The sequence below is a fragment of the Deinococcus multiflagellatus genome, assembly GCF_020166415.1.
GTDB classification, from domain to species: Bacteria; Deinococcota; Deinococci; order Deinococcales; family Deinococcaceae; genus Deinococcus; species Deinococcus multiflagellatus.
On sequence record NZ_JAIQXV010000013.1, the window covers coordinates 56,211 to 111,930 of the forward strand.

Consider the following 55,720-nt stretch of genomic DNA (forward strand, 5'->3'; position numbering starts at 1 on the left):
ACCACGTTCAGTGGCCGGGCCTGCAACGTGACTGCTGAGGTCGCCGGGCTCAGGCGCCCGGTGAGCTGCTCGCCCAGCAGAAAGCGCCCGGCGCGCACGAGTAACAGCCGGGTGGCGGCCGGCGCCAGGGTCACGCCCCCCTGGCACTGCACCCCCTGCACGCTGGCGGGGTACTGCTGGGCCAGCCGCGCCGCCGGGGTGCCCAGGTGCGGCGGCGGGCTGGGCAGGGTCAGGCGGTAGCGGCCATCGGCGGCCACGCTGGCGCGCGCAATATCCTGCTCGGTGTCCAGATCGGCGCTCAGGACCGCGGTGCCGGCGGCCGGAGGGTAAATCACGGTGCCATCGGCCTCGGCGGGGGGCAGCGGCGGCGCGGCGCAGCCCATGAGGCCCGCCAGCAGGATTGCCCGCAGGCCCCAGAACAGCGACACGCATGGCATATGCCAGAAAGTTAACACTTCCGCTGGTGGGATGGCTGTGGGTGGCCTTTAGCGGCAGTTGCGCCCGGTAATGCCGCAGGGCACGCGCGGGGTCCAGGGCGCGGCCCGCACCGCCTGGGCCAGCCGCTCGGCCAGATCGGCGGCGCCCGTGACCAGGGCCGGGGACAGGGCCTTGTCGCCGGCACTGTGATAGTGCGTGTCCAGCCCCCGGGTCAGGAACAGGGTGCGCACGCCCAGGGGCTTGAACGCCGCGTGGTCGCTGCGCCCCGTGATGTTCAGGCTGCGCCCGAAGGTTTCCCGGGTGCTTTGCGGCTCGTCTTCAAAGGCGCGCGCCTCGGGGGCCACGCGCCGCACCAGGGCCCGCAAGTCCTCGTGGGCGGCCACGCCCAGCGGCTGGGCCGCGACCCCCACCATGTCCAGGTTGATCATGGCGCGGGTCGCGCGCAGTTCAAAGCTGTGGTCGTGCACAAACAGGTGGCTGCCGTTCAGGCCGCGTTCCTCATCGTCGAACAGCACGAACCAGCTTCGTTCGGCCAGGGGGGTCCCGGCGGCGCGCCGGGCGAGGTCCAGCACCGCCAGCACGCCGCTGGCGTTGTCGTTGGCCCCAGGGCTCAGGGGCACGGTGTCCAGGTGCGCGCCGAACAGGATCTCGGGCTGGCCCCCAACGCGCGCGGCGATCAGGTTGGCCGCCGTGACCGGGCGGTCGCGGGTGGTGGTCTGAAAGGTCACGCGTTGCCCGGCGCGCGCCAGCAGCGCCGCGCCCTCGCGGGCGGGCACCTCCAGCAGCGGCAGGGCGGTGTTGTCCACGCGGCTGAAGGGCGGCGGCTGCGCGCAGTCGTTCACCACGGCCAGCCCCAGGCCGCCCGCCTGCACCACCGCGTCGGCCAGCGGGGCCCAGGGCCCGGGGGGACAGGTGGTGATCGCCAGTTTGCCCAGGATGTCGAGGGCCTCCAGCTGCTCTTCCGTGACCCCGGGGGGCACGCGCACCAACTCGCCTTCCTGGTCGCTGCCCTGCGCGCCGTACAGGGTCTTGCCGCGCACCGTGAGGCCCGGCGCACGCACCTCGGCGCCCAGATCGTCGCGCGCGGTGGCCGCAAAACTCTGGCGGGTCACGCGGTAGCCCAGCGCGGTCAGCTGGGCCTGGGCCCAGTCCAGGGTCTGGTCGTGGCCACGCTGGCCCGGCGCCCGGGCCCCAAAGGCGCGCAGGCGGGCCCAGTCGCCCGCCACCGTGCCCTGCCGCGCCCCTGCTTGCAGCGGCGGATTGGTGGGCCGGGTCACCCAGCGCTGCGCCCACCAGCCCAGGCCCAGCACCAGCAGCGCCGGCAGCAGGATTTTCCAGAGGGGAATGGCCGGGCGGGTGGGCAGCGCACGGGTGCGGGGGTACATGGGGGCAGCATAGGCCCGCGCCCGGCCGGCGGCCAGCGAAGATGCGGCCCCTCCGGCCTGGACCCCCCGGCCCCGGAAGCCCGCACACTGCGCCCCGGCCCGGCGCCCGCTAGACTGGCCTGTGTGAACGTCAGGAACTTTTCGATCATCGCCCATGTGGACCACGGGAAATCCACCCTCGCGGACCGCATTCTGGAGCGGCTGGGCGCCATGTCCGAGCGGGACAAGCGCGACCAGACCCTCGACACCCTGGAACTGGAACGCGAGCGCGGCATCACCATCAAGTCCACCCCGGTGCGCCTGACCTACACCCGGCCCCTGCAGGAGGACGGCACGGGCGGCGAGGACTACACCTTCAACCTCATTGATACGCCCGGCCATGTGGATTTCAACTACGAGGTCTCGCGCTCGCTGGCCGCCTGCGAGGGCGTGCTGCTGCTGGTGGACGCCTCGCAGGGCGTGGAGGCGCAGACCATCGTCAACGCGTACCTCGCGATTGACAACAACCTGGAAATCGTGCCAGTGGTGAACAAGATTGACCTGCCGGCCGCCGACCCCGAAGGTGCCGCGCAGGAGCTGGAAGACGTGATCGGCATTCCCGCCGAGGACGCCGTGTTTGCCTCGGGCAAGGCGGGCATTGGCATTCCCGAGATTCTGGAAGCGATCGTGCAGCGCATTCCCGCCCCCAGCGGTGACCCCGGGGCCCCGCTGAAGGCCCTGATCTTCGATTCCTTCTACGACGCCTACCAGGGCGTGATTCTGTTCGTGCGCGTGTTGGAAGGCACCCTCAAGCCCAAAGACCAGATCCTGCTGATGAACGCGGGCAAGACCTTCGACGTGGACAAGGTGGGCACGTTCAGCCCCGGGCTGGTCGTGGGGCAGGAGCTGGCCGCTGGCGCCGTGGGCTGGGTGGCCGCCGGCATCAAGGACATTCACGACGCGCAGGTGGGCGACACCCTGACCGGCAAGGACGTGCAGACCGCCGAGCCCTTCCCCGGCTTCAAGCCCGCGCAGCCGGTGGTGTTCTCGGGCCTCTACCCCACCGACACCGAGGACTACCGCAAGCTGCGCGACGCGCTGGAAAAGCTGAAGCTGAACGACGCCGCGTTTTCCTTCGAGCCCGAAACCTCCGAGGCGCTGGGTTTTGGCTTCCGCTGCGGCTTCCTGGGCCTGCTGCACGCCGAGATCATCCAGGAACGGCTGGAGCGCGAGTACGACCTGGACCTGATTGCCACCGCGCCCGCCGTGGTGTACCGCGTGACGCTGACCAACGGCGAGATCTTCGAGACCCAGAACCCGGCCGAGTTTCCCACCCGTGACCGCATCACCAGCGTGGAGGAGCCGTATATCAAGCTGTCCATCATGCTGCCCGAGGACTACGTGGGCACCGTGATGCAGCTGCTGCAGGAGCGCCGGGGCTCCATGATCACCATGAACTACGTGGGCAAGCGCGTGGAACTGCTCTACGAGGTGCCCTTCGCGGAGATTCTGTACGACTTCCACGACCGCCTGAAGAGCATCTCGCGCGGGTACGCCAGCATGGACTACGAGATGATCGGCTACCGCGAGGGCGACCTGCGCAAGGTGGACATCATGGTGAACAACGAGGTCATTGACGCGCTGGCCGTCATTGTTCACGAGACCAAGACCTACAGCCTGGGCCGCAAGATCGTGGACAAGATGGCCGAGGTGATCCCACGCCAGATGTTCCCGGTGCCGGTGCAGGCGGTGATTGGCGGCAAGATCATTGCGCGCGCCACGGTCAAGGCCTTCCGCAAGGACGTGCTGGCCAAGTGCTACGGCGGCGACATCAGCCGCAAGAAGAAGCTGCTGGAAAAGCAGAAGAAGGGCCGCGCCCGCATGAAGCAGTTCGGCACGGTCGAGGTGCCCCAGGAGGCCTTCCTGGCCGTGCTGAGCACCGAGGAATAAGCCCGCAGGAGAAGAGACGTGTGGGCGGGGGCCCCTCCCCGCTCGCCGCTGCGGCCCACAGTTGCGCCCGCCCCAGGCCCCGGCCCTGGTGGGCGCAGCGTCATGGTTAGGCGGGGGCATTCGCCGGGGGTGGGGGTTGACAGACCCGTGAGGGTTCTGTCAGAGGCCCCGCTCTACGCTGAGCGCCATGCCCACGTCCGCCGCTGTTCCCCTGCGCCCCGGCGCCGCCGTGGACCGCGTGCGGACGCTGCGTTCACAGTTCACCTTCGTCATTTTCCTGCTGGCCTTTTTGCCCAACATCATCCTGACCCTGATGGCCCGGCCCGACGTGCCCCCGCTGCCGCTGCTGGCCTGGATGGCGGTGGTGGGGGCGCTGTCGGCGGCGATGGGCTACCTGCTCAGCGGCACGCTGCTGCGCCCGGTCAGCCGCCTGCAGGCGCAGGTGGAGCACGGCGATTTTCAGGCCGCCCAGACCGACGACCCGGCCGAAGTGCGCTCGCTGCGCGCGGCCTTTACGGGGCTGCTCGCGCGCCTGGGCACCGAACAGGCCCGGCGCAACGCCTTTATCGCCACCCTGGTCCACGACCTGAAAACGCCGCTGATCGCCACCGGGCACCTCACCAAGATCCTCACCACGCTGCCCCTGCCGGACCACGAGCGCCGCCTGATGGGCGAGCAGATTCAGGCCGAAACCGGGCGCCTGCTGGCCCTGGTGCAGCAGATGGCCGACGCCCACCGTCTGGAGCAGGAAGACGTGCAGGTGCAGCCAAGCTGGACCAACCTGCGCGCGCTGCTGGACGACGCCGCGCAGCGCGTGGCCCCCCAGGCCCAGGAGCGCGGCCTGACCGTGCTGGTCGAAGGCCACGGCCACGCCCAGGCCGACCCGGCGGTGCTGGAACGCGCCGTGATGAATCTGGTGGCCAACGCCCTGCGCTACGCCACGCGCCAGATCACCCTCAGCGTGTCCGGTGAGGGCCTGCACGTCACCGATGACGGCCCCGGGCTGGCCGCGCCCCTATCCGAACTGGCCCAGCCCTTCAATGTGCAGCCCACGACCATCGCCGGCCAGCAGTACGCGGCGGGCACGGCGGGGCTGGGGCTGTTCATCGCCCGCCGCATCGCCGAAGCGCACGGCGGCGAGTTGCGCTATACCCGCCTGTCCCCTCCCCCCTCTGCCTCCGGCCACCCCCCTCCCGAAGCCCCTGCCGGTGCCCCCCTGTCCCCGCCCGCCCAGACCTGCTTCACGCTCTTGTTGCCGGAGGTTTCACCATGAGACTCGTTATTGCTGACGACCATCCCCTTTTTCGTATGGGCCTGAAATACGCCCTGATTCACCAGGGTTTCGACGTGGTGGCCGAAGCCAGCGACGGCCTCGCGGCGCTGGAAGCCTGCCGCGCCCTGCAGCCCGACGCCGCGCTGCTGGACGTGAAGATGCCCGGCATGACCGGCATTGAAGTCTGCGAGCGCCTGCGCCAGACCAACCCCCGGCTGGTGAGCGTCCTGATCACCACCTTCGCTGAGCCCGCCATCGTGCAGGCCGCCCGCGCCGCCGGGGCGCGCGGCTACGTGAGCAAGGAAACCGACCCCGAGAGTCTGGCGCGGCAGTTGCGCGACATCGTGGCCAACCCGGATGTGGACCGCCTGCCCCATGTGGACGTGCCGCGCCTGACCCCCCGCGAATCCGAGGTGCTGCCGCTGCTGGCCCAGGGCTACTCCAACAAGGAAATTGCCAAGAACCTGGGCGTGTCGCCCGATACGGTCAAGGACCACCTCGCCCGCCTGTACGCCAAGCTGGACGCTGGCGACCGCACCGAGGCCGTGAGCCGCGCCCGGAGCATTGGTCTGCTGCATTAGAGAGTAAAACGAGGCTGTGCGGCGCCGGCCCACCTGCTTTTGGCGGTGGGCCGGTGCCTTATGTGCCGCAATGCCGGGGCCTGTGGGCGGCTACGATGAACGTCACATGAAGATGCGTCTCTCCCTGGCCCTGACCCTCCTCCTTGCCGGCACCGCCGGAGCCCAGACCACCGGCCTCACGGTGTGGGGCGGGGCGGGCACCGAAGCCTATATCGCGCCCGGCCTCACGCTGGGGCTCAGCGCGCCCGTGGGCCAAATTGCTGGCCTGAATGCCGAACTGCGCGGCAGCGCCTCGGTGTACCTGCTGCCCCTGCCCGATGTGACGGGCCCCCTGAGCACCATCAATGCCGATCTGCTGTTCTCGGGCAACAGCGGAAATGTGAACCTGTACGGCGGGCCCAGCGTGGGCTACGCCGTGGGGGGGCTGTGGCTGGTGGGCGCGACCGGCGGGCTGCGCGGGCAGTTCGGCGGCGGCAACGTGGGCTGGTTCAGCGAGGCCCGCTTCCGCGCCATGTTTGACACGGCGAACTTCATTCCGTTTCCCCTGGCCGGCGGGGCCTTCGGCGTAACGTACCGGTTCTGAGAGCGAATCCCAGAGCTACTCCGGGTTTTCCCTTGGTGGCGCTGGGAGGAAGTGACAGCGGTCATCCGTTCTGCCCAGGGGAGGAGGGAAGCCCCCTCAACTCCACGCCAACCGCTGTCTGTGGCGGTGACTCGCTCTGCTCCGCAGCTTTGCAAGCCCGCTCGCCCCAGATGACCTGAAGGTGGACCCTTCAGGTCATCTGGTGACCGCTATGAGGCTCTGCAAAGGACAGCGGCCCCCACGAAATGGAGGGGCTGCTGTCTGGCCGCAGGGCGGAACGGGCTGCTGCGAGAAAAGGGCGAACAGCCCCGCTGACGCCGCACAGGATCACGCGTGCCGAGCAAAGCGCATGTGCTGACCTCCATCCGCTCGGACATGAGCAGCGCCCCTGGCCTCACATGCGCCAACGACCACCGCCCCCAGGCAGTACACTTCGCAGCGCATGAGCTTTCTTAAGATTTCTTCATTCGTTATTCTTCTGGCCGCTGGTAGTGCTGCGGCGCAGGCCGGCCCGGCCACCAGCGTCGCCCAGCTCTGGGCGGGCGTGGGGTTGGAAACCATTCTGCCCACTGCGCAGCTGGGCTTCTCGCTGCCTGTGGGCCGGGTGGGCGGCCTGACCGTGGAGCCCCGGGCGCAGGTTGAGGTTTCGCCCGTCCTCTTCTTCGGCGCCGACCTGCTGCTGGCCCAGGGCAACGTGGGCTGGTACGGCGGGCCCTCGGTGGGGGTCACGGCCAATGCGGGCGGCGGCTGGCGGGCCGGGGGCGTGCTGGGCTACCGGGGCCGCACCCGCGAGCACCTGGGCTTCTACGCCGAAGGGGGCCTGCGCTACACCGTCCTGAACGACTTCCGGGTTGGCAATGGCGGCGTGCCCGGCGACACCGGCCCACACCGCTTTACCTTCCCCTCGCCCTCGGTGCGTCTGGGCCTGACCTACCGCTTCTAAACCTCTGGCCGCGCCGGCCCAGGGCCGCCTGTACCTTGCGGGGTATGAGCGGCCCTTCTTCGGTCTCCCCCTTCACGCTCTCGGCGCGGGCCCAGAGCCTCAAACCCTCGGCCACGGTGGCGGTCACCAGCCGCGCGCTGGAACTGAAACGCCAGGGCCTGGACGTGATTTCGATGAGCGTGGGCGAGCCGGACTTTGACACGCCGCCGCACATCAAGGCCGCCGCCATCGAGGCCATCGAAAGTGGCAAGACCAAATACACCGCTGTCAACGGCATCCCCGAGCTGCGCGAAGCCATCAGTGCCAAGTTTTCGCGGGAAAACGGCCTGAGCCATGCCCCGGACGCGGTGACCGTGACCAGCGGCGGCAAACAGGCCCTCTTCAATGCCTTTTTCGCGCTGCTGAACCCCGGCGACGAGGTGCTGATCCCTGCCCCGTACTGGGTCAGCTACCCGGAGATGATTGCGCTGACAGGCGCCGTGCCCGTGGCGGTGCCCACCACAGCGGCCAGTGGCTTCCAGCTGGACCCAGAGGCCCTGGCCGCCCGCGTGACGCCGCGCACGCGCATGATCGTGCTGAACAGTCCCGGCAACCCCACCGGAGCCGTGTTTCCGCCCGCAACGCTGCGGGCCGTGGCCGAACTCGCGCAGCGCCGCAACCTGATCATCGTGACCGACGAGATGTACGAGCATCTGGTGTATGGGGCCGAGCAGGTGAGCATCGGCATCTATGCGCCGGAGCACACGCTGACCATCAACGGGGCCAGCAAGGCGTATGCCATGACCGGCTGGCGCATTGGCTACGCCGGTGGACCAAAGGCCGTGATCGCCGCCATGAACGCTCTGCAGTCGCAGAGCACCAGCAATGCCAGCAGTGTCAGCCAGCACGCGGCCCTGGCAGCCCTGGAACAGCATGAGGCCACCGCACGCTTTATCGAGGAAGCCCGGCAGGCCTATCAGACCCGGCGCGACCGCATCGTGGCTGGCCTTGCTGCCCTGGGGCTGCCCACCCCCACGCCCCAGGGCGCCTTCTATGTCATGGCCGACACGACCCGGATTCACGAGAACGAACTGGAGGCAGCCCGCCGCATTCTGGACGAGGCGCAGGTGGCCGTCGTCCCCGGCACCGATTTCGCTGCGCCCGGCCAGGTGCGCCTGAGCTACGCCACCAGCCTGGACACCATTGAAGAGGTGCTGCGGCGCCTGGGGCGGCTGATGTGAGCGGGCCACTTATTCCCGATTAACCGCACCCCTTGCAGGCCTGGACGGCTTCCGAAACATTCCGCCAGGCGTGTAAGGGACGTCTCCCACTGGCGGGACCCGCAGAGCAGGAACAACGGCGGATGTGCGGGAATTACACGGCACTCAGGTGAGCCGAAGGCGAGGGGCGAGCGGCCTCGCAGAGCGGCATCGCAGCCTCGGAGAGCTCCGCAGGAGCGCGAGTACGAGAACATACGGGGCGACGGCGATGGAAAATCACCCCTGCGCTCTTCCGACCCTGCTTTGGAGTCAGAGGAGTCCCGCATTAGACCCGGATGGTTCAGGCGTGGACTGCCGTCCGAATTAAGGCTCTTTTCCCAGCCGGTCCAGCGCCGCTTTCGCTGCAGTGTCGCCGCCACTGGCAGCGCGGGCGTACCAGATGCGGGCCAGGGTGAGGTTCCGGGGAACACCAACGCCGCCTTCGAGCACCTGGGCGTAAATACGCATGCCCACCACGTCGCCGCGCTCGGCGCCGCGCCGGGCCCACAGGGCACCCTGCGCAGCGTCTTTCGGCACCAGTGTGCCGTTGAGCAGCAGGGCCGAGAGCAGGATCATGGCGCGCACGCTGCCGCCGGTCGCGGCCTGCAGATACAGGTCGCGCGCCCGGCGAGGGTCGGCGGGCACGGACCCCTGGCCGCGTTCCAGCAGGCTGGCGAGCGCCAGGGCCGCGCCCAGGTGCCCCTGCGCCGCCGCCCTGGCATACCACGCAGCGGCCTGGGCCGGGTCCTTGGGCCGGCCGTCGCCGGTTTCAAAAAAGCTGCCCCACCGGTACTGCGCCTGGGGCTCGCCGCCCTGCGCGCCCCGCTCATACTCGGCGTAGGTGCCGCCCGGGTAGAGCGGCAGCGCGCGCAGCTGCTCCTGCACCCAGGCCAGGGCCATGCGGGCCTGGGGGTGCCCCTGGGCCGCCGCCTGCGCGTACAGGTCGCGGGCGCGGGTCAGCTGCTCAGGCGCGCTGCCTGGCACCCCCAGGCCCAGTTCGTACAGCACGCCCAGCTGAAACTGCCCCTCGGCGGCCCCGGCAGCCGCTGCCTGCTCGAACGCCACCCGGGCGGCCATCACGTTCTGGGGGCGGCCGGTGCCCCAGCGGCTGAGCAGCCCCAGCCGCACCGCGCCTTCCGGGTCCCCGTAGCCCGAGGCCACCTCGTAGTAACGCGCGGCCGTCGCCAGATCCTGCTTGACCCCGTCGCCACTTTCCAGCAGCGTGCCCAGGCGCACCAGGGCGTACACGTTCAGGTCGCTGGCCCCGGCACGCAGCAACTGCAGTCCGCGCTCGCGGTCGGGCGCTGTGCCCAGGCCCTGCACCAGCAGCCAGCCCAGATGCGCCGCCGCGTTGCTGGTGGCCGGGGCAAAGCGCGGGCCCCCCAGCAGGCGCTCGTACAGCCGCGCGGCCGCCGCCGGATCGGCCGGCACGCCCAGGCCCTCTTCCAGTTGCAGGGCCTTCAGGTACAGCCCCTCCGGCTCGCCAGCGGCGGCGCTGCGGGCAATCAGCTCTGCGGCGCGCGGCAGGTCGCGCGCCACGCCGCGCCCCAGCAGGAGCAGCCGCCCCAGGGCCGCCTGCGCTGGGGCAAAGTTCTGGGCGGCGGCCCGCGCGTACCACGTGGCGGCAGCCGCCGGATCGGCCGGGCCGTCGTCGCCGCGCTCCAGCCGCTGGCCCAGAAAGGTCTGCGCTTCGGGGTCGCCTTCCGTCGCCACACGGGTCAGGGTGTTCAGGGCCATGTCGCGCCGGTCCCCGCTGGCCCCGCGCCCCAGCTCCAAGATGGCCAGCCGTGCCCAGGCGCTCTGGTTGTTGTCGGTGTAGGCGGCATCGTGGTAGTAGGCTTCGGCCTGGCTGGGGTTGTCCCGGGCTTCTTCCAGGCGGCCCAGCAGCACGCAGGCGGCGCCGCGCACCTCTGGACTGGGCGCGTTCGTGACCTCCCAGGCCATGCCGCAGGCCCAGCCCAGCAGGGTGCGGGCGCGCGCCGGATCGCTGCCGCTCCAGCCGGGGGCCAGCAGCGCGCGCCCCAGCAGCAACTGTTCCTCGTAATAGGGCAGGGTGCCCGGCCGGGCCCCGCTGCCCTGCAGGGCGCGCACGGCGGCGGCGTAGTCCTGGCGGGCCAGGGCCGCGCGGGCTTCGGGCAGGCCGGCGTGGGCGTGGCCCAGCAGGGCAAACGTCAGGAGGGCGGCGAAGGGACGTGTCATGGCACCAGTGTGCCGCGCGGCCCGGGACAGTTGCCAGGACAGTTGGGCGGGGGGCGGCAACCCGGGCGCCCCCGGTGTCGTACTGTGCCTGTATGACCAATATGAACCCCGGCAGCGACGGCACCTACAGCCTCCGTGACTTCATCGCCCAGACCGCCGAGCGGGACAATCCCGGCGAGGTCTTTGAACTCGAATCCAGCAAGATGCTGGAGGTCAAGGTCAACGGCCGCGTGTGGAGCAAGCTGGGCGCCATGGTGGCGTACAAGGGCAACCTGAGCTTCAAGCGCGAAGGCACCCTGGAAGGCGGCCTGATGAAGGCCCTGAAACGCGCCGTGTCCCAGGAAATGAGCCCGCTGGCCAAGATTGAGGGCCGGGGCGTGGCCTACCTGGCCGACCAGGGCAAGGAAGTGCAGATTCTGCGCCTGCAGGGCGACAGCCTGAACGTGAACGGCAACGACCTGCTGGCCTTTGAAGACACCGTGCAGTACGACATCACCATGCAGCGCCGCGTGGCGGGCATGGCGGCGGGCGGGCTGTTCAGCGTGCGCGTGCAGGGCCACGGACTGGTGGCCATCCTGTCGCACGGCAAGCCCCTGACCCTGCGCGTCACCCCCAACGAGCCCATCTTTACTGACCCCAACGCCACGATTGCCTGGAGCGGCAACCTGCAGCCCCAGCTGCGCATGGACGCCAGCTTAAAGAGCATGTTCGGCCGGGGCGGCGGCGAAACCTACCAGATGGTCTTCCAGGGCGACGGCTTTGTGGTGGTGCAGCCCTACGAGGAATTCGAGCACGGCATTGGCGGCGAGGGCCACAGCAGCGGCGGCGTGGGCAAGGCGCTGGGTGATCTGTTCGACTGAAGACGGGAAGTGGTGAGTAGGGAGTAGGGAGTGGAAGGACACAGGGCGCGGCCAAGCTGGCGCGCCCTGTGTGTTTTCCACTTCCCACTTTCCACTGCCCACTGCCCACTCACCACCCCCCAACCCGCTACACTCCCCCCCAATGAGCTTGGTCGTACTGGCAACGGGGGGCACCGGGGGGCACATCTATCCGGCGGTGGCGACCGCACGCGAACTCGCCGCGCGCGGGCACGAGACGCTGCTGCTGGGGCAGCGCGGCGGCATGGAAGAGCGGGTGGCGGCCGAGCAGGGGCTGGCCTTTGAAGGGGTAGATGCCGGCAAACTGGCCCGCAGCGGCCAGGGCCGCCCCGACCCGCGCGAGCTGCTGCGGGCGGGGCAGGGGGTTTTGCAGGCCAGAAAGGTTCTGGCCCGTCTGCGCCCCGGCGCCGTCGTGGGTTTTGGCGGCTTTGCCAGCCTGCCGGGGGTGCTGGCCGCCCAAAGCCTGGGCCTGCCCACCGTGCTGCACGAGCAGAATGCCCGCCTGGGCCTCACCCAGCGCCTCGCGGTGCGCCGCGCCCGCGCGGTGGGCACCGCCTATGAGCGGGTGCTGGGCCTGGACCCGGCGCGCGCCACCCTGGTGGGCATGCCAGTGCGCGAGGACCGCCTGTCCCGCGCCCAGGCCCTGGCCAAGCTGGGGCTGCAAGAGGGCCCCCTGACCCTGTTCGTGATGGGCGGCTCGCAGGGTTCGCTGTTCCTGAACAACACCGTGCCCGATACCCTGCAGAACGTCCTGGGCCGCGAGGGCCTGTTGCCCCAGGACCACGCGGACAGCGGCGGCCTCGTGAATCTGGATTTCACCGGCCCGGTGCCCACCGACGGGCGCGGCCGGGCGGTGCAGGTGCTGCACGCCACCGGCCCGCGCTGGCTGTCCGAGGTGGCGCCGCGCGTCAAGGAACTGGAGTGGTACAAGGCCGCAGGCTACGTGGACGCCGTGGCCGCGTGGTCGGTGGCCGATCTGGCGATCACGCGCGCGGGCACCAGCACCCTGGCCGAAGCCGCCTTTCACGGGGTGCCGCTGGTGATGGTGCCGCTGCCCGAATCCTCGGAAAATCACCAGTACCACAACGCCATGTCGGTGCAAACGGCCGGCGCAGGGCGCGTGGTGGAACAGAAAACGGTGCCGGAAACGCTGGGGCAGGCGGTGTTAGAGTGTGCCTCAGCGGGGACGCGCGCCTCGATGAGCGGGGCGGCCCGCCGACGGGCCCAGCCGGGCGCGGCGGCGGCATTTGCGGCCCTGATCGAACGGCACCTGCGTGAAGGGCCCCCCTCCTCCCATGACTGACCCTGCTGCTGCTCCTCCCCCGCCCAGCCCGACTGCGGCGTCCCAATCCGTGTCTTCCCCCTCCCCTGTGTCCGCCCCCTCCCCTGTGTCTGTCCCCTCCCCCGCGCTGCACTACCACCTGATGGGCATTGGCGGTATCGGCATGAGTGCTTTTGCCCGCCTGCTTTCAGCGCAGGGCCACCGCGTCAGCGGCTGCGATGAAGCGGCCAGCGACCTCACGGCCCGGCTGGGCGCCGAGGGCATTCCGGTGGCTGCCGGCCACGCTGCCGAGCACGTCACCGAAGCCCCGTATGGCCCCATTGACATTCTGGTGGCCTCGGAAGCGGTCCCAAAGGATCACCCTGAGTTGCAGGCCGCTGAAGGCGCGGGCATTGAGATCCGGCCGCGCATGGCGCTGCTGGACGAGCTGCTGCGCGCCGGGCCCAGCGTGGGCGTGATTGGCACCCACGGCAAAACGACCACCACCTCCATGATCGCCGTGGCGCTGACCGGGGCCGGCCTGGACCCGTCTGCGTTTGTGGGCGGCATCGTGCCGGAGTTCGGCAGCAACGCCCGGCTGGGGCGTGGCCCCTTTGTGGCCGAGGTGGACGAGTCCGACAAGGGCTTTGCGGCGCTGGGGGCAGGCACGGCCGTGTTCACCAACGCCGAGGACGACCATGTGGGCGGCGCCCAGGCCACCTACTGGGAAACGGTGGAAGAGCAGCACGCGGCCTTTGCCCGCTTCGTGGCGCAGTCGGGGCGGGTGCTGCTGTGCGCCGACTGGCCGGGCCTGGACGAGCTGTGCGCGGGCGCCCACGAGCGCCTGAGCTACGGGCAGGCCGAAGGGGCCGATTACCGCGCCGTGAACCTGCGCCCCGACGCCGAGGGCACCAGCTTCACGGTCCTGCGGCGCGGTGAGCCCCTGAGTGAAGCGCGGGTGGCGCTGCCCGGCATCCACAACGTCCTGAACGCCCTGGCTGCGCTGGCGGTGGTGGACCTGCACGGTGGGGACATGGCGCAGGCCGCCGCCGCCCTGGCCGGGTTCCAGGGCCCGGGGCGCCGCTGGCAGCGCGTGGGCGAACTGAACGGCGCGCTGGTCATTGACGACTACGCCCACAACGCCACCAAGGTGGCCGCCGCCGTGCAGGCCGCGCGCCAGACCGGGCGCCGGGTGCGGGTGGTGTTTCAGCCGCACCGTTACCTGCGCACCCAGCAGTCCTGGCCCCGGCTGGCCGACGCCCTGATGGACGCCGACGAGGTGCTGCTGCTCGACATTGCCGCTGCCAGTGAAGCCCCCATTCCCGGCATTCACGCCACCCTGATTTCCGAGCGCATGACCCAGCGCGGGCACGCGGGCGTGCGCTACCTGCCCGACCGCGCGGAGGTGCTGCGCGTGCTGCGCGACACCGCCAGCAGCCGCGACGTGATCGTGACCATGGGCGCGGGCGACGTGTGGAAGCTCTCGCGCGACCTCGTGGGAGGCGCGGCGTGACCGCGACGGTCAGCCGCACCGGCACCCGGGTGGAGCGGCTGCCCCTGTCGCGCTTTACGACCCTGGGCGTGGGCGGCGAGGCCGAGGTGTGGTTCGTGGAGTCGCACGAGGCTCTGCGGGAAGCGATGGAGCGCCCCTACCGCGTGCTGGGCGGCGGCAGCAACCTCGTGGTGTCGGATGCAGGGGTGCCCGAACGGGTGATTCGCCTCTCCGGGCCGCTGGCCGAGCGCGACCTGACCCCGGACCCCATCCTGAGCACCCCTGAGCGCGTGGTGACCGGCTGGGTAGGCGGCGGCGTGCCCCTGCCCGGCTTGGTGCGGCAGCTGCAAAAGCTGGGCCTGGGCGGCCTGGAAGGCACGGTGGGCATTCCCGCGCAGGTGGGCGGCGCGGTATGGATGAATGCGGGCACCCGCTACGGCGAGATGTTCGATGGCCTGCACACCCTGGAGATCGTGACCCCGGAGGGCACCCGGGAGGTCACGCCCGCCGACCTGCCCTGGGGCTACCGCCAGAGCGGCATTCCCCGCAACCATGTGGTCACGCGCGTGCGCCTCGCCCTCAGCGTCAGCACGCCCGAAGCGGTGCTGGCCAAGATGGACTTCGCTGACCAGGCGCGCAAGGGCCAACCCAAGATGAAAACGCCGGGCTGCGCCTTTAAAAACCCCGGCGGGGTCAGTGCGGGCAAGCTGATTGACGAGGCGGGCCTGAAGGGCACCCGGGTGGGCGGCGCCCTCATTGCCCCGGAGCACGCCAACTTCATCGTGAACCTGGGGGGCGCCACAGCCGCCGATGTCCACGCGCTGCTGGACATCATCCGGGCGCGGGTGGGCGTGCCGCTGGAACTGGAATACGAACTCTGGCCGGGGCAGGCCACGCCTTGAGCCCCGAGCCCAGGCGCAACCGCCGCGTGGGCCCCGAACCCACCCCGGCGCCTGCTCCCACCGCCGAGCCGGCCCTGGAGGGGGAGACCCTGGCGCTGGACCCCATTCCTGCCCCCCCAGCTGTTCGGCCCCGGCGCCGCGTGCGCCGCCGCGTCTTCGCGCTGGCCGCGTGCCTGCTCACCGTGGGCGGGGCGGTGGGCGCGTGGTATGCCCTACCCATCCGCACCGTCACCGTGAGCGGCAACGCGCATCTGTCGCCCCAGGAGGTCAAGGCACTGGCCGGCCTCTCCCCGGACTTTGGCTGGCTGTACTACGGCGCGTGGCGGGCCCGGGGCCTGCTGGACAGTCCCTGGGTGGCCTCGGCCGTCGTGACCCGCACCTTCCCCGACCGCGTGCAGGTGCAGCTCACCGAGCGCCAGCCGCGCGCCCGCTGGCGCCAGCCGAATGGCAAGATTGTGGCCGTGGCTGCAGACGCCACCGTGTTGCCGGGCGCGCGCAAGACCGAGGCCCTGCCCCTGATTGAAGGCTGGGGCCCCAACCGCGTGAACGAGGTGCTGGGCCTGCTGGACGCCCTGGCCCGTTACAATGTGCAGTCGGTTGCCTATACACCCACGGGCCTGACGCTGAAAGTGGCGAACAGACGCGTGTGGACCGGCGACGTGCAGGCGTTACTGAAGTATGCTGGGAGCATCAGCATGTATCCGAACAGCGAGATTTCGATTTACCCCTGGGGGGTGAGCGTCCAGGAATGAAAGACAACACCATCATTGTGGGCCTGGACATCGGCACCACAAAAATCACGACCGTCATCGGCGAAGTGGCCGGCGGCGGCAGTGTGGACATTATCGGTGAAGGCACGGTGCCCAGCGAGGGCATGAAGCGCGGCTCGGTGGTCAATCTGGAGCGGGCCACCCACGCCATCAAACAGTCGGTGCAGGCCGCCGAGCGGGTCAGCGGCGTCAAAGTGGAAAGCGTCTACGTCTCGGTGGCGGGCAATCACGCCAAGGCGATCACCAGCCACGGTCTGGCGGCCATCCGCCGGCACCAGGAAATTGCCCAGCCGGACGTGGACCGCGCCATTGAAAACGCGCGCGCCGTGCCGCTGGACCCCAACCTGGAAATCATTCACACGCTGCCCCAGGAATACGTGGTGGACGGCCAGGAAGGCATTAAAAACCCGGTCGGCATGCACGGGGTGCGCCTGGAAGTGGACGTGCACATCGTCGCGGGCACTGCCGGGCCGCTGCTGAACCTGCGCCGCTGCGTGCAGGAAGCGGGGCTGCGGGTGGAAGGTTTTGCGCTGCACGCCCTGGCCAGCGGGCTGGCGACTCTGGAAGCCGCCGAGCAGGCCCAGACTGTGGTGGTGGTGGACATGGGCGGCGGCACCACCGACGTGGCGGTGTTCAAGCGCGGCAACCTCGCGCACTCGGCCTGCATTCCGCTGGGCGGCGAGCATGTCACGGCCGACCTCGCGCAGATTCTCAAGATCCCCATGGAGGAAGCCGAGAACGTCAAGCGGCGCTACGGCGCGGCCCTCCCGGAACTGGCCGACCCCGACCTGACGCTGGAAATCACCACGTCGTCGGGCAGCACCCACGCCATCACGGCCTTTGAACTCTCACGGATCATCAAGCCGCGCCTTGCCGAGATCTTTGGCCTGATCCGCGACGAGATTGACCACACCCTGGGCCCGGTGGAACTGGTGGCGCAGGGCGTGATTCTCACCGGCGGCGCGGCGCTGCTGCGCGGCACGCCGGAGTTGGCCCGCGACCGCTTTCGCCTGCCGGTGCGCGTGGGCCGCCCGCGCGGCATTGGCGGCCTGACCGATATTGTCAGTGGCCCCGGCCACGCGGGCAGCGTGGGGCTGGTGCTGTACGGCATTGGCGAGGACGGCAAGGTGCCGCATCTGGTCTACGGCGACATGGCGCCCGGACCACAGCCGGCCCCCACCCAGGCCAGCCCTGCGCCAGTGGTGCCGGAAGTGAGCGCGCCCGCTGTCCCCGTGGTCCCCTCCACGCCCGCCGCGCCCCAGGAGAAGAAGACCGGGCCCAGCCTCGCTGAGCGCGTGCGCGGCTGGTTCAAGGACTGGATGTGAACCCCCGCGAAAGGGCCGGAGCCGCCACGCTGCTCTGGCTCTTTCGCTGTGCGGTCCCCCCACATTGGGACGTGCGGTACACTACGCGGCAGTGAATCTGCCCTGCGCCCGCGCGCGGCGGCCAGAACGTAAGGAGACATGATGCAAGCGGCCAGAATTCGCGTGATTGGCTTGGGCGGCGCCGGCAACAACGCCGTGAACCGCATGATTGAATCGGGACTCGAAGGCGTGGAGTTCATCGCCGGAAACACGGACGCGCAGGTGCTGGCCAAGAGCCACGCCGAGATCCGCATTCAGCTGGGCGACCGCCTGACCCGTGGCCTGGGCGCCGGCGCCGACCCCGAAGTCGGTGAAAAAGCCGCCCTGGAAGACCGCGAGCGCATCAAGGAATACCTGGAAGGCACCGACATGCTGTTCATCACGGCCGGCATGGGCGGCGGCACCGGCACCGGCAGCGCGCCCGTGGTGGCCGAGATTGCCCGCGAGATGGGCATTCTGACCGTGGCGATTGTCACGCGCCCCTTCAAGTTTGAAGGCCCCAAGCGCCTGCGCGTGGCCGAAGAGGGCATTGGCAAGCTGGCCGACCGCGTGGACGGCATGATCGTGGTGAATAACGAGAAGCTGCTCACCGCCGTGGACAAGAAGGTGTCTTTCCGCGAAGCCTTCCTGATTGCCGACCGCGTGCTGTACTACGGCGTCAAGGGCATCAGCGACGTGATCAACGTCGAAGGCATGATCAACCTCGACTTTGCCGACGTGCGCAACCTGCTGGCGAACTCCGGCACGGTGCTCATGGGCATTGGCGCCGGGCGCGGCGAGAAGGTGGCCGAAGAAGCCGCCATGAGCGCCATCCACAGCCCGCTGCTGGAGCGCGGCATCGAGGGCGCGCGCCGCATTCTGGTCAACGTGACCGGCAGCTACGACCTGTCCATGACCGACGCCAACGAGATCGTCGAGAAGATCCGCGAGGCCACCGGCTTCGAGGAACCCGACATCCTGTTCGGCATTACCCCCGACGAGGCGGCCGGCGACGAGGTGCGCGTGACCGTGATTGCCACTGGCTTTAACGACATGCCGGTGACCGTGGCGGGCGGCCTGCGCTCCAGCGTGATTGACACGATGGTCAAGCCGGTACGCGGCGGCACCGCCTACGACCCCAAGGACTACGACATCCCCGCGTTCCTGCGCAATATTGACCGGGACTGAAGCTGGGCGTGAAAGGCACCTCTGCGGGGGTGCTTTTTTTGGCTCTGGGCCATGAGCTATGGGCCATGAGGAAAAAAGGGATTGAGCGGGGATCAGGAGCGGGGGTGGGATTGAGGGGTTGGAGCGCGGGCCTCAATTCCACTTCTGCCGCTGTTGTTCGCCGGTGTTCGCTCCAGGGCGATTGACAGTTTGCCTCTGGAGCAGCTGACCTCAAGATGATGGTGGTTCTCGACCCTCTCCCCTCGTGGGACTCGAAGAGCTGCGCCGCAGAGAGGGCCTCGTGCCGCGAGGGGTGAGGGGGTGCTTTGGTCAACGGCTCTAGGCTCGCTCTGGTTCTCGCCAAACGACAGCTGCTCCGCCAGCCCTGCCTTCCCCCATGGCTCATGGCCCAGAGCCCCCAGCCAACAAGAGGCACCGCAGCGTCGCCGCCGGGTGCCTCTTCCGCTGACCTGCTTAGAACTTGATCGTGTATTCCGCGAAGCCGTCCTCGCGGGTGCGCAGGAGCTGCGCGCCGGCGGGCAGGAACTTCTGGGCGTTGGGGCTGCTCACGTACAGCAGGGTGGCGCCGGGGATGGGGGTCAGCTTCCAGTTGCCGTCGGCGGTGGGGTTGACCGTCTTTTGCTGGTTGAAGTACCCGATGATCGCCTGACGGGTTTCATCCGGGGCCTGCAGCACGATGTTCTTGCCGTTCAGGCCAGGGAAGGAGCCGCCGCCCGAGGCGCGGTAGTTGTTGGTGGCCACCACGAACTGCTGCTGCGGATCAATGGGCTTGCCCTGGTACATCAGGTTTTTAATGCGGCTGGCGCCCGCGTTCACGACCTCGCCCTTACTGTTGTAGCGGTTGGGCTGGGAGACGTCGATCTCGTAGGTCACGCCGTCAATCACGTCAAAGTTGTAGGTGGGGAAGGCATCGTCCACCAGCGCCTGGGGCTCGGTCTTGGTGGGGTCAATCTGCTTGAACTGCCCGGCGCTGCGCTCCAGCCACTCCTTGACCTGCGCGCCCGTCACCAGCACGGCCTGCACGGTGTTGGGGTACACGTACAGGTCGGCCACGTTCTTGATGGCCAGGGTGCCGGCCGGAATGTCGGTGTAGTAGCTGGCTCCCGCGCGGCCCCCGGCCTTGAAGGGCGCAGCGGCCGAGAGCACCGGCAGGTCCTTGTACTGGGTGCTGCTCAGGGCCGCCTTCACGTAGGCGGTCTGGGCGTTGCTGACCAGCTGCACGCTGGGGTCGTCCTGCACCAGCGCCCAGTAGGAGTTGATAGGGGCCGTCAGGTCGGCCACCTTGCCGCGCACGTAGGCCAGGGTGCCCTCGTGGGCGGCCTTCACAGCGGCGGCAATGCGGGGGTCAGGCGTGACCAGGCTCTTCTTGGCCGCCTTGTCCCAGATGGGGCGCACGGCCGACACGCCGTCCACAATCGTCCACTTCTGGGTCTTGCGGTCAAAGTTCAGCTTCAGGTCAATGATGCCCAGGTCGTTGCCCCAGAAGCCCGCCATGACCACCGGCTTGCCGTTGATGGTGCCCTTGGTGATGTCGGCGCCGGGAATGCTCTTGTACACCGGCCCAGGGAATTCCTGGTGGCTGTGGCCCGAGAGCACCACGTCCAGCCCGGGCACCTTGGTCAGCTCGGTCACCGCGTTTTCCTGCCCGGGGGTGTAGTCGGCGGCAATACCGCTGTGGGCAATCGCCACGATGATGTCCGCGCCCTGGGCCTTCATCTGGGGAATGAACTTGCGGGCGGTTTCCACCATGTCGCGGGTGGTGACTTTGCCTTCCAGGTTGCTCTTGTCCCACTGCATGATCTGCGGGGGCAGGAAGCCGATGATGCCCACATTGATGTAGTACGGGCGGCCCTGGGTGTCATAGACCAGCTTGCGCTGAATCAGGTAGGGGGTAAAGGCGTTCTTGTCGTTGTCGGGGTTGTTGTCGCCGTCGGCCAGGTAGACGTTGGCGCTGACATACGGCATGGGGGCGGCGCTCAGCACGCGCTGCAAGAAGGGCAGGCCATAGTTGAACTCGTGGTTGCCCAGGTTGCCGGCGTCGTAGCCCAGCACGGCCATGGCGGCGTGCATGGGGTGGCGCTGGCCTTCGGCCAGGGGGTTGACCCGGGCCACGAAGTCACCCAGGGGGTTGCCCTGAATCAGGTCGCCGTTGTCGAACAGCAGGCTGTTGCGCTTTTCCTGGCGGGCCTTTTGAATCAGGGTGGCGGTGTATTCCAGGCCGAACTCGCCCGTGGGCTTGTCCTGGTAATAGTCGTACCCCAGGGCGCTGGTGTGCAGGTCCGTGGTTTCCAGAATGCGGAGGTCAACAGTCTGGGCACCCGCTGCACCCAGCAGCAGGGCGGTCATCAGGGGAATAAATTTACGCACGCCCCACAGAATAGCGAACCCCGGGGCGGCAAAGTGGAATCTGGATCAGTGACAGTCGCGCCGGTTACAACTGGGCGGCCAGGGTGCGGAACAGGGCGGGGGCCGGGGGCGCCTCTCCCCCATCCACCCAGCCGAAGCGGGCGTCGCGCAGCGGGCCCCCCTCGCCCACGCCCAGGCCACCGGGAAACAGCGCGGTGTAGTCGGGGGGCGCCGTGACCGGCACCGCGCCGGGCAGGGCCAGCGCCGCCTCAACCTCGGCCGGGTGGCCAAAGTGCAGGGCGTGGGTGCCTTCCGGCGCCTGCCAGGAGAAGCGCGCGGCGCTCACCAGGGGCCCGGCGTACACCACATGGCCCCAGCGCACCCCGGGGCGCAGGCGCAGCGTCACGTCCAGCGGCTCGCCCAGCAGGCCGAACGACCCCACAAACGGCCGGGTGAGGTCATACCCCTGCACGTTCTTGACCGTGCGCCCCCCGGCCCGCACCACCCGCCCACTGGGCGCGCGAAAGGTCACACCCAGCACGTCCCCGGCAAAGAAAAAGGTCTGCCCGAAGCCCCCGCGCTTCACCAGCCCCCCCACGCCGCCTGGCAGGCCCACCGGCGGAAACGGCGGAAACAGCCCCGCCGGCAGCGCCGCATAGACCTCGGGCAGTGAGGTATCCCCGCTGACCGTGATCGTCTGGTCCCCAGGCGACAGGTCAAGGACGGGCATGGGGCGCCTCCGGCGTGGTGATGGGTGATGGGTGATGGGTGATGGAAAGGGATGCTGACGGCACGAACAGGTTTTGACGCCTGCATCTCGGGGCGGAGCCGGCAGCACCATCGCCGCACCCTCGACCCCCCGGCCCCTCGACCCCTCGACGCTTCACCACCATCCTCCTTCGACCATCACCCATCACCCCTTCACCTCTTCCGGCAGCACCTTGCCTGGATTCAGCAGCCCGGCCGGGTCCAGCGCGCGCTTGACCGACCACAGGGCGCCCAGGGTCACGGGGTCCACGGCGTCGCGCATGAAGTCGCGTTTCATGGTGCCGATACCGTGCTCGCCGCTGAGCACACCGCCGTGCCGCAGGGCCACCAGGGCGATGCGGTGGGCGAGGTCATGCACCGCGTGCGGGTCGTCGTGGCGGGGGTCAAAGAGGATGTTGGGGTGCAGGTTGCCGTCGCCAATGTGGCCGAACTGCACCACTGTGAAGGGGCTGGCGTCGCCCAGGGCGCGGATTTCGCGCACCACTTCGGGCAGGGCGGAGCGGGGCACGGCGATGTCCTCGTTCATGCGCTGCGGGCGAATGCGGCCCAGGGCGGGGCTGACGCTGCGCCGCGCCTGCCACAGCGCGGCGGCCTCGGCGTCGGTTCCGGCGCGGCGCACGGTGCCGCCCGCCGCCACGCAGGCCGCTTCCACCAGGGCGCGCTCTTCTTCCACGGTGGGCAGGTCGTCGCCGTCGGTGTCCACGAGCAGCACGGCTTCGGCGCCCCGGGGCAGGCCCAGGCTCAGGTAGTCCTCGACGGCGTTCGTGCAGGCGCGGTCCATGAATTCCAGCTTGCTGGGCACGGCGCCCGCCGCAATCGCCTGACTTACCGCCTCGGCACACTCCCCCACTTCCGGGAAATGGGCCATCAGCGTGCGGGTCACGAGCGGGGGCGGCACGAGGCGCAGCGTGGCCTCGGTCATCAGGCCCAGGGTGCCCTCGGAGCCGATGAACAGCCCGGCCAGATCGTAGGCGTCGCGCGTCAGTTCGTGCACCTCGCCGGCCGCGTCCACCACCTGCAGCGCCCGCACGTAATCGCCGGTCACGCCGTACTTGAAGCACATGGGGCCGCCCGCATTCTCCGCGAGGTTGCCCCCGATGGTGCTGGTGCGAAACGAAGCAGGGTCGGGTGGGTAAATCAGGCCGTGGGGGCGCGCGGCCTCGCTGACCGCCAGCGTGACCACGCCCGCCTGCGCGCGGGCCTCGCGCCGGGCGGGGTCTATGCGCAGCCCGGTCATGCGGGTAAACGAGATCACCAATCCCGGTGCGGTGGGCGCGGCGCCGCCCGAAAGCCCACTGGCCGCGCCGCGCCCCACCACCGGCACCCCGGCCGCCCGCGCCGCCTGCACCGCCGCCACCACATCCGCCGTGGTTTCGGGCAGCACCACCGCCAGCGGCGTTTCCCCGAATTGAATGGCGTCGTAGCGGTAATTGCGCCGCTCGGCGAGGCTGGTGAGCACCTGATGCGGGGCCAGCCGGCGCAGGAGGTCCGTGACGAGTGGGGAGTGGGAAGTAGGACCGGAAGCCTGTCTTTTCCCACTTCCCACTCCCCACTTCCCACTCACAATTCCCCCCGGTACGCCCGGTCCAGCACTTCCACCGTGTGCAGCACCGGCGCCCGGCTGCCCGCCCGGCGCACATGGCTCTGAATCTGGGTGTGGCAGCCAATGTTGCCGCTGGCGATCAGGTCCGGCGCCGTCGACAGGATGTTCTTCGCCTTGCGCGCGCCCAGCTGGCTGGCCAGTTCGGGCTGTTCCAGGTTGTAGGTGCCCGCCGAGCCGCAGCACAGGTCGCCTTCGGGGACCTCCTGCACGGTGACCCCCGGAATGAAGCGCAGCAGGGCGCGGGGCGCGGCGCGCACCCCCTGGGCGTGGGCGAGGTGGCAGGCGTCGTGGTAAGCCACCGTGATGGGGCGCGAGGCGGGCAGAGGCGGTTCCAGTTCGCCGGCTTGCAGCAGCCGGTGCAGATACTCGCTGATGTCCATGACCTTGGCGGCAAAGGCGCGGGCCCGCGCTTCATCGTGTTCGCCACGCAGCACCATCGGGTACTCCTTGAGGCCCGCCCCGCAGCCCGCTGCGTTGGAGAGGATGGCGTCGTAATCGCCCGGGTGAAAGGCGGCGAGGTTGCGGCGCACCAGGGTCAGGGCCTCGTCCCGCGCGCCGGTGTGCAGGGCGGCGGCGCCGCAGCAGCCCTGGCCCTCTGGCACCACCACCTCAATGCCGTTGCGGGCCAGCACCCGCAGGGTCGCCGCGTTGAAGTTGGGGGTCAGGGCCTGCTGGGCGCAGCCCACCAGAAAGGCCACCCGGCCGCGCTGCACGCCCCGGGCCGGGGTCACGGCGGGGCTGGGCTGCATGGCGGGCACCGTTTCGGGCAGCAGGTCCAGCGGCGCGCGCAGGGCAGCGGGCAGCAGCGGCGCCAGGGGCTTGGTGTACTGCCCCACCCGGGCCGCCACGCTAAAGACCTTCGGGGCCGGCAGGATCTTCAGGATGGCCGACCGCTTGGCCCGGTCCAGTGGCGAGCGCGCCCGCTGAGGCTCCGACCAGCCGCGAAACGCCGTGATCAGCTCGCCGTAGGGCACGCCGCTGGGGCAGGCGGTCACGCAGCCCTGGCAGCCCAGGCAGCGGTCCAGGTGCGGCGAGGCGTCGGCCAGGGGCAGGGCGCCCTCCAGCACCTCTTTCATTAGGACAATGCGGCCACGGGGGCTATCCATCTCGTCGCCCAGCAGCGCGTAGGTGGGGCAGGCGGGCAGGCAAAAGCCGCAGTGCACGCAGGCGTCCACGGCGTGCGCCATCACCTCGCCCTGGCCCCCGGGCACCGCCCCCCGAATCTCGTTGTTCACACAGCCCCCGTCATGCGCCACAGGATAGGCGGGCCGGGTGAAGGGAAGGCCAGGGCGGCTAGGGGAGCCGGGAGACTCGTCTGGAGGGAGCCGCACTTCTGCCAGAGCGTGCGCACAGCAGCGGCCCGTTTCACCCTGAAGCCAGAGAGTAGCCTCACCTCACGTCCACGCCACCCTTTCTGGGGCCCGCTGTCAGTGGGCCTCGGCCAACCCAGGCGGCCCATGCAGCCAGACCTGTACGCGCTGCGCCGTCTGTTCCGGCGTCAGGCCCGTGGTGTCCAGCGTCTGCCCCGGCCATGTTGCCTGGGGAGCCGCCTGCCACTGGGGCCAGCGCATCTCCTCCCAGGCATCGTCGGTCAGGACCTGGGGTTCCCAGTCGGCCAGAACCTGATGCACCCGCAACCACGCCGCCCAGTTCAGCATGTCCTGGGTGGCGTGCCCGTCCCCGCGCGCCCGCAGGCGACGCACCCGTTCGGGGTCGGCCACGTCCAGCAGCAGATGATGAACGGCACTCAGGTGCTGGGCCCCAGGGGCCGCCAGCACTTCACCCCGTGGGCAGGGCCCCAGCAGGCCCAGGGGCCGGGGACTGTGCAGGGCCGTCTGAATCCAGCCTTCGGTGAGTTGCTGGCGCTCCCGCTTGCCGCCGCCCACCCAGCGTTCATCGAAGTCATGCCAGCGAATGTCCGGCCGCACCGCCTTCAGCCAGGGCAGCAACGTGCTTTTCCCCGAACCAGAGGCGCCCGCAAGCACAATCAACATACCCTCACCCTAGAGGGCGTTTCTTCCCCTGACCATCAGCGTTCTGGCCCAGTGGGCGCGTCACCCAGATCAGGCCGGTCAGCAGTGGGGCCGTGACGCCCACTGCGAGGCCCCAGGTCAAGAGCCCCATGCTCAGGTGATCCCAGCACTGCGCCCTCAGATCCACCTTTGCGCACCAGCCGAAGTGGGTGTCCCAGAGGGTGCTCAGAAGCGCTGTCAGCGCGTAGGGCAAGAACAGGCAGCCCGCAACCCGGATCAGATCCAGGGCCAGGAGCCCTCCACGCTGCGGCCCGGTGAATCTGGGCAGGTGGCGGGTTGAAGGAATCAAGCGGTACAGCACCAGTGGGCCGCCCAGGGCAAGCAGGAGAAAGCCGAGTCCGGCAAAGGTGGGCACCCTGGCACTGTACCGGTCTGCCCCTGAGCCCGGCCTCCACCTTTGGGCGCCGCCGATGAAGCCGTCATCCGGACTGCCGTCCATTGCCCCATCATCCAGAAACGAACGGGGAGTTCCCCGCCCTCGGCGCTGTTTCAGCCCCATGCCCGGAAATCCGTCTCTTTTCCCTCTCTGCCCCGCCGCTCTGCGGGTCCCTCCGGTCAGAACAATTCCTGAATTGTTCAAACGTCGTGTCAGCAGGGCGGCAGAACCGCTTCTGCCGGGCCAAACACCAAACCCTCCTGCACCCGCGCCAGGGCTGCCCCCATAGCCCGCGCCAGCGCAGGACCGTCCGGGGCACCCATGACCACATGCCCGGCCGCATCCCCACTGAAGCCCCGCGCCCAGCCCGCCTCGCCGGGAGCAATGTTCAGCTGGGCCGCCTGCACCCCCGGCAGCTCCGTGAAGTCCGGCACCCGCAGGCACACGCCTTCCTGCGGCGGAAAGAGCAGCCAGCCGCACAGCTGCGCCGGTTCCAGGGCCTGAAGGTGGGCCTGTGCGGCCGCCTCGTCCACCATCCCGGCCTGCAGGCGGCACTGCCACTCGTTCAGGTTCGGGCCGCCCGCCCGGTGCAGCGTGTCATTGATGCGGCCCCCGCCGGTGCGGCAGGCGATCTCGCACAGGGACAGCGAGCCGTCCTCGTGTACAAAAATTTCGGCGTGGAAGGTGTGGCCGCTGGGCAGGTTCAGCGCCGCGCACACCGCTCGCGCGTACGTTTGCAGCGGCCCGAACAGCGGGTCCTGGCGGCTCAGCATGAAGCTGCCCACCACCTGCGTCTGGGCGAAAGCGCCGATCTCCAGCCCCGGGGTGAGGTACTGGCTGGGCCAACTCCAGGCCACCTGGGCGCCAACCGCGATGCCGTCGACGTGATACAGCCGCCCCGGGTGAAAGGTTTCAACACACAGGTCTGAGACGTATTCGGCGTAGGGCACACGCGGGGCAAAACCGCTTTCCAGAAAGGCCGTCAGGGCAGCCGGGTCCGCAATCTGGCGCCCAAAGACCGAGCCCGAACTGGTCCGGGGCTTCACGAACACGGGCAGGCCATGCGCGGCCACGAAATCCAGCAGGTCCAGCGGGCCGTTCAGGGCGGCGCCCGGGTGGGCCGGCACCCCCGCCGCCTGCACCTGGGCGCGGGCCAGCACCTTGTCGCGGAAGGACGCGGCGCTGGCCACCCCCTGCCCCGGCAGGCCCCAGCGTTCGCGCAGGCGGGCGGCCCGCAGCACATCGTCCTCGCCAAAGGCCAGGATGTGGGTCACGGGGCGCGTGCGGTGCAGGGCGTCCAGATCGGCATACACGTTGCCGTTGTTCAGGTAGTTGGGGTAAGCGCGCACAAAGCCGTAGGCCGGGTCAGCCGCCAGGGCCGTCAGGTCGTCGGCCGTTACGCTGTCCCTGTCCAGCACCAGGCTCAGCGCGCCGGGGGGCAACCCGGGCAGCCACGCTGGAAAGGCAAATTCGGTGGGATCGTGCAGGGTCAGCAGCAGGATGTGGGGGTGGGGCATGGGTTCCTTTCGCCGGGGCTAGGCCGGTGGGCGTGGGCCCAGGCGACCCGGGCCGCCCGCGCAGCATAGGGGACGGGCGCCCGCCCAGAGACCGCACATGGAGCTGGGCCTAGTCTCACCCTGTCACCTCTGGCCGCTGTTCCCTCCCCTGAGGGACGCCGCTCTACTTCAGGTCCGCCCGGGGTGGCTCGGGCAGGCGCGCCGCAATCAGGGCGCTGGGCAGCAGCAGGGCGAGGCTGGCCAGCGCCGCCGTGACGGGGCTGGTCACATCGGCCAGGGCGCCCACCAAGAACAGCAGCAGCCCCGCAAAGCCCCAGGAAAAGCCCATCATGATCGAGCTGGCCACCGCCACATGCCCCGGCGCGTACTCCTGGGCGGCCACCACGCCCACCGGAATGCTGGCGTTCACAGCGGCCCCCACTATGAAGGTCAAAGGGTAAAACCACCAGTTGGCCGGACTGGACAGAATGAGTCCCGCAAACAGGGGAATGGTGGTGAGAATGGCGCCGCGCAGCACCGGCACCCGCCCGTGGCGGTCACTCAGGCGCCCGCCGATGATGCCGCCCACCGCGCTGGCCACGGAATAGACCCCCAGCGTCAGGCCCACCTCGCGCGGACCGTAGCCCCGGCCCAGCAGGATGAAGGGCAGCATGGCGTTGTAGCCCATGCTGGCCAATGAGCGCAGCACCGCCATGCCCCACAGCCACGCCAGCGGCCCCCGGAAAATCCCGGCGTACTCCGCCCATGACACGCGCCGCGCCTTTTGCACCCCCGCCGGGGTGACGGCAAAGGTCAGGGCCGCCACCGCCGCGCCGATCAGGGCGAACCAGGGCAGATGCGTGAGGCCCACCCCCGCAAAGACCGGCCCCAGCGCCATGCCGGCCGTGCCCCCGGCACTGAACAGGCTGGCCCACAGGCCCCGTTTGTCGGGCGGGCTGTGCTGGGCCACATAGGCGGCCCCGGCCGGGTGGAAAAACCCGCTGCCGAAGCCCGCCACCGCCACCAGCAGCACCAGCGCGCCAAACCAGGGCATGAAGCCCATCAGCGTCAGGCCCAGGCCAGTGAGCAGCGGGCCCAGCGCGGCGGCGTAGCGGCGGTCCAGGCGCTCGCCCAGAATGCCCAGCAGGGGCTGCAGCACCGAACTGGTCAGCGAATACATGCTGGACAGAAAGGTCACGGCGGCGATACTCACGCCGTATTTGGCCTGCAGGGCCGGGGTCAGCGGGGTCAGCATGGCGCCGTAGGCGTCGTTGATGAAGTGCCCGGCGGTGACCGCCAGCGCAATGGCGGTGGCGTGGCCGGTGGTGGCGAGGCGGGCCTGCATGGCGGCCAGGGTACGCCTGTTGTCTGGAGACTGTCCGGTCTGCCGGGCCAGCCCCTCTCCTTGCTGGCCGTCTTCAGACATCCGTCAGGTGACCTGTCACAGGAATGTGACAGTTGTGCAAGACCGCCCGCCTTAAGCTCGGGCCATGCCCGCCGTGTTCCGTGACGCCATCGCCAGTGCCCTGCCCAGCGCGGACGGGGTGCGTGCCCGGCTGCTGGATCTGCCCGGCGTGGCGGTGCAGGCCCTGGCGGAGTATTTCAGCGCCCGCCTACCCGAGGTAGACGTGCTGGTGGCCCTGCCCGGCGCCGAGGCCCTGGCGGCGGCCACCGCCTCGCTGCGCGGCACGTATCTGGCGCCCTTTGACCCGGTGCTGGGCCTGCACGACCTGCCGGACATGCGCGACGTGCGCGGTCGCCCCAGCGCCGCCCTGCTGACCCCCGAACTTACCGACGGCTCGGCGGAACTGCAGGCCCTGCTGCACGCCGAGCACCTGGGCTGGCGGGTGCAGGCCCTGGCGGCGGCCGTGGAGCGCACCAACGGCCTGGGCCGCGCCCGGCTGGAGTTTCAGGGCGTGCCCCTGCTGGTGCCGGTCCTGCTGGCCGATACCCCCGGCGGGCTGGTGTTCGAGCGCCGCATTCCGCAGCCGGAGTAATTGAGCGGCAGTCTATGTGGGGCCTGGTAAGGGCCCCCTTTTGCTGTGCCCGGCCCGCCTGCACCGCAGCCACACCGACCGGGACACCGGGGTTCAATGAGCGGGAGGCCCGTCTAGGACTGCCTCCCCGGGTTCACTCTCCGCCCTGGTGGTCCGGCCTCCCCTGGGCGTAGGCCCGCAGCGCCGCTTCCTCGGCGGGGATGCGCAGGCCCAGCAGCAGGGCCGCGTTCAGCAGGGTAAAGGCCAGGGCGGTGCGCCACGCGCCCACCGCCAGCGGGGCCGCCGCCAGCTCCAGGGCCACCACCGCGTAGTTGGGGTGCTTCAGGTAACGAAAGGGCCCGCCCGTGACCCGCTGCCCCCCCGGCACAATCAGGATGCGGGTGTTCCAGTAGCGCCCCAGGGTGCGAATCACCCAGTAGCGCAGCGGCTGGGCCAGCAGCAGCAGCCCCAGGGCCGGCCAGCTGACGCGCGCACCGGGGCGGCGGCCCTCCAGCAGCGTGCCCAGCAGCCAGGCCGGGTGCAGCACAAAAAACAGGGGGTAATGCGCCTGCCCGTATTCCACCGCGCCCCGCTCGTGGGCCCAGCGTTCGTTGGCGCGGGCCACCCGCAGTTCCAGCAGGCGCTGCGCGACCAGGGCGCCCACCAGCAGCGGCGCGGCCAAGCGGGCCTTCACCGGGCCCCCAGCAGGTCGTCGGCGGCCTGCTCGGCGTCCAGTTCGCCCTGGGCCACCCGCTGGTACAGGTCGCGGCCCTGGGCGCGGGCGCGGCGCAGCAGGCGTTCTTGCACCAGCGTGCGCACCTCGTATTCGGCGCGGGCTTCACGGCGGGCCAGCAGCCCGGCTTCCCCCAGGTGGGCGCGGTGGGCCTCCACGGCGGCAATCACGGCGTCTATCCCCTCGCCCTTGGCCGCAATGGTCTTGCGGATGGGCGCAAACCAGGTGTGCTCATCGTGGGCGCCCAGGCCCTGCGCGGCCATCAGCTCGCGCACGGTGCGGTCGGCGCCGGGCAGGTCGGCCTTGTTCACGGCGATCACATCGGCAATTTCCATGATGCCCGCCTTGAAGGCCTGCACGCCGTCGCCGCCCGCCGGGGTCAGCACCAGCAGGGTGTGGTCGCAGGCGGCGGCGATGTCCACCTCACTCTGGCCCACGCCCACCGTTTCCAGAATCACCCAGTCGAAACCCGCGCCTTCCATCAGGGCCAGCACGCCCGGGGTGCGCTCCGAGAGGCCGCCCAGGGCGCCCCGGCTGGCCAGCGAGCGCACGAACACCCCGGGGTCGGCGTGGTGGCGCAGCATGCGAATGCGGTCGCCCAGAATCGCCCCGCCGCTGTAGGGGCTGCTGGGGTCCACCGCCAGCACCGCCACCCGCTGCCCCCGGGCACGCAGGGCGGCGATCAGGGCGTCCACCAGGGTACTTTTGCCGCTGCCAGGGCTGCCAGTCACGCCCAGCACCACGGCGCGCTCACCCCGCGCGGCCCGCTGCCGGGCGGCGCGCAGCAGGGGCCGGGCGCCGTCCAGTCCCGCCTCGGCCAGGGTGACGGCGCGGGCCAGGGCGCGCAGGTCCCCGGCGCGGTAGCGCTCTAGCAGCGGGCCCGTGGGCGGGGCAGAAGGAGCGCTCACGGGCGCCCCCGGTCAGGGAACGGAGGGTGAGGGTGCATGTCGGGCCTCACCCTAGCGCACCAGCCGGGCCGCGCCCCCCCTCATACGAACTGCCGTCCATTTCCGGAACACCCAGAAAAGAACTGGATGTTCCTTCAATTCCCGGAGATTCGTCCTTTTTCCTTCTCTGCTTCGCAGCTCTGCGCGTCCCTCCGGTCGGAAAAACGCCGCCACACGTGACGGCGTTTTTCGGAAGTCGTATCAGCTGCCCAGCAAGCGCAGCACGTCTGCCGCGCGGTACCCGGGGGCCCAGTCTCGCAGGGCGCCCAGGTCGTCGCCGCTGGTCAGCAGCCCTGGCTCGGGCTGGGCGCCGCGCCCCACCTGGGCGTAGCCGGCGTCGGCCAGCAGGGCGTTACACAGGCACTTGCGGCCCTGGGTGCTGGCCGCCTCGCCGCCTTTGGCCACATAGGCCGCCACCGGCTCGGCGGGGCAGCGCCAGCCCACGCCGCCCTGCTCCGTGCGGTAGGCCTCGCGCAGGTAGCCCAGATCGCACACCCGGGTGCGGGCGGCGTAGACCTCGGGCTGGGCCAGGGTGCCGGGCAGCGCCACCACCTTGAAGGGAAAGCCGGTGGGCGAGGCCTGCGGGTCGGTGAACACCGCCAGCGGCCCCTGGGCGGCGCGCGCCAGCACGTCTGCCTTCAGGTCGGCGCGCAGGCCAGATTCCTGGGCAAAGGCAAAGAGGGTGCCCACCTGAATGCCTGTCGCCCCAGCGGCCAGTGCCGCCTGCAGCCCTGCGGCCGTACCGTAGCCCCCCGCCAGCCAGAAGGGCAGCCCCAGCGCGCGCATGGCGCCCAGGTCGGCGGCGTCGCGCTCCCCGTAGACCGGCTGGCCCTGGCCGTCCAGGGTCAGGGGACCGCGCGGCGGCGCGTTGTGCCCGCCCGCCGAGGGCCCCTCCACGATGAAGCCCTGCACCGCCCCACTGGCCTTTTTCGCCAGCACCCCCGCCAGCACATGCGAGGACACCACCGGGTAAAACCGGGGCCGCGCCAGGGGCACGCGGGGCAGCCCGAGGTCGGCCGGATCAAAGGTGAGGGGCAGGGCCTCGCCGCCCCTGACGTCCAGCCGCAGCGTGGCCGGCTGCCCGGCGGCCAGGGCGTCCAGAATGCCTGGGATGTCACGGGGAATTCCGGCGCCCATGATCACGGTGTCCACCCCCGCCAGCAGGGCGCCGTACAGAGCAGGCAGGGTGTGCAGTTGCAGCTTGGTCAGCAGGTTCAGGCCCACCGGCTGCGCGTGCCCCTCGCGGGCCAGGGCCACCTCGGCGTAGGCGCCCAGCAGGGTCATCTCCCAGGCGTCGCGGTAGCGGCCAGCCGACGGCAGCGGCAGGCGGGCATAGGGTTCGCCGGGCGCCCGGCCCCCCGGGCGGAAAAACCGCCCCAGGCACGCCTGCACCAGCAAGGGGTTGGGAAAGGTGGCCAGCACGCGGCGCAGATGCCCGCCGGGGTCGCCGTCCTGCAAGCGGCGCAGCAGCACCGTGTCAATGCCGGTGCCGGACACCACGCCCAGCCCGCCGTGCTGCGACACGGTGCGGGCCAGCTGCCAATCGGACACGGCGATGCCCATGCCGCCCTGAATGATGCGGGGCAGGGGCGCGGGAACAGGAAGCGCAGGAGCGGCGGCGGAGGCAGGCAGGGTGGTCATGGTCGTTCCTTTCGCTGCGGGCCGGTCCAGGGGATGCGGCGGCCCACCCGCCCACCCCACGCCGCAGCGCACACCCCCAGCCTGCGCGAGGCCCACGGCGGGTCCCCACGATCTGGGACGCCATGCAGGATTGAACCGCATCCCAAAGGGGCGGCGCCGTAGCCTTCCCCAGCACGGGGGCAGGCCACGGCGCGGCGGGCCGGACTCAGGGCGCCTGGCCCAGCACGTCGTCGGCTTCGGTGGCTTCCAGCAGGTTTTCCAGGTGGGCGTCGTCGTTGAAGCCCAGCAGCATGCCGCTGCCCTCGCCCAGCAGCACCCGGGTAATAGAGGTGTTGGACACGCTCAGGCGGGCCCAGGCGTTGGCGGGCACGCCGCCCAGGGCCAGCCCCACCGCCACGCGCACCACGCCGCCGTGGGTAAAGACCAGCACCCGCCCGCCGGGGTGGCGGGCCCGCAATGCCCCAAAGGCCGCGCCGCTGCGGGCATACAGGTCTTCCATGCTCTCACCGCCGGGGCGCCGGGTGCTCCAGGGTTCGGTAGAGAGGGCTTGCAGGTAGGCCGGGTAACGCGCCCGAATCTCGGTGATCACCAGCCCCGACAGTTCGCCCACGTCAATCTCGCGCAGCCCTGGGTGCGTCTGCGGCGCCGGGGCCCCGTCCAGGCGCTCGGCCACGATCTCGGCGGTGCGCGAGGCCCGCTGCAGGTCGCTGGTGTACACCGCGTCGAAGGTCTGGCCGGTCAGGCGCTCAGCGAGGCTGGCGGCCTGCAGAATGCCAATGTGGCTCAGGGGCACGTCCGCCTGCCCCTGGTAGCGGCCATCGGCATTCCAGGTGCTCTCGCCGTGGCGCACCACCCAGAACTCGGTGGCGCTGGCGCGGTCGGGGGCCGCAAACCCGGTGGGGGCCAGTTTGGCCGGTCGCTGGGTCAAGACGCGCCCCGGAAGCTCACGCCCTGGCCCGGCACCATCTCGCCAATCACCCAGGGCTGCTCGCCCGCTGCGCGCAGGGTGTCCAGCGCCGCCGCTTCCTGGGCCGCCGGCACGATGAACAGGAAGCCCACGCCCATGTTCAGGGCCCGGAAGGCTTCCTCGCGCGCCACCTGCGCCCGGGCCACAATCAGTTCAAAGACCGGGGGCACCGTCCACGAGCCCAGGTCCACCTGCATACCAATCCCCTGGGGAAAGACGCGCGGCGGGTTGTCCACCAGCCCGCCCCCGGTGATGTGCGCCATGCCGCGCACGTCCACGCCCGCCGCCTGCAGGGCGTCGTACGCGTGCAGGTACGCACGGTGCGGCACCGGCAGCACTTGGGCCAGCGTCTGGCCGCCCAGATCGGCGCGGGCCTCCTGCCAGTTCAGGTCGTCCAGCGCCATGCGGGCCAGGGAAAAGCCGTTGGTGTGCAGCCCCGCGCTGGGCAGGGCCACCACGCGGTCCCCGGCCTGAATGCGGCGGCCACTCACCAGCGCCGGGCGGTCCACCACACCCACGATGGTGCCCACGATGTCCAGCTCGCCTTCCACGTACACGCCGGGCATCTCGGCGGTTTCGCCGCCCAGCAGGGCCACGCCCAGCGCCTCGCAGGCCTGGGCAGCGCCGGTCACGACCTCGGCCACACGCTCGGGGAGCAGCTTGCCCATCGCCACGTAGTCCAGAAAAAACAGGGGCCGCGCGCCCTGCACCAGAATGTCGTTCACGCAGTGGTTCACGATGTCGGCGCCCAGGCCGGCAAACTGCCCGGTGCGCACCGCCACCTTGGTCTTGGTGCCCACGCCATCGGTGCTGGCCACCAGCACGGGGTCCTCCATGTGCCCAAAGGCGGCGCGGAACAGCCCGCCAAAGCCGCCCAGGCCGCCCAGCACCTGGGGCGTGTGGGTGCGGGCCACCGCCCCCTTCATCAGTTCCACTGCGCGGTGCCCGGCATCAATACTGACCCCCGAGCGCTCGTAAGCCGAGGCGGGCGCGCCTGTCGTGTTCCCTGTCATGAGCCTCCTGCCGTGCCTCGGTGAGCCGCGACACGTTCTGCCGCCCAGTCTACCAGGGGCGCCCAGCCGGGGCGAAGGAGGGGTCCGGGGATGTCTGTGGTGCCCTCGGGGCCGGCATGAGAGGGGCGGCCGATGCCAGCCTGGGGCGTGGTGCCTCTGGCTTTCTGGATTGCTGCAGACAGCCGGGGCATCTTTTGCTTCCGTTGTGAGACGGCCAGCTGCCCACCACGATCATCCCCTGGGACAGCGGCGAGGCGCTCAACCAGCGTTGCCCGGAGTCGATTCGGCGCCTGTCCCCTCTTCGCTAACCGGACCCTCATCGCGGCGCCCAGCCCCCGCGCGGCGTGAGAGCCACCAGCGCCCCAGGGCCACGGCCCCCACCACCGCCGAAAGCAGGCCCAGACCCCACATCAGCCGCTGACCACTGCCGCTGAGCCACACCACCAGGGCCGTAACGGGCAGCGCCCCAGCAGCGGTTGCCAGCATGAAGGGCCGGAACCCCATGCGGGCAGCCCCCGCCACCAGATTCATCACGTCGGCCGAGAGCACCGGCATCAGGCGCACCATCAGCACGCCCTGGACGCCGTGGCGCTCGGCAAAGGCGTGGGCGGCCAGCCGCGCCCGCTCACCCGCCAGGGTGCGCACCAGGGTATCGCCCACCAGGCGCCCCAGGCCGTAGCCGGCCGCCGCGCCCAGCAGCGTGCCCACGTACACGATCACGAAGCCTTCCAGCGGGCCGTAAGCGCGCGCCGTCACGGCCGTCATGACCAGGGCGGGCAGCACCGGCAGCACCGCCTGCAATACGAAGCCCGCGATCAGGGCCAGCGGCCCCGCCCACCCCAGCCCCGACACAAAGGCGTGTGTGACCTGGGGGTCGCTGCTGGTGAGCGCGGCGTAGCCCCGGCCCAGAAAGGCGCGGACCTCTGGCTGCAGCGCCACCACGATCAGCAGCAGCGCCGCGCCCCCCAGAATCAACCAGCGCAGGTAGCGGGGGGGGTGGGCAGCGGCCGTCATCGAAGGGACAGTGTAGAGTCCCCTGCGGTGAATTTCGTCCTCAAAAAGTGAGGCGGTTACGGGCAGGGAGACAGGGCAGTGGAGCAAGAGACGGGCGACGGTTCCAGCATGTTGCAGAGGCGGGCGTCTGACCTCAGCCACCGTGAGCAGAACCTGGTCAAGGCAGTGGCAGGCACAGGCCGTCGTGGGCGTAACGCCAGCCGGCGGGCAGCAGGGCCGGGTCGCGCACGTCCACCCCATGCGACGGGTGGCTGAGCACCACCCGCCGCGCCGAATGCGCCCACGGGAGGGGGCCAGGGCCTCGCGCACGTCGTATACGCTGCGCCGGGTGTGGGGCTGGGCGGATTCATCGGCAAAAGGTGTGCTCAGGACCAGCAGGTCCAGGCCGGCCAGCCAGCGGGCGGCCACCTCGTCCGGCACGTCAATGGCGTCCGTCACCAAGGCGGCAGCCCAGCCGGGGCCGTCCAGCCGGAGGGTGTGGCTCTGGCCGTTGGCCCCGTGCGGCACCCCAAAGGCGCTCACCCGCACCGGGCCCCCACCCACACCCCCTCCTCCGGCCACGCCTGCACGGGCGAGCGCACCCGGAAGGCGGAGCCAAAGCGCCCCCGCAGCGCGGGAATCACGCTGGCCGGGGCAGACACTGGCAGGGTGCCCCCCCGTAGCGCACGTCGTCCAGCAGGTCGCCCAGGCCCAGCACATGGTCGTTGTGGGCGTGCGGCAGCAGCACCGTGTCCGGCACCAGGGGGCGTTCCAGGCCGGCCAGCGCCGCGTGCGTGTCGGGTCCGGCGTCCAGCAGCGCCGTCGGCGGCCCCACACGCAGCAGGGTCGCGGTACGGCAGCGGTTGATACCGGTCTGGCGGGCTTCGGTACACACTGCACAGGCGCATCAGAAGCGCGGCACGCCCTTGCTGTCCCCGGTGCCCAGCAGGGTCAGCGAGGCGCCCAGGCTCACACCCCGGCCATCAGGTCGCGCGCGGCGCGTTCCAGGTCGCCGCTGCCCGCCAGGCTGGTGCCCACCAGCACGGCGTCGGCCAGGCCGCGCACGCCAGTGATGTCGGCCGGGGTGCGGTAGCCACTTTCGGCCACCAGCACGCCTTCAAAGCCTTTCTCGCGGGCCCGGCGGATCAGGCGGGGGCTCACCGCCAGGTCAATGTGCAGGGTGGTGAGGTCGCGGTTGTTCACCCCGATGATGCGGGCGCCGGTTTCCAGCGCGAGGTCCAGTTCGCGTTCGTCGTGCACTTCCACCAGGGCGTCGAGCCCCAGATGCTGGGCCTGCGCCAGAAACTCGCCCGTGGCCTCGTGCAGCACGCTCACCATCAGCAGCGCGGCCGAGGCGCCCCAGTCGGCCGCCTCGCGCAGCATGGCCGGATGCACCACGAAGTCCTTGCGCAGCGCGGGCAGGGCCACGCCGGCCACCACGTCGCGCAGGGCCTGGGCGTCGCCGCTGAAGTGCCGGGGCTCGGTGAGCACGCTGATGGCCGCCGCGCCGCCAGCTTCGTAGGCCCGCGCCGCCTGCGCCGGGTCCAGGGGCGCAATGGCCCCCTGGCTGGGGCTGGCCCGCTTGACCTCGGCAATCAGGGCCAGATCGGGGCCGCGCAGGGCCGCCTCGAACCGCCGCGCCGCTGGCCGGGCCGCGCCCAGGACCGGGTCGGCTGCCCGGTAATCGGCCACCCGCTCGGCCACAATGCGCCCCAGTACCCCCGGCACCCGGGAAAAGTCCAGTTCTGCCCCCACGCCCCCCCCTGTCATGCGGGCGAGGATAGCGCGGGGCGCGCCCCGTGTTAGCCTGAGCAGGTATGACTCTCGCCCCCGGCAACGGCCCCGTTCAGATCACGCAGGAGCAGCTTCAGGCCCGCATTCAGGAGATTGCCGCCCGAATCCGCGAGGACTACCGTGGCCTGGAACCGCACCTGATCTGCGTGCTCAACGGCGCCTTTATGTTCCACACCGATCTGGTGCGCGCCCTGAACATGCCCTGCACCATTGATTTCCTGCAGGCCAGTTCGTACGGCAACGCCAAGCAGTCCAGCGGCGAGGTGCGCATCGTCAAGGACCTCCAGTTTCCCATCAGTGACCGCCACGTCATTCTGGTGGAAGACATCGTGGACACCGGCATCACCATGAACTACCTGCTGCACTACCTGGAGGGCCGCGGCCCCAAGAGCCTCAAGATCGCCGCGCTGCTCAGCAAACCCAGCCGCCGCAAGGTAGAAATCCCCGTGGAGTACCTGGGCTTTACCATCCCCGACGCTTTTGTGTACGGCTACGGCCTGGACCGCGCCCAGTTTGACCGGAATCTGCCGTTTATCACCAGCCAGGAGTAAGGCCGTTGATGGAAGATGGGTGAAGGTTGATGGTGAAAGGGCAGAAGCGCGTTCGCCTCTGCCCCTGTTTTTTCTATCAACCATCAACGTTCAACCCTCACCGCCCCTCAGGGCGCCACCGTCGTCAGCATGGCAAAGTGATCGCTGATCTTGGGCTGGTCCTGGCGGATGCGGTCGGCGGTGTGGCGCAGGCCGGGTGAAAAGAAGAAGTAGTCAATGGTGCGGTCGGGGCGGCCCACGGCCGGGTCGTTGGGAAAGTGGGTGAAGAAGCGGGACTCGCCCGTGTCAATCTGCGCCTCGTTCGGGAATGCGTCGTAGGCGTCCATCAGGGGTTTCAGTTCGGTCTGGGGGTTGAAGTAGGCGCGTTCCCGCTCGCGCAGGCGGGCGTAGGCCCCGGCTGTGCCCAGCAGGTTGAAGTCGCCGCCCATGATCCAGGGGCCGGGCGTGTCGCGCAGGCGCGCCTGTACCGCCGCCACCTGCCGCTCCATGGTGTCGCAGCCCTGGGCAAAGGCGTCCAGGTGCGTCTGGTAGGCGGTCAGGGGCCGCCCGCCCGCCACCGGCAGCGTGACCCCCAGCACGGCGCGCTTGAAGTTGAACGCCACCGTCAGCGGATCGCCGCAGATGGGCGGCAGGGCGTACCGGGTGGCCGTGTCCAGGCGGTAACGGCTGAGGGTCACCAGACTCAGGCCCACCTTGCCCATGATCTTCGGGTGCGGCACGAACGCCGCGCGGTGGTAGTAGGCGCTGGCGGCACAGGGATAGGCCCCACCCAGGCGCGCCTGCAGCTGCGCCAGCTGGTCGGCGTAGTCCGTGCGCTTGCTGCCCCGGTCCACCTCTTGCAGCAGGATCAGGTCGGGGTTTTCTGCCTGGATCACGGCCGTGACCTCGTTCAGCGTGCGGGCCAGACTGTCGGGGGTGGGGCGGGTGTCGGGGCCATCACCGGCCAGGGTGTCGTAGAAGAACACGTACCCGCGTCCGGCGAGGTACTGCACGTTCCAGCTCAGGACCTTCACGGGCTGCCCGACCTTTAGGGTGGGCGTGCCCGCCGGGCAGGTCAGTTCGGCGGCCTGCACGGAACGGGGGTGATCGGTCAGGGCATAGACCAGCCCGGCCAGGGCCAGCCCCAGCAGCCCCAGGCCCAGCAAAACGCGCGGCCACCACCGCGCCCGGCGAGAAGAACGTTGCATGTGAGGCGCAGTGTAGCCAGAAGGGGGGCCGCCCGCCACGCGGCCTTCTCCCATGCTGGTCCACGCCAGCTGGCCTGCGCCCGGTTCCCCTGTGTCAGCTCAGACGGCTTCCAAAGAATGCCGGACCGCGTGAGGGACTGTTCCGACCGGAGGGACCCGCGGAGGAGCGGAGCAGCGAAGGAACGAACATGGGGTTCCGGGCAGTGGGCGGGAAGAGTGCCGCAGGCGGGGACCCTCCGGTTCTGTCCTGCATGGAACGGACCTGTCCGGCCGTATCAGTCGTCGTGGGGGGGCGGGGCGTCGGGGTCGCAGTAGTCCAGCTGGGCCGGGCGGAAGTCACCCAGCACCACCTCGCGCTTGAAGGGATAGCCCACCCGCACGCCCTCGGCGGCGCATTCGATGGTGAAGCGCTGCTTGGGCGGCACCGGGGTGGCCCCGATCACCACGGGGCGCACCGCCTCGTAGATGGCGGCCCAGGGTGTGCAGAAGTAGTGGCCCACCCGGGGGCCGCTGGCATAGTGCGCGTACCGCACGTCGCCGCGTTTCATGGCCGCCTGGATGTCCTGCCACAGCCCCACGCTCTCGCGGGGGTTGGGGTCCAGGGCCCACATCTCGGCAATCACCTGCCCGGCGCGGGTGTCCCGGCGCAGGTGCGGCGCGGCCGAAGGATCGGTCATGATCCAGGGATCGAACCCGGGCTCGCCCGGCAGGGCCACCGGGACCACGTTGGGCTGGGCCGGGGTCTGGCGCAGGCTGCGCTGCTGGTCCAGCAGGGCCGGGTAGCTGATGAGCTGACCCACGCGGTACAGCTCTTCCACCGCCGCCTTGGCGTGTTCCTCGATCTGCTCGTGCAGCGCCTGACTGGCGCCCGGGGTGTACATGCGCGCGGCGTAGTCGCCCTTACTCAGGGCCTGGGCCACCTGCCCGCGTAGGCGCGCCAGTTTCTGGGCGTCGGCCTCGGGCGTGGCTTTTTCCAGCTCGTGCATCACGGCCTCGGCGTGCAGGCGCATGGCCTGAAGGGCGGCCATCATGGCGTCCAGGTGCGGGCGCGGGCAGGGCTCCACGGGCGACCACGCTGGCAGCGGCGCCGGCAGGGTGCCCGCCGGCAACGAAAAGCCCGGGTCGTGGGCGGCCTGACTGGCGTAGGCCAGCCAGCGCTGCACCTGTTCGTAGTAGCCCTGCACCTGCCCGAAGGTCACGGGGGGCACGAACCCCACGGTGCCGGGGTCGGCGGTTTCATCGGCCTGCAGCATGCGGTCGCCTAGGGTTTGCAGGGCAAAGGCGTTCCAGATGCTGGCCAGCTCCAGGCCCACCGGCTTGGCCATAGCAAAGGGGCTGACCCCGGCTGCCGCCAGCTCAAAGCGGCGCCGCTCCGCCGCGTCCAGCAGCTCGTGCACGGTGGCCCCGGCGCGGCGGTAGGCATAGAGGGTTTCGGCGTTCTGCTCACCGCGCAAGGTGGCCCGCACGCGGGTCCAGACATCAGGTCGTTCCATCTCTTTACAGTACCGGGGGCCATACGCCTTGGTTCCCACATCTGCCGGGAGCGCCTGGCCCTGGGGCCCCGGCCCGGCGGTGGGCTAGGCTGCCACCATGCCGCGTGTGTTGCCCGCCCTGGTGGCCCTGCTTCTCGTGTGTGCCGGCGCCGTGTGGTGGGCGTCGGGGGCCCGCTGGCGCGGCGCCCTGTACTGCTTCGAGCAGCCCGGGCAGGTGTGGGGTGTGGCCCCCATGCCTGCCGGCGCCACCCCCACCTGCCCCGAATCGCGCAGCGTGCGCGCCGAGGTCCGCGCCGGGCAAACCCGCCTGGAGCAGTACCTGTTCTCCGACTGGCAGCCCGAGGCGGTGCTGAAGCGCCTGGAAGACGCTGGCTTTGCCCGCCTGACCACCCGCCCCGACGACGGCGTGCAGCTGGAAGTGGTCCTGACACGGGGGCAGGAACGCGTGCTGTACATCGCGGAACACCGGGGCGCCGGCACCCTGGTCCATGTGGGCAGTACGCCAGTTCGCTAGCGCGGCCCCCACGCTCATGCGCTACACTGCCCCCATGATCCGCTCTGCGCTTACCACCCGGGGACGCCTCGACTAGCCCAGCCGCTATGTTCGAGCGTCCCCGGTTGCGTGCCGGGGCGCTTTTTTTGTTGAGGGGGGATGGTTGAAGGTTGATGGACAACCCCATGCGCCCGCGCCCTTCTCCATCAACGATCACCCTTCTCCGTTCAACCTCCCAAGGAGCCATGCCATGACCCAGACAAACGAATCCAGCATCAACATTCAGGAGCCGCGTATGGAGCGGTACAACCCGCACGCCATTGAAGGCAAGTGGCAGGACGCCTGGGCCAAGGCAGGCCTGTACACCTTCAATGAGGACGCGCCGGGCGAGAAGTTCTACGCGCTGACCATGTTCCCCTACCCCAGCGGCAACCTGCACATTGGGCACTGGTACGCCAATGTGGCGCCGGACGCGCGGGCCCGCTGGATGCGGATGCGCGGGCACAACGTGCTGTTTCCGATGGGCTTTGACGCCTTCGGGCTGCCCGCCGAGAACGCGGCGATCAAGAACAACGTGGACCCGGCGGGCTGGACCTACCGCAACATTGAATACATGACCGGGCAGTTCCAGCGCATGGGCACCATGATTGACTGGAGCCGCGCCTTTGCCACCTGCGACCCGGAGTATTACCGCTGGAACCAGTGGTTCTTCACCGAGTTCTTCAAGCGCGGCCTGGCCTACAAGAAGGGCGGCCTGGTGAACTGGTGCCCCAAGGACCAGACCGTGCTGGCCAACGAGCAGGTGGTGAACGGCGCCTGCGAGCGCTGCGGCACCCCCGTGGAAAAGCGCAACCTGAGCCAGTGGTACCTGAAAATCACCGATTACGCCGACGAACTGCTGGACTTTGCCCAGACGGACATGCCGGAAAAAGTTCGCCTGATGCAGACCAACTGGATCGGCAAATCGGTGGGCGCAGAAGTGACCTTTGACACCCCCGCCGGCCCCGAGACGGTGTTCACCACCCGCCCCGACACCCTGATGGGCGCCACCTTCATGGTGCTGGCCCCCGAGCACGCCAAGGTCCCGGCCCTGACCACCGACGAGCAGCGCGGGGCCGTGGAGGCGTACGTGGCCGCCGCTGGCCGCAAGACCGATGTGGAGCGCCAGCAGGAGGGCGAGAAGACCGGCGTGTTCACCGGCTCGTTCGCCACGCACCCCATCACCGGCCACCAGTTGCCGATCTGGGTGGCGGACTACGTGCTGGTCACCTACGGCACCGGCTCGATCATGGCCGTGCCCGCCCACGACGAGCGCGACTTCGCCTTTGCGAAGAAGTTCGGCCTGGAGATCAGGGAAGTGATTCGCCCCGAAGGCGGCGCGGCGATGGCCGACGACGCGGCCGAGCCCTACGTGGGCGAGGGCCAGATCGTGAATTCCGGCGAGTTTGACGGCATGCCCGGGGGCAAGGCCAGCATTGCGGCGATCACCGAGCAGCTGGAAGCGCGCGGCGTGGCGAAGGCCAAGACGACCTACCGCCTGCGCGACTGGCTGGTCAGCCGCCAGCGCTACTGGGGCACGCCCATTCCCATCGTGTACTGCCCGGAGCACGGCGCGCAGCCCGTTCCCGCCGAGGAACTGCCGGTGCGCCTGCCGGACAACGTGGCCTTCACGCCCACCGGCCAGAGCCCGCTGAAGCTGAATGCCGAGTGGATGCGCGCGGCCTGCCCCGTCTGTGGCGGCGAGGCCGAGCGCGACACCGACACCATGGACACCTTCGTGGATTCGTCGTGGTACATGTACCGCTACCTGAGCCCGAAGGACGAAGCGCACCCCTTTGACCCCGCCAAGGCCGACCTGCTGCCGGTGGACCTGTACACGGGCGGCATTGAGCACGCCATTCTGCACCTGCTGTACAGCCGCTTCTGGACCAAGGTGATGCGCGACATGGGCCTGACCACGCAGTCCGAGCCGTTTGCGTGGCTGCGCAACCAGGGCATGATTCTGGGCGAGGACGGCGAGAAGATGAGCAAGAGCCGGGGCAACGTGGTGGACCCCGACGATCTGGTGCGCGAGTACGGCGCCGACACCGTGCGCACCTACCTGCTGTTTATCGCGCCGTGGGAACTGGGCGGCCCCTGGGACCCGCAGGGCATCAACGGACCGGCCAAGTGGCTGGGGCGCGTGTGGAACCTGTACTTCGAGGAGAGCCCGGTGGGCCCCGCCGAGAAAGTCACCGACGCCGAGTTGCGTTACGCGGTGCACAGCACCCTGAAGAAAGTGGGGGCCGACTTTGACCGCCTGAGCTTCAACACCATCGTGGCCGCGCTGATGGAACTGACGAACACCCTGGTGAAGGCCAAGCGTTCGCCGGTGTACGGCACGCCCGCCTGGGACGAGGCCCTGCATATTTTCAACCTGATGCTGGCCCCCATCGTGCCCCACATCGCCGAGGAAATCTGGACCGAGCGTGGCGGGGCCGGCAGCGTGCACACCCAGAGCTGGCCCGCCGTGGACGAGCAGGCCGCCACCCGCGACAGCGTGACCCTGGGCGTGCAGGTGAGCGGCAAGGTGCGCGGCGAGGTCACCATCTCCAAGACCGCCACGGCCGAGGAAGCCCTGAGCGCCGCCAAAGCCAATGCCGACGTGGCCCGCTTTATCGAGGGCAAGACGGTGGTCAAGGAGATCTACGTGCCGGGGCGGATCATTAACCTGGTCGTCAAGTAACCTCTGTCAGTTTGGCCCCCATCCCAGCGCCGGGGTGGGGGCCAAGCTCATCAATAACGCGCCGTTAACTCTGTGCCTGTCATGCTGCGCGCGTACGAAGGCTGCCGGCGGCGTTCGTATGCACACCGAGCATGCTCTTCCGCGTTTCCTCTTCCGTCTTTTCCCCACAGGAGCAGCCATGTCGGACTATCCCATCTGCAATTTCACAGGTGCATGCGGCGAAGCCAAGGACAACCCCAACGTCGTTCAATCTGACCGGGGCATGCAGCCCAATGAGCGGGCCGCCATCAACGGCAACACCGACCTCAGCACCTGTATGCGCGCCAACGACAATGGTCAGGTGTACGGCATCACCCTCACCGGATCGCCGGGCATTTACGACTATGTGGTCAATGTGGACGCTCAGGGCCCCAGCGGCGCGTTCAGCGGCAGCATGTATCTGGCGTTCACCGACGCCTCGGGCGACACCTATTACCTGGGCATCTACAGCAGCACCCGTTCCGTCCATACCGTGCGCTACAACAGCGACAAGCCGGCCATCGTGAAGATGTGGTGGTGCGACAAGAGCTTCACGGTCTAAGACGACTGCCAACAAATGCCGTCACGTATGACGGCATTTTTTCGACCAGCAGGGCCCGCAGAGGGGTGTCAGCGGGTCAAGCGTTCCAGAGTACCTTTTCATAACTACCGCCCTGCACCGCTGGAAAACGGGCCGCACCAGTGTTCACACCGCAGGGAGGGCCGGGCCACATGGCGGCACCACCTCTTCGTCAGTTGGCCGTTCAGTAGAGCCGTTGCCATCAAGAGGATGTTGGTTCTCGACCCTCTCCCCCCTTGGGACTCGAAGAGCGGCGCCGCAGCGAGGGCCTCGCGCCGCGAGGGGTGAGGGGGTTCTATGGTCAACCGCTCTCGAGGCGCAGCCGGTATCCCCCGGCTCCTCCACCGACATGTCCACTGGAGCCAGCCTTCACTCCAGAACCCGGAGCGGCAAATGCCGCCTCCAACAAGCGCCGCCTTCTCTATCCTGCGGCCATGCGTCTTCTGGTTGGTCTTCTTGTTCTCGGGGCTCTGAGCGCCTGTGGTGTGCGTGAAACCGTGGTGGTTCCCAGCGATCCCTGGGTGCTGCACGGCACCTTCGAGGGCACGGCGCAGGCCACTGCGTCACAGCCTGCCGAGCCGCTGCGTCTTGTCACCGCAGCAACCTACACAGACGAGCAGACGTACGCGCTGTCCGGCACCCTGACCTTGCGCGGCGAGCAGTACAGCGTGAGCGGCAAGGGGACTGCAGGCAAGAACCAGATCTTCAAGCTGCAGACCACCCCACTGCCATCCAGCCCAACATGGCGCCTTGAGTTCTCCAAAGGGGGGGTCGTGATGGGCGAGGTGTACGGTGACCGTTCTAACACGACTGGCGCGCACGGGGGCCTGCTTTACTGGAAGGATCAGTCAAAGGGGACCCTCGCCTTTGTGATGACCCGGCTGACCCCTGAGCCCTGAGCCTCGGCGGCCTGGGATACCTCGCGCGCTGACCCTCCGCCACCAGACTCTTGCCGCGCCTCCTCATGGCAGGGCTCGATGAATTCGGCATCCAACCAGTATTCGGCGGCGTCTGCATCTTCTCCAGCGGCCAGCAACTGGGGCTGCCAGATGGACCAGACCCCCGCGCGGGTCTCGGGGTGGCAGCCCAGGTAGTCGGCCAGGGCGGCGCGCGTTTCGGGAATGGGACCCTGGGCCTCAGGGTTGCGGTCGGCGTGGTAGGCGGCGTCCAGCAGGTCCGCGATTTCCACCAGGGTCAGGGCGTCGGGGCGCATGGCCCAGGGTACGACAGCGCGCTGCGGTCAGGGGACAGCGGCCCACGTGCGCCAACCCACAGGGGAGGGACGGTGCCTGAAGCGCGCACCGTCCCTCTCCCCCATTCCCTCCTGGGTTACATCAGGCTGCGGATTCGCGCCTCCAGTTCTCGGGCCACGGCGTCCACACCGGCATTCAGGGTCTGGGCACTCAGGTGCCAGCGCCCCTTCTGCTCGAACTCGCTGGTAAACAGGCTGGCCATCCCGGTGGCGCGGCGATCCACCTCCAGAATCACGTCCAGGCCGCCGCCCTGCGGGAAGAGCATCATCTCGATCTCGGCAATCTTGTACTGCCCGTAGGGCGGGCGGAAGCTGATTTCCTGGGCAATGCGGCCGTGGTGGTATTCCACCTCACTGCCCGAAATCTGAAACCCCAGCTGCTGGGCGGCCTGGAACAGCACCTCCATCTCGCGGCTGGGCAGCACCTGCAGCTGGTCCTGGTCGCCGGGGTCGGCGGCGCCGGCAATATCGGCGTCGGTGGCCAGCCAGACGCGGGTGCCGCTGAGGGTCAGCGGGGTGCCGGGGGCCACCGGAATGCTGAAGGGGAACTCGCGGCGCTCACCGGCGCGCAAGTCGAACCCCGGAATTACCGGCACCTTGCTCAGCTGGTGGTGCACGTAGGTGTCGTCGGCCTTGTACATGGTGGCCAGCCCCAGGTTGATGCGCTCAATGCGCTGCTCCACGCCGCCGCCCTGCACCACCACAACGCCACTAACGCTCTCGCCAATGCGCACGGTGGGGTTGTGCACCTGGGCGTCCACCTTGGCCCCCCCCACGCCGACTGCAGCCATCATTCGTTTCAAGAATCCCATACGACCCCCTGTACGCCTGCGGCGCTCGAAAAGTTCCCAGGAGAACATTTGAGCTTCAGTCTAAACTTTTTTGGCACTGCGGCTGGGCTTGGCCGGGGCCAGGTGCCCGGCGGCCATCATGGCGGCCCCCACGATGCCGGCCTCGTTCAGCAGTTGCGCGGGCACCACCCGGCTGCGTTCCAGCTTCAGGTGCGGCTGCCATTTCTCGGCCTTTTTGCTAATGCCGCCGCCAATAATGAACAGTTCAGGGCTGAACAGCAGTTCCAGGTGCTGCAGGTAGGTGCAGGCGCGCTTGCTCCACTGCTTCCAGTTCAGGTCGTCGCGCTCGCGGGCGCGGTCCGACGCCCAGGTCTCGGCGTGCTTGTCGCGCAGCCACAGGTGGCCCAGTTCGGTGTTGGGCACCAGCACGCCGTCATGGATCAGGGCGCTGCCAATGCCGGTGCCAAAGGTCAGCACCAGCACGGTGCCGCTCTGGTCCACCCCGGCCCCGAAGCGCGCCTCGGCCAGCCCGGCGGCGTCGGCGTCGTTGATCAGAAAGACGTCGTGGCCGGTGGCCTCGGTGAACAGGGCGTCGGCGTTCAGGCCAATCCAGTCTTTGTGCACGTTGGCCGCCGACAGGGTATGGCCGCGCTGCACGATGCCGGGGAAGGTCACGCCCACGGGCCCCGGCAGGCCAAAGTGGGCCACCAGTTCGGCCACCACGGCTTTGACGTCGTCTGGCGCGGCGCCTTCGGGGGTGGGAATGCGGCGGCGCTCGGCCACCAACTGCCCCGTGGCCGTATCCACGGGCGCGCCTTTGATGCCACTGCCACCAATGTCGATGCCCAGAATCACGGTCATATACGGCACAGCGTACCAGAGCTGCCTTGGGCGCCCTTTCCCGGAACCTGTTTGAACAGGGTGCAATTTTGAACCCGGCACGCTATACCTTGGGGAATCATGGATTCCACCTCGCTGCGCGAACGCCAGAAGGAGCGCCGCCGCGCCCGCATCTATTCGGTTGCCATTGACCTGTTCAAACGCGGCGGGTTCCAGACCACCACCGCAACCGATATTGCGCGCGCCAGCAACGTTTCGCGCGGCACCTTCTTCAACTATTACCCCTACAAGGAAGCGGTGCTGCTGGACTACGGCAGCGAGGTGATGAACCGCCTGCGCGACCACGCCGAGGCCCGGCTGCACGAGGGCACCCCGCCCCTGACGGTGCTGTACGAGGTCTGGGACCGGCTGGCCGAGGAAAACACCCGCGAGCGCGACCTGTTTCCGCCGCTGGCCTACGAGGTCATGAACCCCAACCCCGAGCGCGCCCGCACCGCGTACCAGGCGCTGCCGCTGAGCAAGGTCATTGAGCTGATTCTGCGGCCCATGCACCACGCCGGGCAGATGCGCACCGACCTCAGCCTGCAGCGCATCAGCAACCTGATCGCCGATACCTACCTGATGGTGGCGCTGCGCTGGAGCGCCTACGGCACCGAGCGCCCGCTGCGCGAAGAAATGCGCCTGGCCCTGGGGCTGCTGCTGGAAGGCGCGATCAAGCGCGAGGGGCGGAGCTGAGGCCAACCGCCCCCGCGCCCGGGGCATAGGCACAGTCAAGGCGCGGCTTGTGGACTTTCTCACGCAAGCCGCGCCCTTCTGCACGGCGTCCGACCACACCGTGCCCTGGGCCTTCGGCGGCGCCGGACGGGGGGAGTACACTGCCCGGGTGAACCGCCTCGCGCCCCTCTCCCCCATTCCTTCGCCGTGACCCAGCCCGAACTGCGGATTGGCACCGCGCGCCACGCCTTTCCGTTCAGCCGGGGCCTGCTGGTGGAGTCGCTGGTGAACGCCGGGGCCGAGGGCGCCCAGGCTGCCGCCGCGGCCCGGCGCATTGAGCAGCAGCTGCGCCTGGCGCGGCGCACGGTGGTCAGCCCGGCCGAGTTGCAGGCCCTGATGGTGGAGGTGGCCCGCGACGTGCTGGGCCCGGAGGTGGCCCAGGCCGCCGAGGCGCAGACCCCCGCCTTTGCCGACATTCTGGTGACCGCCAAGAAGGGCGAGCTGCCCTTTAGCCGGGGCGTGCTGGCGCGCACGCTGGAAGACACCGGGCTGTCCAGCAAGGACGCCTACGCCACCGCCAGCGTGGTGGACGTGCGGCTGCGCCAGCGGGGCGTGCGCCGCCTGAGCGCCGAGGAAATTGACAACCTGATTGAAGACGCCCTGGCCCAGCGCTACGGCGAACACCTGCGCCTGACCTACCGCTACCTGCGCCACAACCGGGGCAAACTGGGCGTGATTGGCGAGGGCAGCACTGTGCCCAGCCCCTTTTCCAAGGGCATTCTGGTGCAGTCCATGCTGGCGGCGGGCGTGACCCCCGACGTGGCGCGCAAGGTGGCGCGCGTGACCCAGCGCGACCTGCGCGGACGCGAGGACCGGGTGGTGACCCGGCAGGCCATTCAGGCCAAGGTGGAAGCCCTGCTGCGCGACGAGGTGGGCCCGGATGTGAGCGCCCGCTACCGCCTGCTGCGGGTGATTCGCCGCCCGCCCCGCCCGGTGATCGTGCTGCTGGGCGGCGTGTCCGGCACCGGCAAGAGCTTCCTGGCCGCCGAGATTGCCTACCGCCTGGGGATTGCGCGCGTGGTGAGCACCGATTCCATTCGCGAGGTGATGCGGGCGATGGTTTCCCCCGCCCTGGTGCCCACCCTGCACGCCAGCACCTTCAATGCCTGGGAAGCCCTGCTGCCCCCCGGCGCCCAGCGCCCCGAGCGCCCCACCCGCGAGGCGCTGCTGGCCGGCTTCCGCGATCAGGTGGGGCAGGTCAGCGTGGGCCTGAGCGCCGTGGTGGAACGCAGCGTGCAGGAGGGCAGCAGCTTGGTGCTGGAGGGCGTGCATCTGGTTCCCGGCTACCTGCGCGCCGAGGCGTTTCAGGGTGCGCTGATGGTGCCCATGCTGGTCACCCTGCCCGACCCGGCCGAGCACCGCCGCCACTTTGAAAGCCGCGACACCGAAACCGCCGCCAGCCGCCCCCTGCACCGCTACATGGCCTATTTCGACGAAATTCGCGCCATGCAAGATGAACTCGAAGCCCTGGCCCGCGCGCAGGGCGTACCGCTGCTGGACGGCCTGACCCTGGACGAGAGCGCCGAGCAGGCCGTGGACGTGGTGCTGCGGCAGGTGATGGTGGCCCTGACACCCGCAGAGCGCCAGAACCTCCTGGGTGAGGAGTTCAGCGACACCAGCCTGGACCCACGCGGCTAAAGGGAGGGCAGGAGGACAGCTTGCCCAGCTGGGAGGACGGCCCAGGCAAAGCTTCTGTGGCGGGCGGACCATACCCAGACACTCCAGAACAGACCTGCGCCTCCCCACCCTTGGCGCATCTCCGGTGTAATGCACAGCAAACCGTTGCCTTTCCGACGCTGCTGTTCTGTGCAGCTCTGCGCGTCGTTTTGGTCGACCCCATGCCGTCACAGGTCACGGCATCTCTCGGAGGTTAGAGCCGGCAGCTGGATTCAGCCAGCCTCGGGCCTCTCTCGGCCGAAGTCCAAGAAAGATTTCCGGCTGGCTTCGACCACCTGCGTCCAGTCGAGATACAGAACGGCTCTTTGCGCGCAGCCCAGGTACAGGCAACAAAGAAAGGTGAGCCACGCTCTCTCGCCGCGTGCTCACCCCAGATCTGCCACCAACGGCAGAAGCCTCTTTGCTTCTCTCCTCAGCGCACGGTCAGGCGCACGTCTACGTTCCCTTTGGTCGCCACGCTGTAGGGGCAGACCTCGTGGGCGGCGTGCATCAGGGCCTGGGCCTGCTCGGGGCTGAGGCCGGGAAAGTGGCCTTCGAGTTCCACGTCCAGCGCAAAACTCAGGCCCTCGCGGCGCAGGCCCACCTGGGCGCTGACGGTGCTGGCGGGGTCCAGGTCCAGTTTCTGGCGCCGGGCGGCCACCCCCAGGGCGCCCAGAAAGCAGGCGGCGTAGCCCGCAGCGAACAGCTGCTCGGGGTTGGTGCCGGGGCCGTCGTCGCCGCCGATGGCTGCGGGGACGCTCAGGTTCAGGTTCAGGCGGCCATCTTCGCTGGCAACGGTGCCGGCGCGGCCCCCGGTGGCGACAGCCTGGGCGGTAAAGAGGTTACTCATGCGCGCCAGCATGGCCCACCCGGGCCCCGGGCAACGGCGCGATAGCCCACAAAGAGGGTGTTCCCGCGTGAGGGGCAGAGCCTCCCCTTCACCAGACGCGCACCCGCACGTAGGCCCGGTCGGCGTAGCCGTCCTGCCCGGGGCGATGGGGCCGCACGTAGGGAAAGCGCGTGATCAGCAGCGGGTCGGCCGCCAGCAGGTCGTCCAGGTGGCGCTCAGCGGCGGCCAGGGTGGGCAGCACCGCCGGATAGCCGCCGCTGGCCAGACAGACCTCGCGCGGGCCAGGGGGCAGCACCGAGACGCGCAGGTGCTCGTCGGGAATGGTGCGGCCGTCCACCAAGCCGTAGCCAAAGGGGCCGGTGGTGTTCGCCAGCGCAGCGTGCGCGGCCAGCAGCGGGGCGAGGATGGGCTGGACGGGGTCGTCGTGGCGCAGGGCGGCCGGGGTGTGGTGGGCGTCGCCGCGCGCCAGAAGGGCGTGCAGAAAGACCGCCCGCGCCTGGGCCGCCGCCGCCAGCGAGGGCAGCAGGCTGGGCAGCCCGTGGGTGGCCTGGGGACCCGTACCGCCGTCCCACTGGGCGCCCACGGCGCCAATCTGCCAGACCTCGCGCCGAGCGTGGCTAACGGCCGCCAGGGCGTAGGCCACCTGCAGGCGCCCGGCCCCGCCGCTCACGCGGCCCACCGCCTGGTCCAGGGCGCGGGTGAAGCGGTCGGCGGCGTCGCGCAGGTCGGCGGTGGGGGGCAGGTCGCGCAGGGCGGCGGCGCCAACACTGGCGGCAAACCGGGCCGGGGGCTGGTCGTGGGGCCGCGCGCCCCCGGTGGTAACCCCAAAACTCAGGCCTGCCACCACCGCCACGTGGTGGGGCGTGACCACCAGCAGGTCGGCGCCGTCTTCCGGCTGCCCGGTGCGGGCGCGGACGCTGGATTCGACCACATGCAGCGGCATGGGCCCATGCTACCCCGACCGGGAACTGGCCTCCCGCCCACTTCTGTCACCCTTCAGCAAGGGTGCGCAGAGGTGCAGCACGTCAGCTGGGGCAGTTGGGTGAATACAGCGCTTTGCCCCCTTTTGCAGAGGCTTACAGGGCTGCGCTGCAGAGGTTGGGCCCTGGACAGCGGAGCAGAAGCCGACGGGAAACGCACGGCCCAGGCAGGTTGAGCTGAGAACCTGCTTGCCTCGCTTGAAACCTGTCCGCACCACCGCTCAGACAGCCGCCCACATCTGAATCGTTCGGGAAAGAATGAGAGGTTGCGCTCCTGCAACCCCTCTCAAGTCGACGGCCCGACGCGTCAGAGCTGGTTCTCCCCCGCAAGTCCTTTCTTCAAAACGGCCAACTCGAGTCACGGATGTTTCCAGAAACCCGATCAAAGACCCTTTCTACCCGCTCAGGGCATCAGGCGGGTGATCTGCCACTCCCCGCCTGCCCGGATATACCGGAAGCGGTCGTGCAGGCGGTTGGCGCGGCCCTGCCAGAACTCCCATTCCTGCACCTGGACCCGGAAGCCGCCCCAGAAGGCCGGGCGGGGCACCGGGGTCTTGCCGGGATAGCGGGCGTGCAGGTCGGCAAAGGTGGCCTCCAGCGCCTCGCGGCTGGCAATGGGCGCGCTTTGCGGGGCGCTGGCGTGGGCGGCCAGCTGGCTCTCGCGCGGGCGGGCGTGAAAGTAGGCGTCGGCTTCGTCGTCTGGCACGCGGGTAACGGGGCCAAAGGCGCGCACCTGCCGCTCGTGCTCGGCCCAGTGAAAGAGCAGTTCGGCCTGCGGGTTGGCCCCCAGGTCGCGGCCTTTGTGCGACTCGAAATTGGTGTAGAAGGTCAGGCCCTCTTCCCCGGCGCCGCGCAGCAGCACGGTGCGCACACTGGGGCGCCCGCTGGCGTCGGCGGTGGCGAGGCTCAGGGCGTAGGGCTCGCGCAACCCGGCCTCCAGGGCTTCTTGCAGCCACGCCTGGAACTGGTGCAGGGGGTTGGCGTGCAGGGCCGCGCGGCGCAGTTCGGCGCGGGTGTAGGACAGCCGCAGCCCGGTCAGGTCGGTCATGGGGTCTCCTGACGGGCGCGGGGGTGCAGCGGCTGGCACACGGGGCAAAAATGGGTGCCGCGTCCGCCCAGCACAGTCTTTTCGATGGGCGCGCCGCAGCGGTCGCACGGCTGCCCGGCCCGGCCATAAGCGTGGTGCTGGGTCTGGTAGCCGCCACTCTGGCCGTCGTGCTGGCGGTAATTGCCCACCCCGTCGCCCAGGCTGCTGCCGCCCGCCGCCACCGCATGGCCCATCACCTCGCGCACGGCGTGGTACAGGCGCCCAGCTTCCTCGCGGGTCAGGCGGGTCTGGGCGGGGTGCAGCTGCGCGGCCCACAGGCTCTCGTCGGCGTAGATGTTGCCCACGCCGCTCACGGGTTTCTGCGACAGTAGCCACGGCTTCACCGGACCACACGTCGCCGCCAGCCGGGCAAAGGCCTCTTCGCGGAAATCGTCGGAGAGCGGTTCGGGGCCCATCGCCAGCAGGGTGGGATGCCCGGCGTACTGCCCGGCCGGCACCACCGCCATCTTGCCGAAGCGGCGCGGGTCGTCGAAATACAGCTCGCCGCCGTCGGTGCGCAGGGTCACGCGGGTGTGCTGGCCCTGCTCCAGGCGAAAGCCCCCGGTCATGCCCAGGTGCACCAGCAGTTCAAGGTCGTGGGCCTCGTCCTGGGCCGCACTCTGCTCGGCGAGGTGCAGCAGCAGGTACTTGCCCCGGCGGCTGAGGCCCTTAACAAGGCGCCCGGCGGCCCGGTGGGTGTCGCGGTAGCGGTGCGGAGCGTCGTGCACGACCTCCAGAATCGTGCGGCCCGAGAGCAGCGGCTCGATCTTGCGGCGGGTGGTTTCCACTTCCGGCAGTTCCGGCATGGGGGCAGCATAGCCCTGCCCCGGCGCGGGCAACTGCGGCGCAGGGGACGGTCAGGGGCAGGGGCTGATCAGGGGAAGTACACCTGACTGACCTTCAGCACGCGCGCGCCGTCCAGGCGCAGGCGCACGACCCCGCCCGCAAAGGGCCAGCAGGCGGCCGGGTTGCCCTTCCACGACGACACGAAGCGTGTGAGCGACACCGGCGTGGGCACGATGTCCGAGGACTCGGCGCCGGGTTTCTCGGGGCAGGCGAGCTCGAAAACCGTGCGGGCATCGGTCTTCAGGGTGCGCAGCTGCGGGTTCACGTTGCGGGCCAGCACGCCACTGGGCGGCAGGGCGGCCTGGAACGCGCGGGCATTCGGGTAGTACCCCAGTTCCACCGCGCGGGCGGCGTCCTCTGGCGAGTCGTAAAACACCTCGATGTAATCCAGGGTCATGGTCATCAGGCCGGTCTGCACCTTCGCCGCCTTCAGGACGGCGTACTGCGTGACTGGCGCGGCCAGCGCCGAGGGCGCCAGAGCCAGCAGGACAAGAGCCAGGGCACGGTTCATCTGCCCAGCGTACCCTGCCGCCCGCCTCCCCTCTATCCTCGGGCCATGCCCACCGCGCTGCTGACCGGCTTCGAGCCCTTTCATACCCACCCAGACAACCCCAGCGCGAACGCGGCGCGGGCGCTGCACGGCCTGCAGGTGGGCGACTGGCAGATTGAATCGGCCCTGCTGCCCGTAGAGCCGCACGCCGCAGCCCAGCAACTGACAGACCTGATGGACCGCACGCAGCCCGGCGCGGTGCTGCTGACCGGGCTGGCGGCCGGGCGGCCCCAGGTGACGCTGGAACGGGTGGCGGTGAATGTCATGGATTTCGCCATTCCCGACAACGCCGGGCAGACCTACCGCGACCAGCCCGCCGGCCCCGCTGGCGCGCCTGCGGCCTACCTGAGCACCTGGCCGCTGCGCGCCACCCTGGCGGCGTGGCGGGCGGCGGGCCTGCCGGGGCACATCAGCAACACGGCGGGGCTGTACGTGTGCAATTTCGTGCTGTACCGCGCGCTGCACCATCTGGCGCAGGGTGGGCGCGCCGGGGTGCCCTGCGCCTTTATGCATGTGCCCGCCAACTCGGCCGTGGCCCTGGCGTGGCCTGAAGACCGCCCCCCGCTCCCCTACCTGCCCGACGCCGAGATCACGCGGGCGGTGCGGGTGGCCCTGGAGAGCCTGAAGGAAAACAGCTGATCCAGGAAGGGTGACGGGGAGAGGTGGCGTGCGGGTTCAGGCGTGAATCTGACCACCCCGGGGCAAAACGTCTGCCCTGCATCTGTCCCCTGTCTCCCCTCGTTCGCCCCAGAGCTGTTAAGGGCAAAACTGGAGGTGGCTCTGGGGTTCGCTCTCACAGCAGAGCCCAGCTGCATTGAGGGTATCTCCCCTCAATGCAGCTGGGCCGAACGGCGTGAGTCTCTGGAAGAGACAGCGGCAGAAGTGGAATTGAGGGGCGTTCTTGGCCCGAGGGTGGAACTGGCAGCCGCTGTCAGAACAGCCTTCTTTGGCGCGCCTCTCCCCCATTTTCTGCTGCTGCCCTACGCCCCAAGTTTCCGCCTCTGCGCCGCAGAGCACTGGGCCTCGATGAAGGGGAAGGACGCTGGCCCGGCCCGCATCGGCACCCCCACCCGCTAGGGAAACGGCGCGCGACCCGGCACCCATGTGCCCTGTTCGCCACCGGCCCAGTGCCATTCTCCCTCGGCAGGGCGGGCGGCCAGGGCGGCCTGCACCGCCGCCAGGGGCACGCGGCGGGCAAAGCGGGTGCGGGCGTGCCACGCGGCCAGCGCGGCGCCGGGCTGGGCCGGGCGCAGGCCCCGCAGCGCGGCCCAGGCGCGGTTCACCGCCAGATCGAACAGCGCGGCCGGCACGGCGCCAGCTGGGGCCACGCCGTCCGGGTTGGGGTCGGTCAGAAACGGGCGGTCCTGGGGCACGGTCAGACCAGCAGGGGGCGCCGGGCCAGCGCCGCGATCTGCCCAGCGTGCCAGACGGTGTGCCGGGCCAGGGCCAGCAGGGCGTCCTGCACGGTGGGGCCGGTGGAGCCCAGGGGCCGGGCCAGGGCCTCTGGGGGCAGGGCGCGGGTGGCCGTCACCTCCCAGGCCATCAGGCGGGTCAGGCCCGCGTCGTCCGGGGGGGGTGCCTGCCCAGCCGCCGCCGTGACCGCCACCCAGGTCTCGTGCTTCACCGCGCGCAGGTGAGCGGTCAGCGCCGCGACGCGCGGGTGTGGCTGGCCGTCCACCCGCGCCAGGGCCGCGCGCACGCTGTGAGCAGGGCCGTGGTTGGCGTCGTCCAGCAGCTCGGCCAGGAGGTCCGGGGTCATCTCAGGCGAGGCGGAAGGCGTCGCCGTCGCGCACAAGGCGGCCCAGGTCCAGCATGCGCGCGGTGACCGCCTGGGCCTGGGCCTCGGTCAGGGGGCTGCTCGACTGCAGGTCGGCCAGGGTAAAGCGCCCGCCCTTGCGGTGCGCGAGGCGGTACACCATGCGCTCTTGCACGTCGGCGCGCGGGGCGTGGCCCTGGCG

General features: G+C 69.8%; 53 protein-coding genes (2 of these 53 only partly in view). 22 read left to right on the forward strand and 31 right to left on the reverse strand.

Annotated features, from left to right (window positions below; translation table 11 throughout):
• Positions 1–428: the 5' portion of a hypothetical protein gene (locus K7W41_RS14950; protein WP_224610094.1), read on the reverse strand. Its footprint begins 247 nt before the window's first position; only the first 428 of its 675 coding nucleotides appear in the window; its start codon is at positions 426–428; its stop codon lies off the left edge, out of view.
• Positions 429–485: 57 nt separating this feature from the next.
• Positions 486–1,823 (reverse strand): M28 family metallopeptidase, encoded by a 1,338-nt coding sequence (locus K7W41_RS14955; RefSeq protein ID WP_224610095.1) that lies wholly within the window; start codon positions 1,821–1,823, stop codon positions 486–488.
• Positions 1,824–1,946: 123 nt separating this feature from the next.
• On the opposite strand from K7W41_RS14955, the gene lepA reads away from it, so the two are divergent.
• From lepA to K7W41_RS14985, 6 genes are all read left to right on the forward strand, one after another.
• Positions 1,947–3,752, forward strand: a complete 1,806-nt coding sequence (lepA, locus tag K7W41_RS14960; protein ID WP_224610097.1) for a translation elongation factor 4 — start codon at positions 1,947–1,949, stop codon at positions 3,750–3,752.
• Between the two features lie 187 nt (positions 3,753–3,939).
• Positions 3,940–5,025 (forward strand): sensor histidine kinase, encoded by a 1,086-nt coding sequence (locus K7W41_RS14965; protein ID WP_224610099.1) that lies wholly within the window; start codon positions 3,940–3,942, stop codon positions 5,023–5,025.
• Positions 5,022–5,606, forward strand: a complete 585-nt coding sequence (locus K7W41_RS14970) for a response regulator transcription factor (protein ID WP_107136771.1) — start codon at positions 5,022–5,024, stop codon at positions 5,604–5,606. The genes K7W41_RS14965 and K7W41_RS14970 overlap by 4 nt, the downstream gene beginning before the upstream one ends.
• Before the next feature lie 106 nt (positions 5,607–5,712).
• A complete protein-coding gene (locus K7W41_RS14975) occupies positions 5,713–6,189 on the forward strand; it encodes a hypothetical protein (RefSeq protein WP_224610101.1) in 477 nt (158 codons plus the stop codon).
• Between the two features lie 442 nt (positions 6,190–6,631).
• The gene (locus K7W41_RS14980) at positions 6,632–7,132 is read left to right on the forward strand and encodes a hypothetical protein (protein WP_224610103.1); all 501 of its coding nucleotides are present in this window, start codon (positions 6,632–6,634) and stop codon (positions 7,130–7,132) included.
• A gap of 44 nt (positions 7,133–7,176) precedes the next feature.
• Complete coding sequence (locus K7W41_RS14985; RefSeq protein WP_224610105.1) at positions 7,177–8,352, forward strand: pyridoxal phosphate-dependent aminotransferase; 1,176 nt, start codon at positions 7,177–7,179, stop codon at positions 8,350–8,352.
• 342 nt (positions 8,353–8,694) lie between these two features.
• Here the strand turns inward: K7W41_RS14985 and K7W41_RS14990 are convergent, their stop codons facing one another.
• A complete protein-coding gene (locus K7W41_RS14990; protein WP_224610107.1) occupies positions 8,695–10,569 on the reverse strand; it encodes a tetratricopeptide repeat protein in 1,875 nt (624 codons plus the stop codon).
• A 92-nt stretch (positions 10,570–10,661) separates the two neighbouring features.
• On the opposite strand from K7W41_RS14990, the gene K7W41_RS14995 reads away from it, so the two are divergent.
• The 7 genes from K7W41_RS14995 to ftsZ all read left to right on the forward strand — a co-directional run bounded on the left by K7W41_RS14995 (position 10,662) and on the right by ftsZ (position 18,403).
• Positions 10,662–11,429, forward strand: a complete 768-nt coding sequence (locus K7W41_RS14995; protein ID WP_224610109.1) for an AIM24 family protein — start codon at positions 10,662–10,664, stop codon at positions 11,427–11,429.
• Positions 11,430–11,571: 142 nt separating this feature from the next.
• The gene (gene murG, locus K7W41_RS15000; RefSeq protein WP_224610111.1) at positions 11,572–12,750 is read left to right on the forward strand and encodes an undecaprenyldiphospho-muramoylpentapeptide beta-N-acetylglucosaminyltransferase; all 1,179 of its coding nucleotides are present in this window, start codon (positions 11,572–11,574) and stop codon (positions 12,748–12,750) included.
• Between the two features lie 121 nt (positions 12,751–12,871).
• Positions 12,872–14,221, forward strand: coding sequence for a UDP-N-acetylmuramate--L-alanine ligase (gene murC / locus K7W41_RS15005; RefSeq protein ID WP_380058157.1), 1,350 nt, complete (start codon positions 12,872–12,874; stop codon positions 14,219–14,221).
• Positions 14,218–15,102, forward strand: a complete 885-nt coding sequence (locus K7W41_RS15010) for a UDP-N-acetylmuramate dehydrogenase (protein ID WP_224610115.1) — start codon at positions 14,218–14,220, stop codon at positions 15,100–15,102. Before murC ends, K7W41_RS15010 begins: the two co-directional genes overlap by 4 nt.
• Positions 15,099–15,854, forward strand: a complete 756-nt coding sequence (locus tag K7W41_RS15015; protein WP_224610117.1) for a cell division protein FtsQ/DivIB — start codon at positions 15,099–15,101, stop codon at positions 15,852–15,854. Before K7W41_RS15010 ends, K7W41_RS15015 begins: the two co-directional genes overlap by 4 nt.
• Entirely contained in the window at positions 15,851–17,197 is a 1,347-nt protein-coding gene (gene ftsA, locus K7W41_RS15020; RefSeq protein ID WP_224610119.1) for a cell division protein FtsA, read from the forward strand. The genes K7W41_RS15015 and ftsA overlap by 4 nt, the downstream gene beginning before the upstream one ends.
• Before the next feature lie 141 nt (positions 17,198–17,338).
• Positions 17,339–18,403: a cell division protein FtsZ gene (gene ftsZ / locus K7W41_RS15025; protein ID WP_221088546.1), complete on the forward strand. Its 1,065-nt coding sequence runs from the start codon at positions 17,339–17,341 to the stop codon at positions 18,401–18,403.
• Between the two features lie 453 nt (positions 18,404–18,856).
• Here the strand turns inward: ftsZ and cpdB are convergent, their stop codons facing one another.
• From cpdB to K7W41_RS15060, 7 genes are all read right to left on the reverse strand, one after another.
• The gene (gene cpdB / locus K7W41_RS15030) at positions 18,857–20,749 is read right to left on the reverse strand and encodes a 2',3'-cyclic-nucleotide 2'-phosphodiesterase (protein ID WP_224610227.1); all 1,893 of its coding nucleotides are present in this window, start codon (positions 20,747–20,749) and stop codon (positions 18,857–18,859) included.
• A gap of 85 nt (positions 20,750–20,834) precedes the next feature.
• Positions 20,835–21,479, reverse strand: coding sequence for a DUF5639 domain-containing protein (locus K7W41_RS15035; RefSeq protein WP_224610122.1), 645 nt, complete (start codon positions 21,477–21,479; stop codon positions 20,835–20,837).
• Positions 21,480–21,662: 183 nt separating this feature from the next.
• On the reverse strand, positions 21,663–23,063 hold the full coding sequence (locus K7W41_RS15040) for an FAD-binding oxidoreductase (RefSeq protein WP_224610228.1): 1,401 nt from the start codon (positions 23,061–23,063) through the stop codon (positions 21,663–21,665).
• 14 nt (positions 23,064–23,077) lie between these two features.
• Positions 23,078–24,355 carry a glycolate oxidase subunit GlcF gene (glcF, locus tag K7W41_RS15045; protein ID WP_224610124.1) on the reverse strand — a complete coding sequence of 426 codons (1,278 nt, stop codon included), beginning with the start codon at positions 24,353–24,355 and terminating at the stop codon, positions 23,078–23,080.
• A 192-nt stretch (positions 24,356–24,547) separates the two neighbouring features.
• Positions 24,548–25,114 (reverse strand): hypothetical protein, encoded by a 567-nt coding sequence (locus tag K7W41_RS15050; protein ID WP_224610126.1) that lies wholly within the window; start codon positions 25,112–25,114, stop codon positions 24,548–24,550.
• A 627-nt stretch (positions 25,115–25,741) separates the two neighbouring features.
• Positions 25,742–27,046 (reverse strand): ATP-grasp domain-containing protein, encoded by a 1,305-nt coding sequence (locus K7W41_RS15055; RefSeq protein ID WP_224610129.1) that lies wholly within the window; start codon positions 27,044–27,046, stop codon positions 25,742–25,744.
• A 163-nt stretch (positions 27,047–27,209) separates the two neighbouring features.
• Entirely contained in the window at positions 27,210–28,370 is a 1,161-nt protein-coding gene (locus K7W41_RS15060; protein ID WP_224610131.1) for an MFS transporter, read from the reverse strand.
• A 145-nt stretch (positions 28,371–28,515) separates the two neighbouring features.
• Between K7W41_RS15060 and K7W41_RS15065 the strand changes: the two genes are divergently transcribed.
• Positions 28,516–29,022, forward strand: coding sequence for a hypothetical protein (locus tag K7W41_RS15065; RefSeq protein WP_224610133.1), 507 nt, complete (start codon positions 28,516–28,518; stop codon positions 29,020–29,022).
• A gap of 133 nt (positions 29,023–29,155) precedes the next feature.
• Here the strand turns inward: K7W41_RS15065 and K7W41_RS15070 are convergent, their stop codons facing one another.
• The 8 genes from K7W41_RS15070 to trpC form a co-directional block, all read right to left on the reverse strand.
• The gene (locus K7W41_RS15070; protein ID WP_224610135.1) at positions 29,156–29,695 is read right to left on the reverse strand and encodes an isoprenylcysteine carboxylmethyltransferase family protein; all 540 of its coding nucleotides are present in this window, start codon (positions 29,693–29,695) and stop codon (positions 29,156–29,158) included.
• A complete protein-coding gene (gene meaB / locus K7W41_RS15075; protein ID WP_224610137.1) occupies positions 29,692–30,642 on the reverse strand; it encodes a methylmalonyl Co-A mutase-associated GTPase MeaB in 951 nt (316 codons plus the stop codon). Before meaB ends, K7W41_RS15070 begins: the two co-directional genes overlap by 4 nt.
• Before the next feature lie 240 nt (positions 30,643–30,882).
• Positions 30,883–32,322, reverse strand: a complete 1,440-nt coding sequence (locus tag K7W41_RS15080; RefSeq protein WP_224610140.1) for a nitronate monooxygenase — start codon at positions 32,320–32,322, stop codon at positions 30,883–30,885.
• Between the two features lie 205 nt (positions 32,323–32,527).
• Positions 32,528–33,250: a histidine phosphatase family protein gene (locus K7W41_RS15085; protein ID WP_224610142.1), complete on the reverse strand. Its 723-nt coding sequence runs from the start codon at positions 33,248–33,250 to the stop codon at positions 32,528–32,530.
• Positions 33,247–34,302 (reverse strand): phosphoribosylformylglycinamidine cyclo-ligase, encoded by a 1,056-nt coding sequence (gene purM, locus K7W41_RS15090; protein ID WP_224610144.1) that lies wholly within the window; start codon positions 34,300–34,302, stop codon positions 33,247–33,249. The genes K7W41_RS15085 and purM overlap by 4 nt, the downstream gene beginning before the upstream one ends.
• 258 nt (positions 34,303–34,560) lie before the next feature.
• Positions 34,561–35,316, reverse strand: coding sequence for a TVP38/TMEM64 family protein (locus K7W41_RS15095; protein ID WP_224610146.1), 756 nt, complete (start codon positions 35,314–35,316; stop codon positions 34,561–34,563).
• Positions 35,317–35,935: 619 nt separating this feature from the next.
• Complete coding sequence (locus K7W41_RS15100; protein ID WP_224610148.1) at positions 35,936–36,190, reverse strand: MBL fold metallo-hydrolase; 255 nt, start codon at positions 36,188–36,190, stop codon at positions 35,936–35,938.
• A gap of 74 nt (positions 36,191–36,264) precedes the next feature.
• Entirely contained in the window at positions 36,265–37,065 is an 801-nt protein-coding gene (gene trpC, locus K7W41_RS15105; protein WP_224610150.1) for an indole-3-glycerol phosphate synthase TrpC, read from the reverse strand.
• 47 nt (positions 37,066–37,112) lie between these two features.
• On the opposite strand from trpC, the gene hpt reads away from it, so the two are divergent.
• A complete protein-coding gene (hpt, locus tag K7W41_RS15110) occupies positions 37,113–37,640 on the forward strand; it encodes a hypoxanthine phosphoribosyltransferase (protein ID WP_221088421.1) in 528 nt (175 codons plus the stop codon).
• Positions 37,641–37,747: 107 nt separating this feature from the next.
• On the opposite strand, the gene K7W41_RS15115 is transcribed toward hpt, so the two are convergent.
• Together K7W41_RS15115 and K7W41_RS15120 are read right to left on the reverse strand one after the other, a co-directional pair.
• Entirely contained in the window at positions 37,748–38,827 is a 1,080-nt protein-coding gene (locus K7W41_RS15115; RefSeq protein WP_224610152.1) for an endonuclease/exonuclease/phosphatase family protein, read from the reverse strand.
• 275 nt (positions 38,828–39,102) lie between these two features.
• Positions 39,103–40,320 carry a hypothetical protein gene (locus tag K7W41_RS15120; RefSeq protein WP_224610154.1) on the reverse strand — a complete coding sequence of 406 codons (1,218 nt, stop codon included), beginning with the start codon at positions 40,318–40,320 and terminating at the stop codon, positions 39,103–39,105.
• Positions 40,321–40,417: 97 nt separating this feature from the next.
• Between K7W41_RS15120 and K7W41_RS15125 the strand changes: the two genes are divergently transcribed.
• From K7W41_RS15125 to K7W41_RS15140, 4 genes are all read left to right on the forward strand, one after another.
• On the forward strand, positions 40,418–40,834 hold the full coding sequence (locus K7W41_RS15125; RefSeq protein ID WP_224610156.1) for a hypothetical protein: 417 nt from the start codon (positions 40,418–40,420) through the stop codon (positions 40,832–40,834).
• A 229-nt stretch (positions 40,835–41,063) separates the two neighbouring features.
• Entirely contained in the window at positions 41,064–43,538 is a 2,475-nt protein-coding gene (gene leuS / locus K7W41_RS15130) for a leucine--tRNA ligase (protein ID WP_224610158.1), read from the forward strand.
• Positions 43,539–43,716: 178 nt separating this feature from the next.
• Positions 43,717–44,118: a hypothetical protein gene (locus K7W41_RS15135; protein WP_224610160.1), complete on the forward strand. Its 402-nt coding sequence runs from the start codon at positions 43,717–43,719 to the stop codon at positions 44,116–44,118.
• A 452-nt stretch (positions 44,119–44,570) separates the two neighbouring features.
• Positions 44,571–45,035 carry a hypothetical protein gene (locus K7W41_RS15140; protein WP_224610162.1) on the forward strand — a complete coding sequence of 155 codons (465 nt, stop codon included), beginning with the start codon at positions 44,571–44,573 and terminating at the stop codon, positions 45,033–45,035.
• Here the strand turns inward: K7W41_RS15140 and K7W41_RS15145 are convergent.
• The 3 genes from K7W41_RS15145 to ppgK form a co-directional block, all read right to left on the reverse strand.
• A complete protein-coding gene (locus tag K7W41_RS15145) occupies positions 44,981–45,349 on the reverse strand; it encodes a hypothetical protein (protein ID WP_224610164.1) in 369 nt (122 codons plus the stop codon). The genes K7W41_RS15140 and K7W41_RS15145 overlap by 55 nt on opposite strands.
• Positions 45,350–45,465: 116 nt before the next feature.
• Positions 45,466–46,200 carry a sporulation protein gene (locus K7W41_RS15150; RefSeq protein WP_224610167.1) on the reverse strand — a complete coding sequence of 245 codons (735 nt, stop codon included), beginning with the start codon at positions 46,198–46,200 and terminating at the stop codon, positions 45,466–45,468.
• A gap of 60 nt (positions 46,201–46,260) precedes the next feature.
• A complete protein-coding gene (gene ppgK, locus K7W41_RS15155; RefSeq protein WP_224610170.1) occupies positions 46,261–47,040 on the reverse strand; it encodes a polyphosphate--glucose phosphotransferase in 780 nt (259 codons plus the stop codon).
• A 99-nt stretch (positions 47,041–47,139) separates the two neighbouring features.
• Between ppgK and K7W41_RS15160 the strand changes: the two genes are divergently transcribed.
• Together K7W41_RS15160 and K7W41_RS15165 are read left to right on the forward strand one after the other, a co-directional pair.
• Positions 47,140–47,754, forward strand: coding sequence for a TetR/AcrR family transcriptional regulator (locus tag K7W41_RS15160; RefSeq protein WP_221088412.1), 615 nt, complete (start codon positions 47,140–47,142; stop codon positions 47,752–47,754).
• A gap of 186 nt (positions 47,755–47,940) precedes the next feature.
• The gene (locus K7W41_RS15165) at positions 47,941–49,431 is read left to right on the forward strand and encodes an ATP cone domain-containing protein (RefSeq protein WP_224610171.1); all 1,491 of its coding nucleotides are present in this window, start codon (positions 47,941–47,943) and stop codon (positions 49,429–49,431) included.
• Between the two features lie 451 nt (positions 49,432–49,882).
• Here K7W41_RS15165 and K7W41_RS15170 read toward each other — a convergent pair whose 3' ends face one another.
• The 5 genes from K7W41_RS15170 to K7W41_RS15190 all read right to left on the reverse strand — a co-directional run bounded on the left by K7W41_RS15170 (position 49,883) and on the right by K7W41_RS15190 (position 53,723).
• A complete protein-coding gene (locus K7W41_RS15170) occupies positions 49,883–50,299 on the reverse strand; it encodes an organic hydroperoxide resistance protein (RefSeq protein WP_224610173.1) in 417 nt (138 codons plus the stop codon).
• A gap of 88 nt (positions 50,300–50,387) precedes the next feature.
• Positions 50,388–51,242 carry a hypothetical protein gene (locus K7W41_RS15175; RefSeq protein ID WP_224610174.1) on the reverse strand — a complete coding sequence of 285 codons (855 nt, stop codon included), beginning with the start codon at positions 51,240–51,242 and terminating at the stop codon, positions 50,388–50,390.
• Positions 51,243–51,682: 440 nt separating this feature from the next.
• A complete protein-coding gene (gene pdxH / locus K7W41_RS15180) occupies positions 51,683–52,327 on the reverse strand; it encodes a pyridoxamine 5'-phosphate oxidase (protein WP_224610176.1) in 645 nt (214 codons plus the stop codon).
• Entirely contained in the window at positions 52,324–53,172 is an 849-nt protein-coding gene (locus K7W41_RS15185) for a DNA-formamidopyrimidine glycosylase (protein ID WP_224610178.1), read from the reverse strand. The genes pdxH and K7W41_RS15185 overlap by 4 nt, the downstream gene beginning before the upstream one ends.
• A 68-nt stretch (positions 53,173–53,240) precedes the next feature.
• Positions 53,241–53,723 (reverse strand): hypothetical protein, encoded by a 483-nt coding sequence (locus K7W41_RS15190; protein ID WP_224610180.1) that lies wholly within the window; start codon positions 53,721–53,723, stop codon positions 53,241–53,243.
• 45 nt (positions 53,724–53,768) lie between these two features.
• Between K7W41_RS15190 and K7W41_RS15195 the strand changes: the two genes are divergently transcribed.
• Positions 53,769–54,401: a pyroglutamyl-peptidase I gene (locus K7W41_RS15195; RefSeq protein WP_224610182.1), complete on the forward strand. Its 633-nt coding sequence runs from the start codon at positions 53,769–53,771 to the stop codon at positions 54,399–54,401.
• Positions 54,402–54,835: 434 nt separating this feature from the next.
• Here the strand turns inward: K7W41_RS15195 and K7W41_RS15200 are convergent, their stop codons facing one another.
• The 3 genes in view from K7W41_RS15200 to K7W41_RS15210 are tightly spaced (at most 2 nt apart) and all read right to left on the reverse strand, a layout consistent with a single transcriptional unit that may run on beyond the window.
• Complete coding sequence (locus K7W41_RS15200) at positions 54,836–55,135, reverse strand: hypothetical protein (protein ID WP_224610184.1); 300 nt, start codon at positions 55,133–55,135, stop codon at positions 54,836–54,838.
• Between the two features lie 2 nt (positions 55,136–55,137).
• On the reverse strand, positions 55,138–55,521 hold the full coding sequence (locus tag K7W41_RS15205; RefSeq protein WP_224610187.1) for a hypothetical protein: 384 nt from the start codon (positions 55,519–55,521) through the stop codon (positions 55,138–55,140).
• Position 55,522: 1 nt separating this feature from the next.
• A protein-coding gene (locus K7W41_RS15210; protein WP_263489868.1) for a hypothetical protein crosses the window boundary here: on the reverse strand, positions 55,523–55,720 show its end. 306 nt of this gene lie beyond the right edge of the window; 198 of the gene's 504 nt are visible here — the last part of the coding sequence; its start codon lies beyond the right edge, outside the window; it ends in the stop codon at positions 55,523–55,525.

What these genes read in the sequence shown, in the direction of transcription:
- K7W41_RS14955 (WP_224610095.1), bottom strand. Translation starts at nt 1,823, where the DNA reads ATGTACCCCCGCACCCGTGCGCTGCCCACCCGCCCGGCCATTCCCCTC.
- K7W41_RS14965 (WP_224610099.1), top strand. Translation starts at nt 3,940, where the DNA reads ATGCCCACGTCCGCCGCTGTTCCCCTGCGCCCCGGCGCCGCCGTGGAC.
- K7W41_RS14970 (WP_107136771.1), top strand. Translation starts at nt 5,022, where the DNA reads ATGAGACTCGTTATTGCTGACGACCATCCCCTTTTTCGTATGGGCCTG.
- K7W41_RS14975 (WP_224610101.1), top strand. Translation starts at nt 5,713, where the DNA reads ATGAAGATGCGTCTCTCCCTGGCCCTGACCCTCCTCCTTGCCGGCACC.
- K7W41_RS14980 (WP_224610103.1), top strand. Translation starts at nt 6,632, where the DNA reads ATGAGCTTTCTTAAGATTTCTTCATTCGTTATTCTTCTGGCCGCTGGT.
- K7W41_RS14985 (WP_224610105.1), top strand. Translation starts at nt 7,177, where the DNA reads ATGAGCGGCCCTTCTTCGGTCTCCCCCTTCACGCTCTCGGCGCGGGCC.
- K7W41_RS14990 (WP_224610107.1), bottom strand. Translation starts at nt 10,569, where the DNA reads ATGACACGTCCCTTCGCCGCCCTCCTGACGTTTGCCCTGCTGGGCCAC.
- K7W41_RS14995 (WP_224610109.1), top strand. Translation starts at nt 10,662, where the DNA reads ATGACCAATATGAACCCCGGCAGCGACGGCACCTACAGCCTCCGTGAC.
- murG (WP_224610111.1), top strand. Translation starts at nt 11,572, where the DNA reads ATGAGCTTGGTCGTACTGGCAACGGGGGGCACCGGGGGGCACATCTAT.
- murC (WP_380058157.1), top strand. Translation starts at nt 12,872, where the DNA reads ATGGGCATTGGCGGTATCGGCATGAGTGCTTTTGCCCGCCTGCTTTCA.
- ftsA (WP_224610119.1), top strand. Translation starts at nt 15,851, where the DNA reads ATGAAAGACAACACCATCATTGTGGGCCTGGACATCGGCACCACAAAA.
- ftsZ (WP_221088546.1), top strand. Translation starts at nt 17,339, where the DNA reads ATGCAAGCGGCCAGAATTCGCGTGATTGGCTTGGGCGGCGCCGGCAAC.
- cpdB (WP_224610227.1), bottom strand. Translation starts at nt 20,749, where the DNA reads ATGACCGCCCTGCTGCTGGGTGCAGCGGGTGCCCAGACTGTTGACCTC.
- K7W41_RS15035 (WP_224610122.1), bottom strand. Translation starts at nt 21,479, where the DNA reads ATGCCCGTCCTTGACCTGTCGCCTGGGGACCAGACGATCACGGTCAGC.
- K7W41_RS15050 (WP_224610126.1), bottom strand. Translation starts at nt 25,114, where the DNA reads ATGTTGATTGTGCTTGCGGGCGCCTCTGGTTCGGGGAAAAGCACGTTG.
- K7W41_RS15055 (WP_224610129.1), bottom strand. Translation starts at nt 27,046, where the DNA reads ATGCCCCACCCCCACATCCTGCTGCTGACCCTGCACGATCCCACCGAA.
- K7W41_RS15060 (WP_224610131.1), bottom strand. Translation starts at nt 28,370, where the DNA reads ATGCAGGCCCGCCTCGCCACCACCGGCCACGCCACCGCCATTGCGCTG.
- K7W41_RS15065 (WP_224610133.1), top strand. Translation starts at nt 28,516, where the DNA reads ATGCCCGCCGTGTTCCGTGACGCCATCGCCAGTGCCCTGCCCAGCGCG.
- K7W41_RS15080 (WP_224610140.1), bottom strand. Translation starts at nt 32,322, where the DNA reads ATGACCACCCTGCCTGCCTCCGCCGCCGCTCCTGCGCTTCCTGTTCCC.
- purM (WP_224610144.1), bottom strand. Translation starts at nt 34,302, where the DNA reads ATGACAGGGAACACGACAGGCGCGCCCGCCTCGGCTTACGAGCGCTCG.
- K7W41_RS15095 (WP_224610146.1), bottom strand. Translation starts at nt 35,316, where the DNA reads ATGACGGCCGCTGCCCACCCCCCCCGCTACCTGCGCTGGTTGATTCTG.
- trpC (WP_224610150.1), bottom strand. Translation starts at nt 37,065, where the DNA reads ATGACAGGGGGGGGCGTGGGGGCAGAACTGGACTTTTCCCGGGTGCCG.
- hpt (WP_221088421.1), top strand. Translation starts at nt 37,113, where the DNA reads ATGACTCTCGCCCCCGGCAACGGCCCCGTTCAGATCACGCAGGAGCAG.
- K7W41_RS15115 (WP_224610152.1), bottom strand. Translation starts at nt 38,827, where the DNA reads ATGCAACGTTCTTCTCGCCGGGCGCGGTGGTGGCCGCGCGTTTTGCTG.
- K7W41_RS15120 (WP_224610154.1), bottom strand. Translation starts at nt 40,320, where the DNA reads ATGGAACGACCTGATGTCTGGACCCGCGTGCGGGCCACCTTGCGCGGT.
- K7W41_RS15125 (WP_224610156.1), top strand. Translation starts at nt 40,418, where the DNA reads ATGCCGCGTGTGTTGCCCGCCCTGGTGGCCCTGCTTCTCGTGTGTGCC.
- leuS (WP_224610158.1), top strand. Translation starts at nt 41,064, where the DNA reads ATGACCCAGACAAACGAATCCAGCATCAACATTCAGGAGCCGCGTATG.
- K7W41_RS15135 (WP_224610160.1), top strand. Translation starts at nt 43,717, where the DNA reads ATGTCGGACTATCCCATCTGCAATTTCACAGGTGCATGCGGCGAAGCC.
- K7W41_RS15140 (WP_224610162.1), top strand. Translation starts at nt 44,571, where the DNA reads ATGCGTCTTCTGGTTGGTCTTCTTGTTCTCGGGGCTCTGAGCGCCTGT.
- K7W41_RS15145 (WP_224610164.1), bottom strand. Translation starts at nt 45,349, where the DNA reads ATGCGCCCCGACGCCCTGACCCTGGTGGAAATCGCGGACCTGCTGGAC.
- K7W41_RS15150 (WP_224610167.1), bottom strand. Translation starts at nt 46,200, where the DNA reads ATGGGATTCTTGAAACGAATGATGGCTGCAGTCGGCGTGGGGGGGGCC.
- ppgK (WP_224610170.1), bottom strand. Translation starts at nt 47,040, where the DNA reads ATGACCGTGATTCTGGGCATCGACATTGGTGGCAGTGGCATCAAAGGC.
- K7W41_RS15160 (WP_221088412.1), top strand. Translation starts at nt 47,140, where the DNA reads ATGGATTCCACCTCGCTGCGCGAACGCCAGAAGGAGCGCCGCCGCGCC.
- K7W41_RS15170 (WP_224610173.1), bottom strand. Translation starts at nt 50,299, where the DNA reads ATGAGTAACCTCTTTACCGCCCAGGCTGTCGCCACCGGGGGCCGCGCC.
- K7W41_RS15175 (WP_224610174.1), bottom strand. Translation starts at nt 51,242, where the DNA reads ATGCCGCTGCATGTGGTCGAATCCAGCGTCCGCGCCCGCACCGGGCAG.
- pdxH (WP_224610176.1), bottom strand. Translation starts at nt 52,327, where the DNA reads ATGACCGACCTGACCGGGCTGCGGCTGTCCTACACCCGCGCCGAACTG.
- K7W41_RS15185 (WP_224610178.1), bottom strand. Translation starts at nt 53,172, where the DNA reads ATGCCGGAACTGCCGGAAGTGGAAACCACCCGCCGCAAGATCGAGCCG.
- K7W41_RS15190 (WP_224610180.1), bottom strand. Translation starts at nt 53,723, where the DNA reads ATGAACCGTGCCCTGGCTCTTGTCCTGCTGGCTCTGGCGCCCTCGGCG.
- K7W41_RS15195 (WP_224610182.1), top strand. Translation starts at nt 53,769, where the DNA reads ATGCCCACCGCGCTGCTGACCGGCTTCGAGCCCTTTCATACCCACCCA.
- K7W41_RS15205 (WP_224610187.1), bottom strand. Translation starts at nt 55,521, where the DNA reads ATGACCCCGGACCTCCTGGCCGAGCTGCTGGACGACGCCAACCACGGC.